Source organism: Limnohabitans curvus, assembly GCF_003063475.1.
GTDB lineage: Bacteria > Pseudomonadota > Gammaproteobacteria > Burkholderiales > Burkholderiaceae_C > Limnohabitans > Limnohabitans curvus.
Genome location: NZ_NESP01000001.1, coordinates 2532706 through 2588560, shown reverse-complemented (window position 1 = coordinate 2588560; position 55855 = coordinate 2532706). Strand labels below are relative to the sequence as shown.

General features: G+C 55.6%; 56 protein-coding genes (2 of these 56 running past the window's edge). 16 read left to right on the top strand and 40 right to left on the bottom strand.

Features of this window, described 5'->3' with window-relative positions; translation table 11 throughout:
* Window positions 1-150: the 3' portion of an LOG family protein gene (locus tag B9Z44_RS13015; protein ID WP_108360121.1), read on the top strand. It extends 714 nt beyond the left edge of the window; 150 of the gene's 864 nt are visible here — the last part of the coding sequence; its start codon lies off the left edge, out of view; the stop codon is at window positions 148-150.
* On the opposite strand, the gene B9Z44_RS13010 is transcribed toward B9Z44_RS13015, so the two are convergent.
* The 7 genes from B9Z44_RS13010 to B9Z44_RS12980 are packed head-to-tail and all read right to left on the bottom strand — an operon-like array spanning window position 125 to window position 7679.
* Window positions 125-1261, bottom strand: a complete 1137-nt coding sequence (locus B9Z44_RS13010) for an MFS transporter (RefSeq protein WP_108360182.1) — start codon at window positions 1259-1261, stop codon at window positions 125-127. The genes B9Z44_RS13015 and B9Z44_RS13010 overlap by 26 nt on opposite strands.
* 11 nt (window positions 1262-1272) lie before the next feature.
* Window positions 1273-2523, bottom strand: coding sequence for a DNA recombination protein RmuC (locus B9Z44_RS13005; RefSeq protein WP_108402636.1), 1251 nt, complete (start codon window positions 2521-2523; stop codon window positions 1273-1275).
* Window positions 2523-3497, bottom strand: coding sequence for a 2-hydroxyacid dehydrogenase (locus tag B9Z44_RS13000; protein ID WP_108360123.1), 975 nt, complete (start codon window positions 3495-3497; stop codon window positions 2523-2525). Before B9Z44_RS13000 ends, B9Z44_RS13005 begins: the two co-directional genes overlap by 1 nt.
* A 13-nt stretch (window positions 3498-3510) precedes the next feature.
* Window positions 3511-4797: a sodium:proton antiporter NhaD gene (nhaD, locus tag B9Z44_RS12995; protein ID WP_108402635.1), complete on the bottom strand. Its 1287-nt coding sequence runs from the start codon at window positions 4795-4797 to the stop codon at window positions 3511-3513.
* An 11-nt stretch (window positions 4798-4808) separates the two neighbouring features.
* Window positions 4809-5993, bottom strand: coding sequence for a nicotinate phosphoribosyltransferase (gene pncB, locus B9Z44_RS12990; protein ID WP_108360125.1), 1185 nt, complete (start codon window positions 5991-5993; stop codon window positions 4809-4811).
* A 19-nt stretch (window positions 5994-6012) separates the two neighbouring features.
* Complete coding sequence (locus B9Z44_RS12985) at window positions 6013-6717, bottom strand: nitroreductase (RefSeq protein ID WP_108360126.1); 705 nt, start codon at window positions 6715-6717, stop codon at window positions 6013-6015.
* The gene (locus B9Z44_RS12980) at window positions 6714-7679 is read right to left on the bottom strand and encodes a histone deacetylase family protein (protein ID WP_108402634.1); all 966 of its coding nucleotides are present in this window, start codon (window positions 7677-7679) and stop codon (window positions 6714-6716) included. Before B9Z44_RS12980 ends, B9Z44_RS12985 begins: the two co-directional genes overlap by 4 nt.
* A 194-nt stretch (window positions 7680-7873) precedes the next feature.
* Between B9Z44_RS12980 and B9Z44_RS12975 the strand changes: the two genes are divergently transcribed.
* Window positions 7874-8416, top strand: coding sequence for a phasin family protein (locus B9Z44_RS12975; protein ID WP_108402633.1), 543 nt, complete (start codon window positions 7874-7876; stop codon window positions 8414-8416).
* A gap of 109 nt (window positions 8417-8525) precedes the next feature.
* Here the strand turns inward: B9Z44_RS12975 and B9Z44_RS12970 are convergent, their stop codons facing one another.
* A complete protein-coding gene (locus B9Z44_RS12970) occupies window positions 8526-9443 on the bottom strand; it encodes a patatin-like phospholipase family protein (RefSeq protein WP_108402632.1) in 918 nt (305 codons plus the stop codon).
* Window positions 9444-9570: 127 nt separating this feature from the next.
* Here B9Z44_RS12970 and B9Z44_RS12965 point away from each other — a divergent pair, with 127 nt between their 5' ends.
* From B9Z44_RS12965 to rpoD, 3 genes are all read left to right on the top strand, one after another.
* A complete protein-coding gene (locus tag B9Z44_RS12965; protein ID WP_108402631.1) occupies window positions 9571-10329 on the top strand; it encodes a 3-hydroxyacyl-CoA dehydrogenase in 759 nt (252 codons plus the stop codon).
* A gap of 67 nt (window positions 10330-10396) precedes the next feature.
* Window positions 10397-12301: a DNA primase gene (gene dnaG, locus B9Z44_RS12960; RefSeq protein WP_108360131.1), complete on the top strand. Its 1905-nt coding sequence runs from the start codon at window positions 10397-10399 to the stop codon at window positions 12299-12301.
* A 250-nt stretch (window positions 12302-12551) separates the two neighbouring features.
* A complete protein-coding gene (rpoD, locus tag B9Z44_RS12955) occupies window positions 12552-14915 on the top strand; it encodes an RNA polymerase sigma factor RpoD (protein ID WP_108402630.1) in 2364 nt (787 codons plus the stop codon).
* 84 nt (window positions 14916-14999) lie between these two features.
* Here rpoD and B9Z44_RS12950 read toward each other — a convergent pair whose 3' ends face one another.
* Window positions 15000-15836 carry a class III extradiol dioxygenase family protein gene (locus tag B9Z44_RS12950; RefSeq protein WP_108402629.1) on the bottom strand — a complete coding sequence of 279 codons (837 nt, stop codon included), beginning with the start codon at window positions 15834-15836 and terminating at the stop codon, window positions 15000-15002.
* Window positions 15837-15854: 18 nt separating this feature from the next.
* A complete protein-coding gene (locus B9Z44_RS12945; RefSeq protein ID WP_108402628.1) occupies window positions 15855-16205 on the bottom strand; it encodes a protocatechuate 4,5-dioxygenase subunit alpha in 351 nt (116 codons plus the stop codon).
* 87 nt (window positions 16206-16292) lie between these two features.
* On the opposite strand from B9Z44_RS12945, the gene B9Z44_RS12940 reads away from it, so the two are divergent.
* Window positions 16293-17177: a LysR family transcriptional regulator gene (locus tag B9Z44_RS12940; protein WP_108402627.1), complete on the top strand. Its 885-nt coding sequence runs from the start codon at window positions 16293-16295 to the stop codon at window positions 17175-17177.
* A 5-nt stretch (window positions 17178-17182) separates the two neighbouring features.
* Here B9Z44_RS12940 and B9Z44_RS12935 read toward each other — a convergent pair whose 3' ends face one another.
* The 9 genes from B9Z44_RS12935 to B9Z44_RS12895 all read right to left on the bottom strand — a co-directional run bounded on the left by B9Z44_RS12935 (window position 17183) and on the right by B9Z44_RS12895 (window position 25045).
* Window positions 17183-18184, bottom strand: coding sequence for an aldo/keto reductase (locus tag B9Z44_RS12935; RefSeq protein ID WP_108402626.1), 1002 nt, complete (start codon window positions 18182-18184; stop codon window positions 17183-17185).
* Complete coding sequence (locus B9Z44_RS12930) at window positions 18181-19074, bottom strand: sugar phosphate isomerase/epimerase family protein (RefSeq protein WP_104797651.1); 894 nt, start codon at window positions 19072-19074, stop codon at window positions 18181-18183. Before B9Z44_RS12930 ends, B9Z44_RS12935 begins: the two co-directional genes overlap by 4 nt.
* A gap of 15 nt (window positions 19075-19089) precedes the next feature.
* Window positions 19090-19968, bottom strand: coding sequence for a VOC family protein (locus B9Z44_RS12925; RefSeq protein ID WP_108402625.1), 879 nt, complete (start codon window positions 19966-19968; stop codon window positions 19090-19092).
* Between the two features lie 18 nt (window positions 19969-19986).
* Entirely contained in the window at window positions 19987-20838 is an 852-nt protein-coding gene (locus B9Z44_RS12920) for a shikimate dehydrogenase family protein (RefSeq protein WP_108360138.1), read from the bottom strand.
* Between the two features lie 6 nt (window positions 20839-20844).
* The gene (gene aroQ / locus B9Z44_RS12915) at window positions 20845-21288 is read right to left on the bottom strand and encodes a type II 3-dehydroquinate dehydratase (protein WP_211308712.1); all 444 of its coding nucleotides are present in this window, start codon (window positions 21286-21288) and stop codon (window positions 20845-20847) included.
* A 70-nt stretch (window positions 21289-21358) separates the two neighbouring features.
* Window positions 21359-22354: a TRAP transporter substrate-binding protein gene (locus B9Z44_RS12910; protein WP_108360140.1), complete on the bottom strand. Its 996-nt coding sequence runs from the start codon at window positions 22352-22354 to the stop codon at window positions 21359-21361.
* 89 nt (window positions 22355-22443) lie between these two features.
* Window positions 22444-23721 carry a TRAP transporter large permease subunit gene (locus B9Z44_RS12905; protein WP_108360141.1) on the bottom strand — a complete coding sequence of 426 codons (1278 nt, stop codon included), beginning with the start codon at window positions 23719-23721 and terminating at the stop codon, window positions 22444-22446.
* Window positions 23722-23742: 21 nt separating this feature from the next.
* Window positions 23743-24273, bottom strand: a complete 531-nt coding sequence (locus B9Z44_RS12900; RefSeq protein ID WP_108360142.1) for a TRAP transporter small permease — start codon at window positions 24271-24273, stop codon at window positions 23743-23745.
* Between the two features lie 106 nt (window positions 24274-24379).
* A complete protein-coding gene (locus tag B9Z44_RS12895) occupies window positions 24380-25045 on the bottom strand; it encodes a TetR/AcrR family transcriptional regulator (protein ID WP_108360143.1) in 666 nt (221 codons plus the stop codon).
* Between the two features lie 109 nt (window positions 25046-25154).
* Between B9Z44_RS12895 and B9Z44_RS12890 the strand changes: the two genes are divergently transcribed.
* Both B9Z44_RS12890 and B9Z44_RS12885 read left to right on the top strand, forming a co-directional pair.
* Window positions 25155-25892 (top strand): sulfite exporter TauE/SafE family protein, encoded by a 738-nt coding sequence (locus B9Z44_RS12890; protein ID WP_108402623.1) that lies wholly within the window; start codon window positions 25155-25157, stop codon window positions 25890-25892.
* Window positions 25889-26950: a Gfo/Idh/MocA family protein gene (locus B9Z44_RS12885; RefSeq protein ID WP_108402622.1), complete on the top strand. Its 1062-nt coding sequence runs from the start codon at window positions 25889-25891 to the stop codon at window positions 26948-26950. The genes B9Z44_RS12890 and B9Z44_RS12885 overlap by 4 nt, the downstream gene beginning before the upstream one ends.
* 35 nt (window positions 26951-26985) lie before the next feature.
* Here B9Z44_RS12885 and B9Z44_RS12880 read toward each other — a convergent pair whose 3' ends face one another.
* The 6 genes from B9Z44_RS12880 to B9Z44_RS12855 are packed head-to-tail and all read right to left on the bottom strand — an operon-like array spanning window position 26986 to window position 32634.
* Window positions 26986-28038, bottom strand: coding sequence for a Gfo/Idh/MocA family protein (locus B9Z44_RS12880; protein WP_108402621.1), 1053 nt, complete (start codon window positions 28036-28038; stop codon window positions 26986-26988).
* A 2-nt stretch (window positions 28039-28040) separates the two neighbouring features.
* Window positions 28041-28802 (bottom strand): ABC transporter ATP-binding protein, encoded by a 762-nt coding sequence (locus tag B9Z44_RS12875; RefSeq protein WP_108360147.1) that lies wholly within the window; start codon window positions 28800-28802, stop codon window positions 28041-28043.
* A gap of 2 nt (window positions 28803-28804) precedes the next feature.
* Window positions 28805-29578 (bottom strand): ABC transporter ATP-binding protein, encoded by a 774-nt coding sequence (locus tag B9Z44_RS12870; protein ID WP_245912820.1) that lies wholly within the window; start codon window positions 29576-29578, stop codon window positions 28805-28807.
* Complete coding sequence (locus B9Z44_RS12865; RefSeq protein WP_108402620.1) at window positions 29575-30558, bottom strand: branched-chain amino acid ABC transporter permease; 984 nt, start codon at window positions 30556-30558, stop codon at window positions 29575-29577. Before B9Z44_RS12865 ends, B9Z44_RS12870 begins: the two co-directional genes overlap by 4 nt.
* Entirely contained in the window at window positions 30555-31430 is an 876-nt protein-coding gene (locus tag B9Z44_RS12860) for a branched-chain amino acid ABC transporter permease (protein WP_108402619.1), read from the bottom strand. Before B9Z44_RS12860 ends, B9Z44_RS12865 begins: the two co-directional genes overlap by 4 nt.
* Window positions 31431-31488: 58 nt before the next feature.
* Complete coding sequence (locus B9Z44_RS12855) at window positions 31489-32634, bottom strand: ABC transporter substrate-binding protein (protein ID WP_108360184.1); 1146 nt, start codon at window positions 32632-32634, stop codon at window positions 31489-31491.
* A 235-nt stretch (window positions 32635-32869) separates the two neighbouring features.
* On the opposite strand from B9Z44_RS12855, the gene B9Z44_RS12850 reads away from it, so the two are divergent.
* Entirely contained in the window at window positions 32870-33622 is a 753-nt protein-coding gene (locus B9Z44_RS12850; RefSeq protein WP_108402921.1) for an IclR family transcriptional regulator domain-containing protein, read from the top strand.
* Between the two features lie 19 nt (window positions 33623-33641).
* Here the strand turns inward: B9Z44_RS12850 and B9Z44_RS12845 are convergent, their stop codons facing one another.
* Genes B9Z44_RS12845 through B9Z44_RS12835 form a run of 3 tightly spaced genes read right to left on the bottom strand, consistent with a single transcriptional unit; the run spans window position 33642 to window position 37712 of the window.
* Window positions 33642-34451: a sugar phosphate isomerase/epimerase family protein gene (locus B9Z44_RS12845; RefSeq protein WP_108402618.1), complete on the bottom strand. Its 810-nt coding sequence runs from the start codon at window positions 34449-34451 to the stop codon at window positions 33642-33644.
* Between the two features lie 20 nt (window positions 34452-34471).
* Complete coding sequence (locus tag B9Z44_RS12840; RefSeq protein WP_108402617.1) at window positions 34472-36877, bottom strand: FAD-dependent oxidoreductase; 2406 nt, start codon at window positions 36875-36877, stop codon at window positions 34472-34474.
* A gap of 19 nt (window positions 36878-36896) precedes the next feature.
* Complete coding sequence (locus B9Z44_RS12835) at window positions 36897-37712, bottom strand: IclR family transcriptional regulator (RefSeq protein ID WP_108402616.1); 816 nt, start codon at window positions 37710-37712, stop codon at window positions 36897-36899.
* Between the two features lie 126 nt (window positions 37713-37838).
* On the opposite strand from B9Z44_RS12835, the gene B9Z44_RS12830 reads away from it, so the two are divergent.
* The 4 genes from B9Z44_RS12830 to B9Z44_RS12815 all read left to right on the top strand — a co-directional run bounded on the left by B9Z44_RS12830 (window position 37839) and on the right by B9Z44_RS12815 (window position 42359).
* Window positions 37839-38651, top strand: a complete 813-nt coding sequence (locus B9Z44_RS12830) for a shikimate dehydrogenase family protein (RefSeq protein WP_108402615.1) — start codon at window positions 37839-37841, stop codon at window positions 38649-38651.
* A gap of 3 nt (window positions 38652-38654) precedes the next feature.
* Entirely contained in the window at window positions 38655-40430 is a 1776-nt protein-coding gene (locus B9Z44_RS12825; protein WP_211308711.1) for an FAD-dependent oxidoreductase, read from the top strand.
* Between the two features lie 4 nt (window positions 40431-40434).
* Window positions 40435-41829 carry a class II fumarate hydratase gene (gene fumC / locus B9Z44_RS12820; RefSeq protein ID WP_108402614.1) on the top strand — a complete coding sequence of 465 codons (1395 nt, stop codon included), beginning with the start codon at window positions 40435-40437 and terminating at the stop codon, window positions 41827-41829.
* Between the two features lie 62 nt (window positions 41830-41891).
* The gene (locus B9Z44_RS12815; protein ID WP_233246958.1) at window positions 41892-42359 is read left to right on the top strand and encodes a CHRD domain-containing protein; all 468 of its coding nucleotides are present in this window, start codon (window positions 41892-41894) and stop codon (window positions 42357-42359) included.
* A 68-nt stretch (window positions 42360-42427) separates the two neighbouring features.
* On the opposite strand, the gene B9Z44_RS12810 is transcribed toward B9Z44_RS12815, so the two are convergent.
* Genes B9Z44_RS12810 through B9Z44_RS12770 form a run of 9 tightly spaced genes read right to left on the bottom strand, consistent with a single transcriptional unit; the run spans window position 42428 to window position 50185 of the window.
* The gene (locus B9Z44_RS12810) at window positions 42428-43384 is read right to left on the bottom strand and encodes a Gfo/Idh/MocA family oxidoreductase (RefSeq protein WP_108360156.1); all 957 of its coding nucleotides are present in this window, start codon (window positions 43382-43384) and stop codon (window positions 42428-42430) included.
* 51 nt (window positions 43385-43435) lie between these two features.
* Window positions 43436-44317 carry a class III extradiol dioxygenase subunit beta gene (locus B9Z44_RS12805; RefSeq protein ID WP_108402613.1) on the bottom strand — a complete coding sequence of 294 codons (882 nt, stop codon included), beginning with the start codon at window positions 44315-44317 and terminating at the stop codon, window positions 43436-43438.
* Window positions 44318-44319: 2 nt separating this feature from the next.
* The gene (ligA, locus tag B9Z44_RS12800) at window positions 44320-44778 is read right to left on the bottom strand and encodes a protocatechuate 4,5-dioxygenase subunit alpha (protein WP_108360158.1); all 459 of its coding nucleotides are present in this window, start codon (window positions 44776-44778) and stop codon (window positions 44320-44322) included.
* A complete protein-coding gene (locus B9Z44_RS12795) occupies window positions 44778-45695 on the bottom strand; it encodes an amidohydrolase family protein (protein WP_108402612.1) in 918 nt (305 codons plus the stop codon). Before B9Z44_RS12795 ends, ligA begins: the two co-directional genes overlap by 1 nt.
* 16 nt (window positions 45696-45711) lie before the next feature.
* Window positions 45712-46671 (bottom strand): Bug family tripartite tricarboxylate transporter substrate binding protein, encoded by a 960-nt coding sequence (locus B9Z44_RS12790; RefSeq protein WP_108402611.1) that lies wholly within the window; start codon window positions 46669-46671, stop codon window positions 45712-45714.
* Between the two features lie 14 nt (window positions 46672-46685).
* Window positions 46686-47672 (bottom strand): Bug family tripartite tricarboxylate transporter substrate binding protein, encoded by a 987-nt coding sequence (locus B9Z44_RS12785; RefSeq protein WP_108402610.1) that lies wholly within the window; start codon window positions 47670-47672, stop codon window positions 46686-46688.
* A 26-nt stretch (window positions 47673-47698) separates the two neighbouring features.
* Window positions 47699-48382, bottom strand: coding sequence for a 4-carboxy-4-hydroxy-2-oxoadipate aldolase/oxaloacetate decarboxylase (gene ligK / locus B9Z44_RS12780; protein ID WP_108360162.1), 684 nt, complete (start codon window positions 48380-48382; stop codon window positions 47699-47701).
* Between the two features lie 21 nt (window positions 48383-48403).
* On the bottom strand, window positions 48404-49438 hold the full coding sequence (locus tag B9Z44_RS12775) for an amidohydrolase family protein (protein WP_104797694.1): 1035 nt from the start codon (window positions 49436-49438) through the stop codon (window positions 48404-48406).
* Window positions 49439-49468: 30 nt separating this feature from the next.
* The gene (locus B9Z44_RS12770) at window positions 49469-50185 is read right to left on the bottom strand and encodes a substrate-binding domain-containing protein (protein ID WP_108402609.1); all 717 of its coding nucleotides are present in this window, start codon (window positions 50183-50185) and stop codon (window positions 49469-49471) included.
* Between the two features lie 106 nt (window positions 50186-50291).
* Between B9Z44_RS12770 and B9Z44_RS12765 the strand changes: the two genes are divergently transcribed.
* The gene (locus tag B9Z44_RS12765) at window positions 50292-51212 is read left to right on the top strand and encodes a LysR family transcriptional regulator (RefSeq protein ID WP_108360164.1); all 921 of its coding nucleotides are present in this window, start codon (window positions 50292-50294) and stop codon (window positions 51210-51212) included.
* Window positions 51213-51219: 7 nt separating this feature from the next.
* Here B9Z44_RS12765 and B9Z44_RS12760 read toward each other — a convergent pair whose 3' ends face one another.
* The 3 genes from B9Z44_RS12760 to B9Z44_RS12750 form a co-directional block, all read right to left on the bottom strand.
* Entirely contained in the window at window positions 51220-52113 is an 894-nt protein-coding gene (locus B9Z44_RS12760) for a tetratricopeptide repeat protein (protein WP_108360165.1), read from the bottom strand.
* A 170-nt stretch (window positions 52114-52283) separates the two neighbouring features.
* Window positions 52284-53267 (bottom strand): Bug family tripartite tricarboxylate transporter substrate binding protein, encoded by a 984-nt coding sequence (locus B9Z44_RS12755; RefSeq protein ID WP_108360166.1) that lies wholly within the window; start codon window positions 53265-53267, stop codon window positions 52284-52286.
* Window position 53268: 1 nt separating this feature from the next.
* Window positions 53269-53931: an RraA family protein gene (locus B9Z44_RS12750; RefSeq protein ID WP_108360167.1), complete on the bottom strand. Its 663-nt coding sequence runs from the start codon at window positions 53929-53931 to the stop codon at window positions 53269-53271.
* Window positions 53932-54024: 93 nt separating this feature from the next.
* Here B9Z44_RS12750 and B9Z44_RS12745 point away from each other — a divergent pair, with 93 nt between their 5' ends.
* Both B9Z44_RS12745 and B9Z44_RS12735 read left to right on the top strand, forming a co-directional pair.
* On the top strand, window positions 54025-54918 hold the full coding sequence (locus B9Z44_RS12745; protein WP_108402608.1) for a LysR family transcriptional regulator: 894 nt from the start codon (window positions 54025-54027) through the stop codon (window positions 54916-54918).
* Window positions 54919-55290: 372 nt separating this feature from the next.
* Window positions 55291-55855 (top strand): IS3 family transposase gene (locus B9Z44_RS12735; RefSeq protein ID WP_211308706.1). Its coding sequence is split into 2 segments (ribosomal slippage): window positions 55291-55534 and window positions 55534-55855, totalling 1137 coding nucleotides; it runs 571 nt beyond the window's last position; the frame shifts between segments, so codons are not numbered across the junction.

Genomic DNA, 55855 nt, shown 5'->3' with positions numbered 1-55855 from the left:
CTGTTTGGCAGTGCTTATTGGAAACGCTTGTTTAACCCAAACGTGCTGGTAGAGGAAGGTGTCATTTCTGCGGAAGACTTGGAATTGTTCACCTACGTCGACAGCGTCGACGATGCATGGAACTTCATTCGCTCTTTTTATGAACTCTGAGCAAATACGCGCTGCGTGAACCCAAGCCCACCAGCGCTGACACACACCAAAACACCCCGCTGATACCAATGACGGTGCCTGCTGCACCAAACACCATCGGCATCAGCACACTAGAAGCATTGATACCCATCAGGCGCAGCCCCAGAGCCTCGCCATGCCGGTGCTCTGGCGTTATTTGATGCAACGTACTCATGACCATGGGCTGCACGCCGCCCAGAGACAAGCCCAGCAACACCGAACAACCGCCCATCAACCATGCAGTGTCTGTGAAGGGATAGATGGCAAGCATGAGCGCAGTGACGAGCATCGCGCCCGTGATGAGTTGCCACTCATGTAAACGCGCCGCCACAAAGGGCATCATCATGCGGATGAAAGCAGCGGCAATGGCAAAGCCCCCCAAAATAGAGCCAATGGCAGAGGCACTCAAGCCACGCTCATGACCCAAGATGGGCACCACAAAGGTATGCACATCCCAGCAGGCTGACAAAAACCAATTGACCAGCAACAAGCGGCGAAACATCGGTTCGTTTAACAAATCCCAGGCGCTATTTTTTTCGTGCCCTTCGGGTTTAACCACCCTCGGTAACTCATGAGCCTGGCGAATCGCCAGCCAGGCGATGACGGGCAACAAGGCCATGGCGGCATAAGCCCATTGAAAGCCTGCGTGGTCAATCAACAAGCCAGCAGCGAATGGACCGATAAAGTTAGAAAACGCGGGGGCAATCGACAACCAACTGAAGGCCTGTTTCATCTGTGCCAGACCTTGCGCCGCACGCCCCACATGACGCTGCAACGCGATGATGGCCAAGCCTGTCGCACCGCCCGTCATCAAAGCACTGAAGCACAACACGGGGAAGATGGGCCAAATAGCCGCGGCACCTGCTCCCGCCGTGCCCATGAACACACTCCACATCACGGGGCGTTTCAAGCCATGCAGATCTGCATAACGGCCTGCAGGCAAAGCCAAAAAAACTTGGGTCAAGGCAAACATGGCCAACAGCAAACCCACCGCTGCCTCGCTTTGACCGTTGCGCAACGCCATCAAGGGCGCGGCCATGCGCATGCCAGCCATGCAGGCGTGCAGGCACACTTGACCTGCAATCAGCTTCATGAGTTCACGCTTCAAACTTTGGCGTCCGTGTCATCCAAAGCATCGTCAAACTTAGGCAGCAGCGCTTGAGCTTCGCCCTCGGGCAAGGCTTCAACGTTCTTCAAAGCACGACGCATTTGGCGGCTGCGTGTGTCAGCGCGGTCCAAGGTGTCAGCGGCTTTTTGCACTTGCTCGCGCACCTTCTCCACCCAATCGCCGTAGCGCTCGAATTCAGTTTTAACCGCGCCCAACACCTTCCACACCTCAGAGGCTTGCTGCTCCAGTGCCAATGTGCGAAAGCCCATGTGCAAACTGTTGAGCATGGCCAACAAAGTGGTGGGGCCCGCCAGCGAGACGCGGTAGTCGCGCTGCAAGCTGTCCATCAAACCGGGGCGGCGCAACACCTCGGCATACAAGCCTTCAGTGGGTAAAAACAAAATGGCAAAGTCGGTGGTGTGCGGCGGCGCGAGGTAGCTCTCGGCAATGCTCTTGGCCTCGGTGCGAATGCGCACCTCCAGTGCCTTGGCTGCCACTTCGGCAGCCACGCCATCGGCGCGGTCTTGCGCGTCGAGCAAGCGTTCGTAGTCTTCACGAGGAAACTTGGCATCAATCGGCAGCCACACGGGCTCGCCGTCGGCACCGCCTCGCCCTGGAAAGCGTATGGCAAAGTCCACGCGTTGGTTGCTGCGCGGTTTGGTTTCCACTTGCTTGGCGTATTGCTCAATCGTGAGCACTTGTTCCAGCAAGGCTTCAAGTTGCACCTCGCCAAACATGCCGCGTGTTTTGACGTTGGTCAGCACGCGCTGCAAGCTGCCCACACCATCGGCGAGCTTTTGCATTTGACCTAGGCCGTTGTGTACTTGCTCTAAGCGCTCCGCCACTTGTTTGAAACTCTCCGACAAACGTTTTTCCAGCGTGGTTTGCAGCTTCTCATCCACCGTGCGGCGCATTTCATCCAACTTGTCGGCATTGCTTTTTTGCAGTTGCTGCAACTGTTGGTTGAGTGTGTCGCCAATGCTTTTTTGCATGAGCGTGAGTTGCTGCACTTGGCTTTGCTGAAACAGCGCGAGGTTTTGCGTCAGCTCTTGGCGGCCGCCGCGTGAGGATTCGGTAATTTCTGTGCGCAGCTCGCGCTCGATGCGCTCTAGCTTTTCATGCATGCTTTGCAGGCTCTGCTGCAAAGCCAAAGCGGCGGCTTCGTTGTTGCCACTGGGGCGGCGCAACAGCAACACCAACAGCAAGGCGTTGAACGCGCCAACACCAACTGCAATCCAAATTTCCATCACGCAGCCACCGTGTTCAAAGGCGTCAACGATTTGCCTTGGGTGAAGTAGCTGATGAGGTTGTCTGCTGCCAAGTTCGCCATGGCCATGCGTGTGGGAATCGACGCACTGGCAATGTGCGGCGTGAGGACCACATTGGGCACGGTCAACAAATCAGGATGCACTTTGGGCTCGCCCTCAAACACATCCAAGCCAGCGGCTGCAATTTGCTTTTCGCGCAAGGCCACAGCCAAAGCAGCGTCGTCCACGATACCGCCACGAGCGATGTTGATGAGCGTGGCCGTGGGCTTCATTTGCGCCAACTCTGCCGCGCCAATGGTGTGGTGTGATGCGGCGCTGTAAGGCACCACCAACATCACATGGTCTGCGGTTTTCAGCAGCTCTTCTTTGCTCACATACGTGGCTTTGCATTCGGCTTCAGACTCAGCACTCAGGCGTGAACGGTTGTGATAAATCACCTTCATGCCAAAGCCGTGTGCGGCACGGCGCGCAATGCCTTGACCAATACGCCCCATGCCCAAAATACCAATGGTGCTGCCGTGCACTTCAGCGCCGGCAAACATGTCGTAGCGCCACTGCGTCCACTCGCCACGGCGCAGGTAGTGTTCGCTCTCGGTGATGCGGCGCGCCGTGGCCATCAACAACGCAAAGCCAAAATCGGCAGTGGTTTCGGTCAACACATCGGGGGTGTTGCTGGCTTGTACGCCGTGGGCTGTCATGGCGGGCACATCAAAGTTGTTGTAACCCACAGCCATATTGGCCACGGCTTTGAGGTTGGGGCAAGCTTTCAAAACTTCTGCATCCACAGGGTCAGAACCGGTGGTGAGTGCCCCCACGTGCTGCGACAGCGCTTGTGTCCAAGAAGCTTTGGTCCACGGCGTGTCGGCTTGGTTGTCGGTTACCTCAAAATGCTCGCGCAAGCGTGCCAAGGTTGCTTCAAAAATGGGACGGGCGATGATGATTTTGGATTTCATAAACAACTTTCAATTAATGCCTGAGCGCGTACTCAGCGATATAGAACAGAGCACCAGAAAAGTAGCCGATCAAGGCCAACCCGCTGATTTTTTTAACGTACCAAACGAAATCAATACGCTCCAATCCCATGGCGGCAACGCCTGCGGCAGAACCGATGATCAATATCGAACCGCCGGTGCCTGCGCAATAAGCCAAGAACTCCCACAAGAAACTATCGGTGGGGTATTGCGCCAAGCTGTACATCCCCATGGATGCGGCCACCAGCGGCACGTTGTCGACGATGGCACTGACGACGCCAATGATCATCACGATCACGTCTTGACGCCCAATGGCCTGATCAAGCCAAGCCGCCAAATTCGACAGGATGTGTGTGTGCTCCAGCGTGGCCACCGACAACAAAATACCGACAAAGAAAACAATCGATGGCATGTCAATGCGCGTGAGTGCGTGCGTGAGTGACAAATGCGCTTTGTCTTCATCGTCTTTCTGGCGATGCACCAAGTCACCCACAAGCCACAAAATACCTAAGCCAAACAGCACGCCCATGAAAGGCGGCAAGTGTGTCCACGTCTTGAAAGCTGGCACTGCGACCAAAATACCCAAGCCTAAAAAGAACATCAGGTTGCGCTCAAACGCGGTGGTGACATGCGAAAACTGGTCGGACACAGTGGCCACCGGCGGTACAACGACTTGCCCTTTGAGCAAAAAGCTGGTCACCAACAACGGCACCAACAAGTTCACCAGTGACGGCAAGAACAAGCCCTTGATGATTTCCAAAGCAGTAATTTGGCCACCAATCCAAAGCATGGTGGTGGTCACATCACCAATGGGTGACCAAGCACCACCTGCATTAGCCGCAATGATGATGATGCCGGCAAAGAACAAACGGTCTTCACGTTTGTCGAGCAGCTTCTTCATCAAAGACACCATCACAATCGTGGTCGTCAAGTTGTCCAAAATGGCACTCAAAAAGAAAGTGACAAAACCCACCAACCACATCAAGCTAGACAGTTGAGTAGTTTTAATGCGGGAGGTGATGACTTCAAACCCGTTGTGCGCGTCTACCACTTCAACGATGGCCATGGCCCCCATCAAAAAAAACACGATCTGTGCCGTGCTGATGAGTGACTCGCTCAAGTGCTCTCCAACCAAATGCGCGTCCCCCGTATTGACTGCATAGATCGTCCACAACAAGCCAGCACCCACCAAGGCAGAAGCTGATTTGTTGATTTTGATGGGATGCTCAAACGCGATTGCCGCGTAGGCCAAGACGAAAACAACAACCAGAGCAGTCAGCATAAAAACTCCAATCAAGCAGGCTGTGCAATGTCAAACACCTGGCGCAAATAGGCCAAGTATTTTTCGTCTTGGCACATATTTTTGGAAGGCGTGTCCGACAGTTTGGCCACCGGCTGGCCGTTGCACTGCGTCATCTTGATGACGATTTGCAAGGGTTCGTAGCCAAGGTCATTGGTCAAGTTGGTGCCAATGCCAAACGCGAGTTGGCAGCGGCCACGGAACTGTTGGTACAACGCGATGATTTTTTCGATGGTGAGGCCATCTGAAAAAATCAAGGTCTTGGTCATCGGGTCTACGCGGTTGTTGCGGTAATGCTCGATCATGCGCTCACCCCAAGTGAAGGGGTCGCCACTGTCGTGACGCGCGCCATCGAACAGTTTGCAAAAGTACATGTCGAAATCGCGCAAGAACGGCTCAATGCCGTACACATCGCTCAACGCGATGCCTAAGTCGCCACGGTATTCACGCGCCCACGTTTCGAAACCGAACACCTGGCTGTCACGCAAGCGTGGGCCCAAAGCTTGGCACGCTTGTAAATACTCATGCGCCATGGTGCCCAAGGGCGTGAGGCCAAGCTTCATGGCAAACAAGGCGTTGCTGGTGCCAGCAAATTGCCCTTCAGACCCCGTGCCCAAACGAGAAATCAACACGCGCAAAATTTCTTCATGCCACGCTTTCGAAAAGCGGCGGCGTGTGCCGTAGTCGGCAATTTTCAAATCGCTTAAACGCTCGGCGTGCAAGGCTTGAATTTTTTGATCTAGGCGCTTGCGCCCTTCCAAGAAATCGGGCACTTTTTGCGTGTTGCGAAAGTACACCTCGTTGACGATGGCCAACACAGGAATCTCAAACAAAATCGTGTGCAGCCAAGGGCCTTGGATGCTGATGTCGATCTCGCCATTCGAGAGCGCATTCACTTGAATGTATTTTTCGTTGAGGCGAAACAGCCCCAAGAAATCCACAAAGTCGCTCTTGATGAAACGCAGGCTACGCAACCAAGCCAACTCAGCGTCTTGGAACTGCAAGCTGCACAGCGAGCGAATTTCGTCACGAATTTCCTGCACGTACGGCGCCAGCTGCACACCCGGATTGCGGCACTTGAACTTGTACGACACCTGCGCACTGGGAAACTGATGCAGCACAGCCTGCATCATGGTGAATTTATAAAGGTCGGTGTCGAGCAGGCTGGTGATGATCATGTGAAAGCAACTTTAAAAATTAGGCCACCCAATGGGTGAACTCATCCACGGGCACACGCGGTGTGACTAAGGTGTTGACCTTATCTGTTTCGTCGGCATAGCCCAACGACATACCACACACAAGCATCTCGCCCTCGCCCGCGTTGATATGCGGCAAGATGATGCTGTGAAACGCGTTCCAAGCCGCTTGGGGGCAGGTGTGCAAACCACGCGCACGCGCAGCCACCATGATGTTTTGAATGAACATGCCGTAGTCCAACATCGAACCGCGGCCCATGATGGGGTCGATGGTGAACATCAAACCCACAGGTGCATCAAAGAACTTGAAGTTGCGTTGCTGTTGTTCATGCATGCGGTCTTTGTCGGCTTTGCCGATGCCCAACAAGCCATACAGGCTCCAACCGTTTTCACGGCGACGGTCGATGTAGGGGCTGACCCATTGCGCGGGGTAATAGTCGTATTGCTCTTGGTATTGCTTGGCCACATCGGGGTTGGCGCGAATGGCCTCGTGAGCGGCGCACACTTTGTCAACCAAAGCATCACGTGTGGCACCTTGCAACACATAGACCTTCCAAGGCTGGGTGTTGGTGCCCGATGGCGCGCGACTGGCCACTTGCAAAATGTCTGTGATGAGTTCGCGCGACACGGCTTGTTGCGTGAAGGCACGCGCTGACATGCGTGAGGTGATGGCTTGGTCTACGGCGGCCACGTTTGAATTTGTCATGGGTGAGTCTCCTTTTCTTGATTTAGATCTTTGGTCAGATTTTGCCAGCGTCGCCAGTACGCATAGGCGACACGGTAGGTGTTGATTTGCACCTGCACGGTGTCTGTCATGTCACGGCCATACCCACCTGCCATTGAAAACGCCAAGGGAATGCGTTTGGACCACGCCCAGTCGAAGACTCGGCGGTCACGGGCCTCTAAGCCATCAAAGCTCAGGCTCAAGCGCCCCAGGCGGTCGCCCTCGTGCGGGTCTGCCCCGGCGAGGTAAATCACCAAGCCTGGGTCAAAGCGGGCCTCTAGCTCAGTCAAGGCGTGTTCCAGCGCCTCTAAATAAGCCGCATCGTCACAGCCATCGGGCAGTTCAATGTCCAAATCGCTGGCTTCTTTGTCAAACGGAAAGTTACGCGCCCCGTGCATGGACAGGGTGAACACCTGCGCATCGCGCTCAAAGATGCGCGCTGTACCGTTGCCTTGGTGCACATCCAAATCAATGATGGCGACTTTCAAAGGCTGCTTGTGCACACGCCCCCACTCAGCCTGCATCAGGCGTGTGGCCACCGCCGCATCATTGAACACACAAAAACCGCTGCCTTTGTCGGCATACGCGTGGTGCGTGCCGCCAGCGAGGTTGGCCGACACGCCCTGCCCGCCAAACAAGGCGGTGCGAGCGGCCATCACCGTGGCGCCTGCCGAGCGGCGTGAGCGCTCGACCATCGCCGGTGTCCATGGAAAGCCTATTTCTTTTTGCTGAGCATCACTCAACGTGCCCTGCACGACAGATTGGATGTAGCTGGGCGTATGAACCAACGCCAGCTCGCCATCACTGGCGGGTTCGGCTGCTGCCAGCTCAACGTCAGGCACATCGGCTCCCAAACGCTCGCGCAGCAGGCGGTACTTGGCCATGGGAAAGCGGTGGCCGGGCGGCAAGGGCAGTACGAATTGGTCCGAATAAAAAGCGCGCATATCCCTTGGAAACCGCATGAAACAAGGCTGCATTGTCACCAATCTGCAAAAACCTTAGGTTTTAGAACCTCACCTCTAAACAGAGCGCCAAAGCCCCAAACCCTCTTGCAAAGCTGCGGGATAACCCTAAACTTCATCCCAATGCTGCACCGCAACATTTTTTGCAAGCTCACTTAACTTTCTGGAGTATTCACATGATCAACGTCGAACAAATCGCCGCCACCAACAAAGCCAACTTGGACAACCTGTTCGGTTTGTCAAACAAGGCCTTCACTGGCGTTGAAAAAATGGTTGAACTCAACCTCACCGCTGGCCGCGCCGCTTTGGCCGAGTCTGCTGCACACGCACAAGCCGTGATGGGCGTGAAAGACGCACAAGAATTGATCGCTTTGCAAACCAGCTTCTTGCAGCCTTTGGCTGAGAAGTCTGCTGCTTACAGCCGCCACATTTATGACATCGCTCAAGGCACTGGCGCTGACCTGACCAAAGGCTTCGAAGGCAAAGCCGCTGAAGGCCAACAAGCGGTCCAGGCTTACATTGAATCTGCTTTGAAAAACGCACCTGCTGGCTCTGAGCAAGCTGTGGCTTTCTTCAAGCAAGCCGTGACTGCCAGCAACACCGCTGTGGAATCTGTACAAAAAGCCGTCAAGCAAGCTGCTGACTTGGCCGAATCACACATCCAAACAGCCACTGAAACAGCTGTGAAAGCTTCAAAAAGCGCTGCTAAGAAGCGTTAATTTGTAACGATTGTCTCCTCGGATTCTTCGTCACCTCAGGGTGCAGGAATCCCTTCAAGGGCTCGCCGCAAGGCGGGCCCCTTTTTTTTGCGCCTCTGCATCTGTACGCTTATTGCCCAGCCAAAGCGATTTTGAGCTTGGGCAAAGCTTGCAACATGGCAGCACGGCCTGCTTCAATGGACCGGCGACGGGATTTGAAGTCGGCGCTGCCCACATCGTTCAAAGCAGGGCGCACCACCAGGTCAGCCTCGCGCAGTTCGAAGCTGTTGATGCTTTTGCCCATGATGGTGAAAGTCTGCATCAAGATGTCAAACATGTCGCCCGTTTTGCCAGACTCGGGGGGGCTAGAAATGTCGATGGCCAACACGTACTCGGCCCCCATCTGACGCGCGTAACGCACAGGCACAGGCGACACCAAGCCACCATCTACAAACTCTCGGCTGCCAATGCGCACTGGCTCAAACACCGAAGGCACCGAACTAGACGCGCGCACCGCCGTGCCCACATCGCCGCGCTGGAACAAAATGCCATCGCCGGTTTTTAAATCGGTGGCCACGATTCCTAAAGGCATCTTCAGTTCTTCAATGCGACGACCACCCGTTTGCTTGTTGACGTAACGGGCTAACCCATCGCCGCGCATCATGCCGCGCCCGAGCAAAGGCACAGTCCAGTCAGTGATGGTGGCTTCTTCCATGGTTTCTGCTGCTTTTTGCAACTGCGCGCCGTCTTTGCCACTGGCATAAAACGCGGCCACCACGCTACCGGCCGAGGTGCCCACCACCAAGTCGGGCTTGATGCCCGCTTCTTCCAACACCTGAATCACACCCACGTGCGCAAAGCCACGCGCCGCACCGCCGCCCAAGGCCAAGCCAAACTTGGGCACACGTTTGGCCACAGGCGTTTCTGGTTGGCCGCTTTCTGTGGGCGCCAAAGGCCCGCGCGAAGAACAGCCGGCCAACACAGCCAAACTCAATGCCAACACCCAAGCACGCGCGCTGGACGCTGCAAACAACAAACGCAAATTCATGCAAAAGCCTTAACAAATTAATCTCTAACTAGGGATTGTCCTAGATGGCCGTCACAAGCGCTCAGCATCCCGCATAATTGACGTTTACGTAAACGTAAACTAACTTTCAAAATACGGGAGACCCCTCATGGACATCAACGGCAAAGTTTTCATCGTCACCGGCGCGGCATCGGGCTTGGGCGAAGGCACGGCACGTGCATTGGCAGCCAAGGGCGGCCTTGTGGTCATCGCCGACATGCAAGCCGACAAAGGCGAAGCCGTGGCCAAAGAAATTGGCGGCGCCTTTGTGAAATGTGATGTGAGCAACGAAGCCGATGGCCAAGCCGTAGTCGCCAAAGCCGTCTCTTTAGGCAAGCTCATGGGCTTGGTCAACTGCGCAGGCGTGGCTCCTGCCGAAAAAACCGTCGGCAAAAACGGTGCGCATGCATTGAGCAGCTTCACCCGCACCATCACCATCAACTTGGTGGGCAGCTTCAACATGATTCGCTTGGCCTCTGAAGCCATGTGCCACAACGAACCCGAAGCCACTGGCGAGCGTGGTGTCTTGATCTCTACCGCGTCTGTCGCAGCCTACGATGGCCAAATTGGCCAAGCCGCTTACAGCGCCTCCAAAGGCGGCATCGTGGGCATGACCCTGCCCATCGCCCGCGACCTGGCACGCAACGGCATTCGCAACATGACCATCGCCCCCGGCATCATGGGCACACCCATGCTCTTTGGCATGCCCCAAGAAGTGCAAGACGCACTGGCGGCAGGCGTGCCCTTCCCTTCACGCTTAGGCACCCCACAGGACTACGCCAAGCTGGCCTTGCACATTTTTGAGAACGATTTGCTCAATGGCGAAGTGATTCGTTTGGATGGTGCGATTCGTTTGGCACCGAAATAAAGAACTGGCTAAGTGGGAAAGGCGGGAGTGCCTGCCTAGAATCTGTGCTCTCTCGCTTTTCTCTCACATGGCCATCCCCCAGCACTTCATCCAAGAACTCCTCGCCCGCGTCGACGTGGTCGAGGTGGTGGGCCGCTATGTGCAGCTCAAAAAGGGCGGGGCCAACTTCATGGGGCTGTGCCCGTTCCACGGCGAGAAGTCGCCCTCGTTTTCGGTGAGTCCCGCCAAACAGTTTTTTCATTGCTTTGGGTGCGGCAAAAACGGCAATGCGATTGGCTTCTTGATGGAGCACGCGGGCATGACCTTCGTCGAAGCGGTGAAAGACTTGGCGCAAAACGTCGGCATGCAAGTGCCCGAAGACGACGCCTCGCCGCAAGACCGCGAGCGTGCGGCGCAGCAACGCCAAAAACAAGCCACGCTCACCGACGTGTTAGAAAAAGCAGGCGAATCATTTCGCAAGCATTTGCGCAACTCACCCAAAGCGATTGAGTATTTCAAAGGCCGTGGCCTGAGTGGCGAGATCGCCAAACAATTTGGCCTGGGCTACGCGCCTGAAGGTTGGCGCAGCTTGGCCAGTGTGTTCCCCGACTACCAAGACCCGCTGCTCGCAGAGAGTGGCTTGGTCATCGTGAACCAAGAAGACGGCGAAGAAGAAAAACGCTACGACCGTTTCCGCGACCGCGTGATGTTCCCCATCCGCAACGTCAAGGGCGAGTGCATTGGCTTTGGTGGCCGCGTGTTGTTTGAAGGCACACCCAAGTACCTCAACTCGCCAGAAACGCCGGTGTTCAGCAAAGGCCGCGAGTTGTATGGCTTGTTTGAAGCCCGCAACGCGCTGCGCGACGCGGGCTATGTGCTGGTGACCGAAGGCTACATGGACGTGGTGGCCTTGGCGCAGCTGGGCTTTCCCAACGCGGTGGCCACTCTGGGCACGGCCTGCACGACCGACCACGTGCAAAAACTGTTTCGCTTCACCGACAACGTGGTGTTCAGTTTTGACGGCGACAGCGCAGGTCGCCGCGCCGCACGCAAAGCGCTGGATGGCGCGCTGCCTTACGCCACCGATGTGCGCAGCGTGAAGTTTTTGTTCTTGCCCGCTGAGCACGACCCCGACAGCTACATCCGCGAATTTGGCAAAGAAGCCTTTGCCCACTGCGTGACCGAAGCCATGCCACTGAGCCGCTTTCTCATTGAAGTGGCCCGCGAAGGTTGCGACTTGCACACGGCGGAAGGCCGCGCGCATATGGCCAGCAATGCCAAGCCCATGTGGATGGCCCTGCCAGATGGTGCGCTTAAGCGTCAGTTGCTCAGCGAAATCGCCGAGCTGGCCGATCTAGGCAACCACGAGCTGCAAGACCTGTGGATGCCCGCGGCCCCTGCTGCTGCGCCTACACGCACGGGCGAATTTAAAAAATCATCCAAATTCAAACCCCGCGAGTCCTACGCGCCCAAAACCTACAAGCGCGGCACACGCCTGATTCCCCAAGGCCGCGCCGACCACGCGGCGCGTGTGCTGCTCTCGCACATGGACTTGTGGGAAGACCTGTCCACCGAAGACCACAACCTCTTGTGCGAGCTGGCCCCACCTCACGGCCCACTGTTTGTGTGGCTGGACCACCAACACCACGAACACGGCAACCAAGCCTGGGGCGCGCTGCGTGAAGGCCTGCGCGAGCATGAATCAGAAGACCTGGCCCTGCGCGTGATGGCCTCAGCCTTCACGCCCTTGCTGGACGACGAAGGCAAGCCCATGCCCGAAAGCCTAACGCCAGAGCAACAACACAAAGAAGCAGGCCTAGAGCTGCGCGGCATCTTGAACAAAATTTTGTTTGAAAGCTTAGACGCGCAAATGAAAGAGGCCATCGCTGAAGCTGCCGCTGACCCCACGGCCATGCAGCGCTACAAAGCCCTGTTTGAGCGGCGCAAACAGCTGGGCCTAATCCCGCAGAAATTGGTCGAAAGCCAAGACTGACGCGCCTGCGGCTAATTTAAGGCCACAGTTTTGGGTATAATCCACACTTAGCAAGTGCGACAGCAGCACCTCCGGGCCCGGCTAACCGTGACACAAGCGCACGACTCGCCACCTTACCGCAAGGACTGCATTCCAAATGTTCGCCCAATCCGCTTGCTTCTAGAGGTTCACACTTCACCCCCCTTTTTCTTTTCCCGCGCCGGGTTTTTGTGGCGCTGTGTATTTGTTTCTTTGATGTCTAGGAGTTTTCATGCCCGTTGACCGCAAGTCCAAGAAGCCTGCCAAACCTGTGGCCAAGACGGTTGCTAAACCTGTGAGCAAAAAGCCAGCACCTGCTGCGCCCAAAGCAGCAGCCAAGCCCCCCGTCAAAGCCGCGGTCAAAGCAGTTACTAAGCCAACCGCAAAACCCGTTGCAAAAACAGCTGCCAAACCGGCAGCCAAGCCAGCAACGAAAGCCAAGTCAGTGCCCGCATCGAAATCAAAAACAACTGCTAAGACAACCAAAGCAGAAGACACCAAGAAAAAAACTTCGGCCGTAGAAGCCCATGCGCCAAAAGCAGCGGCCAAAAAAGCCCCAGCTAAAAAAGCCACCAAAGCCAAAGGCAAAAAAGCCGGGGCTGATGACGAAGACCTCGGCGACATCGAAGCCGACCTCGAAGGCGAACCTGTCGTCGAAGCCGGTGCAGAAAAAGTCAAACCCCTGCGCATGAAAATCAGCAAGGCCAAAGAACGTGCCTTGATGAAAGAATTCGGTTTGGACGAAACCGTGCTGTCTGAAGAAGACATGCAAAAGCGTCGCTCACGTCTGAAGACCCTGATCAAACTCGGGAAGACACGTGGCTACCTGACGCACGGCGAAATTTCTGACCACTTACCCGACAAGCTGGTCGATGCTGAAACACTCGAAGTGGTGATCAGCATGTTGAACGACATGGGCGTGGCTGTTTACGAACACACCCCTGATGCAGAAACCCTGCTGCTCAACAACAACACCCCAACGGCTGCGACCGAAGAAGAAGCAGAAGAAGAAGCCGAAGCCGCTTTGTCCACTGTGGACAGCGAATTCGGCCGCACCACCGACCCCGTGCGCATGTACATGCGCGAAATGGGCACGGTCGAGTTGCTGACCCGCGAAGGTGAAATTGAAATTGCCAAGCGCATCGAAGGCGGCTTGATGGACATGATGGCTGCGATCAGCGGCTCACCAGCGACCATCGCTGCTGTGCTGGTCATGGCCGAAGACATTCGTGAAAACAAAGTCGTCATCTCCACCATCGTGGACGGTTTCAACAACCTGAACGAAGCCGACGACTATGTGGCCGAAGAAGACTTTGACGAATTTGACGAAGAAGATGACGATGACGGCAAAGGTGGCTCGAAGGCTCTGACCAAGAAACTGGAAGAGCTGAAGAACGCCGCCTTGGAGCGTTTCGACCGCATGATTGTGTTGTTTGAAAAACTCCGCAAAACCTACGACAAAGAAGGCTACGGCACCCCTGCTTATGTGAAAGCACAAACGGCTTTGACCACCGAGTTGATGGGCATTCGCTTCACCGCTAAAACCATTGAAAAGTTGTGCGAATCTGTGCGCAGCCAAGTGGATGATGTGCGTAAAAACGAACGCGAACTGCGCCGCATCATCGTGGACAAGTGCGGCATGCCACAAGCCACCTTCATCAAAGACTTCCCACCCAACTTGCTCAACCTCAAGTGGGTTGAGAAGCAAGCTGCTGCTGGCAAGCCATGGTCAACCACCATGGGCCGCTACATCCCACCCGTCCAAGACTTGCAGCAAAAGCTGATGGACTTGCAGTCCCGCGTGGTTGTGCCTTTGGAGCAACTCAAAGACATCAACAAGCGCATGAACGCCGGCGAACGCAGCTCACGCGGTGCGAAGAAAGAAATGATCGAAGCCAACTTGCGTTTGGTCATTTCGATTGCCAAGAAATACACCAACCGCGGTTTGCAGTTCCTCGACTTGATCCAAGAAGGCAACATCGGTTTGATGAAAGCCGTGGACAAGTTTGAATACCGTCGCGGCTACAAGTTCTCGACTTACGCCACTTGGTGGATTCGCCAAGCCATCACGCGTTCCATCGCGGATCAAGCGCGCACCATCCGCATTCCTGTGCACATGATCGAGACCATCAACAAGATGAACCGCATCAGCCGCCAACACTTGCAAGAGTTTGGTTTCGAGCCCGATGCCAGCGTCTTGGCCGAGAAGATGGAAATTCCAGAAGACAAGATCCGCAAGATCATGAAGATCGCCAAAGAGCCAATCTCGATGGAAACACCGATCGGTGACGACGACGACAGCCACTTGGGCGACTTCATCGAAGACAGCGTCAACACCGCGCCTATCGAAGCCGCCATGCAAGCGGGCTTGCGCGATGTGGTGAAAGACATCTTGGATGGTCTGACCCCACGCGAAGCCAAAGTGCTGCGCATGCGCTTTGGTATCGAAATGGCCAGCGACCACACCTTAGAAGAAGTGGGCAAACAGTTTGACGTCACGCGCGAGCGCATCCGTCAAATCGAAGCCAAGGCTTTGCGCAAGTTGAAGCACCCCAGCCGCAGCGACAAACTGCGCAGCTTCATCGACACGATGTAATTGCACCGCCCTGCCCCGCTTTTGCGGGGTAACAAAAAACCCCGCCAGTTTGCACCGGCGGGGTTTTTCTTTTGGCGCTTTGCTTTATTCAGTCGCCAATGCCATCACGCCGGTGGCGGTGTTGGAAATTGGAATGTGATAGTTTTGATGCACAGGCTTGACGTGCTCACCCAAGGCCCCGCGCATGGCCAACCACATCACCAACTCCACACCTTGCGTGCCGGTCTTTTCGACCAACTCGTGGATGCTGAACTGCGTGGCCCACTCGGGGTTCTTTTGCAGGCTGTCCATGAATTCCAAATCAAACGCCTTGTTGATGTGGCCTGCACGCTCGCCGTCGAGCTGATGGCTCAAACCACCGGTGCCCAAAATGACCACGTTCAAATCGCTGTCCCAGCTGCGAATGGCATCACCCACCGCTTTGCCCAAGTTGTAACAACGCTTGGCCGATGGCAATGGGAACTGCACAGTGTTGATACAAATCGGCACGGTCAGAACGGGGCACGCATCGCCAGGCCAGAACAGTTTGAACGGCAAGGTGAACGCATGGTCCACCAGCATCTCTTGGCAGGTCACCACGTCAAATTCTTTTTCCACCAACTCGTTGATGATGTGCCACGACAAATCAGGCGTACCTTTGAACGGTGGCAAAGTGGGAATGCCCCAGCCTTCATCGGCGTTGTTGTATTGCGCTGCGGCACCCACAGCAAAGGTGGGCATTTTGTCGAGGAAGAAGTTCAAACCGTGGTCGTTGTAGAACACCACGGCCACATCGGGCTTGACCTTGCCCAACCAATCATGAATGGGTGGGAAGCCATCAAAGAAGGGCTTCCAGTACGGGTCTTGCTGAATGCCTTTGGCAATCGCGCCGCCGATGGATGGGATGTGTGATGAGGCGAGGCCGCCAACGATGTGTGCCATGGTGTGTCTCCTTGATGTTTATTGGTGGGCTGCAGCGCGCAGCTTGGCTTTGAATTCTTCTTTGGTCATGCCGGTTTGGGCAGCGCCCAGGTCTTGCACGTCCAAACCCAAAATACCTGCGAACTTGGCGAGGTAATACACATTGCCACCGGCGGCAATCAACCCCAACACATTGCGTGTGCGAATGGCGTCGGCTTGCTGGGCATTCAGGCCGTACTGCAGCATGTAAGCCTCTTCATCGGCTTTGAAGGTGTTGCGGTTGTCTGCGCTGTTGAACGAATAGCACATCTTGTTGAGGGCGTAGCCTTTTTGGGCTTGGTCACCGTCAAACAGAGTGGTTCCAAAAATCGGTTCGGGTTTATGGCTCATGCGTGTCTCCGTGATTGAAGTTGTTCAGTGGAACGGAGTGTGAGCGCTTCAACTCATAAAATAAACTACGCAATACTCATTTATTCCATGAAAAAATTTGATCATTTGGATTTGGATGGCCACCTGCTGCATTTGCTCAGCACGGTCATTGAGCAAGGCTCGGTCACGGCAGCGGCCAATGCACTGGGCATCACGCAGTCCGCCGTGAGCCACCAACTCGACCGCTTGCGCGCCATCGTGGGCGATGCCTTGTTTGTCAAATCAGGGCGCGGCATTGTGCCCACAGCGCGAGCTGAAGCTTTGGCCTTGCAAGCGCAAGGGCTGCTGACTCAGCTGCAAGGATTTGTACACAGCGGCGCGTTTGAGCCTGCGCGCCTGACCCAATGTTTCACCATCGCCGCCAACGATTTGCAGCGCGACTTGCTGCTGCCGGGCTTGTTGAACCGCTTGCAAGCCCAAGCGCCAGGTGTCACGCTGCGCGTGGTGCCATCCGATGTGCCCAGCGCCGACATGCTGCGCGCACAAGACTGCCAGCTGGTCATCAGCCCGCGCCCGCCAGATGCCACCGACATCAAACACAAGCGCCTGTTTGCCGACAACTACCGTGTGTTTTATGACCCGCAGATGCGCAAAGCCCCGCGCTCGCTGAAAGCGTATGAAGCGGCTGAGCACATCACCGTGGTGCACCAACCGCGTCGCAGCTTAGACATTGACGAATTACTGCTTAAAAAAGGCGTGCAACGCCGTTTTGCGGCCACCCTGAGCAGCTTTGCAGGCGTGGCGGCGTTCGTGGCTGGCACGGAGCGCTTGGCCACCCTGCCCGGCTTGCTGCGTCAAGGTTTGCTGCGCGGTTTGGCAGATGCGCCCGTGCCCTTTGACACGCCAGACATGCCCATGTACGCCATCTGGCATGTGCGGCACCAGCAAGACCCTGTGCATATTTGGCTGCGCGAACACTTGTTTGCTAGTTGATACGCTTAAGCAAACTCTTCGGTATCCACCTCAGAAGCATTCACCGCGTTGTAACGCGGCCCCTTCACCGTCTGCGGGTTGATGAGTGCTTCTAAACGCTGCATCTGTTCCGCCGACAGCACCACATCGGCGGCGGCGATGTTGTCTTCGAGGTGGCGAATGTTTTGTGTGCCAGGAATCGGAATGAGCTTGTTGTCTTTGTGCAGCAACCAAGCCAAGCCCAGTTGCGCAGGTGTGCAACCTGCTTCGCGTGCAATGGCTTGGTAAGCATCGAGCAAAGGCAAGTTGGCGGCATAGGTGTCCGCAGCAAAGCGTGGCATGGCGCGGCGAATGTCGTTCACCGCCAAGGTGCTCACATCACGCAAATCACCACACAAAAAGCCACGCGCCACGGGGCTGAAGGCCACAAAGGTGGTGCCCAGTTCTTCGCAGGCTTTGAGCACGGCGATTTCGGGGTTGCGTGTCCACAGCGAGTATTCGGTTTGCACGGCTGCAATGGGGTGCACGGCATGCGCTTTGCGCAAGGTGGTGGCAGAGACTTCGCTCAAACCAATCTCGCGAATTTTGCCTGCGCGCACGAGGTCGCTCAGGGCGCCTACGCTGTCTTCGATGGGCACTTGCTTGTCCCAGCGGTGCAGGTAGTACAGGTCAATCACATCGGTGCCCAAGCGGGCCAAGCTGTCTTCGCAGTTTTGGCGAATGGCTTCAGGACGGCCATTGATGACGCGCTTCACACCATCAGGGAACGACACACCCGCCATGCCACCTTTGCTGCACAAGGTGATTTCGCTGCGGTGCGCTTTGAGCGCCTTGCCCACCAACAACTCGTTGGTGCCAAAGCCATACAAAGCCGCCGTGTCAAACATCGTCACGCCGAGGTCTAAGGCGCGGTGAATCAAGGCCTCGCCCACTTCAGGCGCGGGTGGCGCGCCGTAAGCGTGGCTGAGGTTCATGCAGCCTAGGCCAATGGCTGAAACGGTGTAAGGGCCGAGTTGACGTTGTTTCATGCGTGTGTGTTGGTGTGCGTGCGGGTCCAAGCAGGCAATGGGGCTGAGCGGTGCAGCACATTGTCGTGCAGCCATGTGGCGCTCTTGCGCGCACGCTCGGCCACAGTGGCCAAGGGCAGTTGTTGGTAGTCGTCGTTGAAGACTTCAAAGCTGTAGTCACCGCGATAACCAATGCGGTCCAAGCGCAACACCAAATCAGCCAAGGCTTCGCTGTGCACGCCCTCACCTGGGAACACGCGGAAGGTGCGCGCGGTGGTCATGCGGTCTTCAAAGGTGGGGGTTTCGTGCCACATGAAGTCAGACAGTTGCACCAAGAAAATTTTCTCGGGGTCGAGGTCTTCAATCGCATCCAACGGTGTGTTGGCGGCAAAGATGTGAAACGAGTCAATGCCAATGCCCAGGTTGGGGCAATCGGCACGGCACACCACATCCCAAGACGTGGTGAACTCGTTGACGGTGCGGCCCCATGACAAACCTTCGTAAGCCACTTTGATCCCCAAGGGCAAAGCCATCATGGCGAGCTTTTTCAAATCGCGGGCAATGTGGTCGAGGTCATCGGTGGCGTGGCGTGACGTAGACGAACACGCCAACAACACTTTGCTGCCCGTGGCCGCGCACATCTCGAGCATCGATTTGGCGATGTCGACCTTGTAGCCGTGCAAGTGACCCGACAAACCTTCAAAGTCGCGCAGCACCTGAAAACCTGTGGGGCGCAAGCCACTGGCCTGCACTGCGGCCACCGCTGCGGGTACGCCGCCGGGGTGTGTGACCAAGTCACGCGCCATGAGCATGACTTGCGAGAAGCCTGCGTCTTTCATCGCCGACAGCTTGGCTTCTAAAGAGCCCGCCATCGTGATGGTGTCCATGCCGAAGCCGTCGAGTAAGTTCATGGCGTGGCCTTTTTATTAGTCTTTGTGAACCAGCTCAAACGACACCGAGCCCAAGGCGCTGCGTGTGAGCGCGCCACGGTCTTCGGGGTGCAATTGGGTGGACTCGACAAACTCCACGCCACGCGCTTTGAGTGCGCTCACGGCAGCGCCCACATCGACCGCACCCAAGCCAATGCGTTGCAAGCACTCGGGTGACTCATCGGTGTCCATCCAAGGATCGGGTTCGATCAGTTGCCACAAGAAGTTGCCACACGGGCTTTTCATCAACTTGCCTTTGGGCAAGATGCCAAAACGTTGCTCGTCCGGCACGAAGCTGAAATCAAACATGTGTTCAAAGTAGGCCAACCAATCGGCACTGCGACCGGCACCGATGTACTGCACCACGCCAAAGTAGCTCATGCCAGCGGTGGCTTCTGGGTGTTGGTCCACCGTAGGAATGGGTTTGAAATCGATGTCGTAAATCGAGAACTCTTGCCAACGGTCCACAAAGTAAAAGCGGCTGCCGCCTGGGCCGTGGATGGCGGGGATGTGCAGCTCCATCGCTTGCGCTTGGCTGGTCACGTTCCATGCGCCCAATTCCATGCAGCGGGTGTGCGATTGCAGGGCATCACGCACGCGAAAGGCAACAGCAGAAATGACGGGTTGGCCATCGGTGGTGGCGCTCACGCGCGCATCATCGGGGCTGGCGTTGACCACCAAGTTCATGCCGCCTTGGCGGTACAAGGTCACCTCACGCGAGCGGTGGCGTGCCACAGGGCGAAAGCCCATGTTCTCCAGCACTTGACCCAGCGCCTGTGGGCGGCTGGTGGCGTATTCGATGAACTCGATCCCGTCTAAGCCCAAACGGTTAGGCATGTCGGGCACGGACTCGCGGTGTTGAGATGGCAAGGTCATCAAATACTCCAAGAAAAATTAGTAACACAGCTGTGCGACATCGCGCAGCACATCAGCCGTGGTGGTGGGCAAGCCGAAGTATTCCAAGTAGGCAGGGATTTGTTCAAACAACATGTCAGAGCCCACCTGCACGCGGCAGCCACGGTTTTTGGCGGCTTGCAAGAACGCAGTCATTTCGGTTTTCATCACCACCTCACCCACAAAGGCGTCAGGCGAAATGCGCGACACGTCCATCGGCAAGGCATCGCCTTCGTTCATGCCCATGGGCGTGGCGTTGACCACCAAATCGTGGTCCGCAGGATCGTTCGAACCCGTGCGTACATCGATCTGAGGGTAGTTTTGTTTCAATCGTTGGCCCAAGGCCTCGGCGGATGCGGTGTTCACATCAAACAAGCTGATGGCTGCAATGCCTGCACCCGCGAGAGACGCCGCAATGGCGCAACCCACACCGCCTGAGCCGACCACCAACACGCGCTTGCCCGTGAGGTCAAAGCCCTTGCGTTGCACGCCGCGCACAAAGCCTGCGCCGTCAAACATGTCGCCGACCAAACGGCCATCCGCGAGTTTTTTCACGGCATTGCAAGCACCGGCCACGCGCACGGTGGCGGTTACTTCGTCGAGCAAGCCCACGGTCACCACCTTGTGCGGCATGGTGATGAGCGCACCACAAATGTTGGTGAGGCTGAAGACTGATTTCAAAAACACCGGATAGTCAGGCGTTTGGCAGCCCATGGGCACCACCACCGCATTGATGCCCGCACTAGAAAAGTACGGGTTGTAAATCATGGGGGACTTGAAAGAGTGCGTGGGATAACCGATGTGGGCAATCAACTGCGTGTTGCCATTGATAGAAATGCCGTGCTTGCTCATGATGTTTTATTTAGAAGATTGAACGGCAGACACCGCGGCACGCAAAGCCAACACATAGCTGTCCGCGCCAAAGCCACAGATTTGGCCTTTCACAATTTCGGCAAACACCGACTTGTGGCGGAATTCTTCACGCGCGTGAATGTTGGACATGTGCAATTCAACAATCGGACATGTGAGGATGGCCAAGGCATCTCGGATGCCGTAGCTGTAATGTGTCCACGCTCCGGCGTTGATCAGCACAGCGTCTACGCCATCTAAAAAACCTTTGTGAATGCGCTCGCACATATCACCTTCGTGATTGGTTTGAAAACACTCCACTTGCGCACCCAACTCGCTACCCAACTTTTGCAAGCTGGCATTGATTTCGTCGAGCGTGATGGTGCCGTATTGCACGGGGTCGCGCTTGCCAAACATATCGTGGTTGATGCCATGCAGCATGAGAATTTTCAAAATAATCTCCTGATATCAGTTCGTCTAAAAACGCGAAACCCTGTCTTTGCAGGGTTTCGCGTGGGTTGCGTTACTTGCGCAGCTTGGTCAATTCAGCTTGCAATTCGCTCACTGTCGCAGCGATAGGCTCGCCGTGCTTGGCAATCACAGGCTTCATCTTCTCACGAAGGATGGCCATTTCAGAAGCTGGCAACGTGGTGACTTGCATGCCATTCTTCTTCAAGTTGTCCAGCAAGCTGGCTTCCAGAGTACGTGCAGTGCTGCGTTGGAACTTGGCAGACTCAGCGGCAGCGTCAGCAACGATTTTTTTCTCAGCAGCGTTCAAGGTGTCCCAGAACTTTTTGCTGATCACCACAGACTGTGGGTTGTATTGGTGACCCGTCAAAGCCAAGTGCTTTTGCACTTCGAACAGCTTGGCGCTGTTGATGGTGGGGATGGGGTTTTCTTGACCGTCCACAGCACCTTGCTCCAAAGCGGCATACACCTCTGGCCATGGCAGCGGTGTGGGGTTGGCACCCAAGGCTTTGACCCAATCCACGTTGATGGGGTTAGGAATCACGCGCAACTTCAGGCCTTCGATGTCAGACACTTTGTTGATGGCACGCTTGCCGTTTGAAAGATGACGGAAGCCCAGCTCGTAATAAGCCAAACCGATCAAACCTTTTTCTTCCAACTTGGCGTGCATCTTCTTGCCGAAGGCACCGTCGACGACCGTGTCAGCTTCTTTGCCGCTGGCAAACATGAAGGGGAAGTCGAACACGCCGAAGTCTTTGACTTGGCTGGCGAAGATGCCCGAGTTCATGGAAGCCATCTCCAATGTGCCGCCTTGAATAGCTGACACGTTGGCTTGGTCGCTACCCAAAGTGCCGCCTGGGAACAGGTTGACCTTGATCTTGCCGCCAGAGTTTTTCTCGACGATTTCTTTGAATTTCTCCATACCTTGCACGATGGGGTGACCCGCAGTGTTCTGGTTAGCGAACTTGATGGTTTTCTCTTGTGCCGAAGCGATGCCCATGGCAGCCAAGGCCATCGTAGCGATCACGGTTTTGATAAATACACGTTTCATGTCAGTGTCTCCTGATGAACTTTGCGGTCGTACGCCAAACAAAAAAGTTCCACGGTCTGGCGTACCCGAACAGACTGTGGAAAAGAAAATCAATAGAACCAGCGAGCGGGAACCATGACGAGTTGTGGGAATGCCACCATCGCAAACATGATGATGAACTGAGCCACCATGAACGGCATCACACCACGTGTGACTTCATCCATGCTGACCTTGCCGACACCCGCCACAGCATTGAGCACGGTCCCTACGGGGGGTGTGATCAAGCCAATCGCATTGTTGATGATGAACAAGACACCAAAGTACACGGGGTCGATGCCAGCAGCTTTCACGACAGGCATCAGCACAGGTGTGAGCAACAAAATGGTGGGCGTCATGTCCAAGGCCGTGCCCACCAACATGGTGATCACCATGATGGCCAGCATCAACAAACGAGGGCTATCCAACAAAGGTTGCAACAAGACGATCAGTTCAGCCGGTAAATTAGCCACCGTGATCAACCAAGCTGACACCATGGCTGCGGCCACCAAGAACATCACAATCGCACTGGTTTTGGCGGACGCCACAAACAAGGGATACAAGCTTTTGAAGTTGAGTTCTTTGTAAATAAACGTCGAAATGAGCAAGGCATACACAGCAGCGACCACAGCGGCTTCCGTGGGTGTGAACACACCAAACTTCAAACCAAACACCACGATCACGGGCAACACCAAAGCCCAAGTGGCTTCGCGCAGTGCTTCGCGGATTTCGCCAAGCGATTTACGTGGGGGCACGCTGACCACCTCTTGGCGAGCCAACCACCACCAAGTGATCCATAAGGAACCACCCAACAAGATGCCAGGCACGATACCGGCCATGAACAACTTAGAAATCGACACGTTGCCGGCCACGCCAAAAATCACAAAACCAATGCTCGGTGGAATCACCGGTGCGATGATGCCAGCAGATGCGATCAAACCAGCGGAACGCGCACGGTCATGTCCTGCAGCCACCATCATGGGCAACAGCAGTGACGCCAGTGCCGCGGCGTCCGCCACAGCAGAGCCCGACAAGGCGGCCATGATCACAGCCGCCATGATGGTCACATAACCCAAGCCACCTTTGATGTGGCCCACGCAAGCCATTGCAAAGTTCACGATGCGGCGAGACAAACCACCCGCGTTCATGATTTCGCCAGCCAACATGAAGAATGGCACGGCCAGCAGCGGGAAGCTGTTGGAGCCTTCGATCAAGTTTTGCGCCAAAATTTGCGCGTCAAACATGTTCATGTGCCACATCAGCGCAGCACCGCAGAGCAACAAAGAGAAGGCGATTGGGATACCCAATGCCATGGAGCCCATCAGGGAAAAGAGAAATACAGTGATCGTCATGGTCTTATTCCTTGAGTGGGTTTAGTGGCTGTCGCCGTGAGGGACTTCTTCAGATTCTTGGATCATCACCAAGTCTTCGTCGCGAATTTGACCGGTGAGCAAGCGCAGCAGCTCAACAGCAAGAATCAACCCACCCAACACAGCAAACAAAATACCGGGCAAATACACCCAGCTCATTGAAGCTTCCATCACCGCGCTGGTACTGTCAAAGTTGATGACTGCTTGCTCATACGCACCGCGGAACAACAACCAGCATGCGAACAACATCAAGACGTAGGAAGCGCCTAAGCAAATCTTTTTGCCGAACGGACCTAAGCGGCTCACCAGCATGTCGGTCCCCAGATGACCGTGTTCCTTCAGGGCCACGATGGCGCCTAAAAAGGTCATCCACACAAAGGCCCAACGAGACAACTCTTCAGACAAGGTGATGCCAGAGTTCATGGCGTAACGCAAAAACACGTTACCGAACACCAGCACCACCATCAGGGCCAGGCAAAAGGCAATCGCGGCTTCAAGCACTCGGCAGCAGCGATCCAAAATTAGGTTAAACATGAGGAAGATCCTTAAAGAATATGGGCTGGAACAAAATGTACAAAACAGTTACTTTGTGGTGCGTTAGTGAAAACCCGCATTTAAATCACGCATAGCAAACTATCTGTTATGCCAAATTGGAATAACTTACAAAACGCAGAACCATGTCCACCACGCTTTGGCGTCGTGCCGCCAAAGCTTTGGCGGTTTGGCCGTTGCGTTTGAAAATCAAATCGAAGGTGTAGCGGTTGGACACGTTGAAAAAAGTCAACGCCGAAATAGACGCGTGGATGTCGATGGGGTCCAGCCCCTTGCGAAACACGCCTGCTTTCACACCGCGTTTGTAGAGTGCCTCAATGGACTGAATGGCGGACACGTTCAACTCTTGGATGAGCTTGCTTTGTGCCAAATAGGTGCCACGTTGAATGTTTTCGTTCATCACCAAACGGATGAAATCTTGGTTGCTGTGATGGTGGTCGAAGGTAAAGCCAACCAAGGCTTTGAGCGCGTCCTCGGGCGATAAATCGGCCAGATGCAGCTCTGCCTCGGTGGCTCGGATGCGGCGGTATGCGTCTTCCAACACAGCCAGATACAAGCCCTCTTTGTTGCCGTAGTAGTAATAGATCATCCGCTTGCTGGTGTGCGTGGCGTCCGCGATCGCGTCGATGCGTGCGCCCGCCAAGCCCTTGGCCGCAAACTCTGCCGTGGCCACGGCCATGATGCCCGCCATCGTCCGCTCGGGATCATTGGTACGCTTGGGCGCTTTGCGTGCGGAATGTACCGTTTCGTTCATTATCAAAGTATAGAGTGCAAGAAGTAGGCAACTGTCTCCTGAAGAACCCTAATACCCAGCTAGCTGCACTCGCGTACGTAAACTCAAGTACGCACACGAAACACCACACATGTCATTTGATTCTTACTTCGTCCTAGCCGGACTAGCCGCGCTATTAGTGGGACTGTCCAAAGGCGGCTTACCCACGGTGGGCATGCTGGCCGTTCCCCTACTCTCGCTGTTCATGTCACCCGTGAAAGCGGCGGTGCTGTTGCTGCCGATTTATGTCATCTCAGACGTGGTGAGCGTTTGGTTGTATCGCAAAGATTTCAGCTTGCCCAATTTGAAAATCCTCATTCCAGCAGGTGTGCTGGGCGTACTCATTGGTTGGCTCACGGCTTCGTTCACCTCTGACAGTGCAGTGAAGCTGATGATTGGCTGCATGGGCGTGGGCTTTTGCCTCAACACTTGGCTACGCAAAACACCACAAGACAAGCAAGCCGTCGATGTGAAGAAAGGCTGGTTCTGGGGTACGGTGGCGGGCTTCACCAGCTTCATCTCGCATGCGGGTGGGCCACCATTTCAAATTTATGTGTTGCCGCAACGGCTGCCCAAGATTCAATTTGCAGGCACGGCCACGCTGCTGTTTGCAGTCATCAACGCCGCTAAAATTTGGCCCTACCAACTGTTGCAGCCTTACTCGTATGACGACTTGATGCGTGCAGCCGACCTCATACCCTTTGCCTTGGTGGGCACAGTGCTAGGCGCTTACATCACGAAGAAAATTGCAGACGTTTGGTTTTACCGTCTGGTACAAGGCGGGCTATTTGTTGTTTCTCTCAAACTCATTGCGGATGTTGTTCTATGACCACCCCACACCACACACCGTTGCACAATCCCCCTTTACGCCTAGGCATCTTGGGCTGCGCCAACATTGCCAAACAATTTGCACGCGATGTATCTGACAGCCCGCTGGTTGCCATCCAAGCTGTGGCCAGCCGCGACTTGACCAAAGCGCAAGCCTTCGCGCAGAGCTTTGACATCGCACGCGCCCACGGCAGCTACGAGGCGCTGCTAACTGATGCCGCGCTAGACGCCATTTACATCCCCTTGCCCAACAGCATGCATGCCGAGTGGGCGATTCGCGCCATGCAAGCGGGCAAACATGTGTTGTGCGAAAAACCCTTGGCGCTCAACCTCACGGAAGTGACACGCATGTTTGAAGTCGCGCGCCAACAAGGCGTGATGCTGCTAGAAGCCTACCCTTATTGGTTTCAGCCACAAACCCGCGACCTGCTGGGATGTTTGAGCCACGACAAAATTGGTGAAGTGCGCAGCGTGCAAGCCAGTTTTGGTTTCACGGTGGGCAACACCGACACCAACATCCGCATGAAGCCCGACCTCGGTGGCGGCGCCTTGCTGGATGCGGGCAGCTATCCACTGAGCTTGATTCGATTGGTGATGGGCTGCGCACCTGAGCGTGTGATGGCGCATGCCAACTGGGCCGCCACGGGCGTGGACATCAGCCTGATGGCCACCTTGTTTTACGCCGATGGCCGACGCGCACAAATGTCATGCGCCATGGACACCGCCAACCACCGCCGCGCCATCATCGTGGGCTCACGCGGCACAGTCGAGACCGAATACCTCAACCACACCAGCGACTCTCACACGCACCCTTGGGGCTACTTGCCCAGCCAACTGCGCGTGCGTCAAGGCATAGCCAACAGCATTCCATTTGAAGACGTGCATTCAGCGTCAGGCAGTGGTTTTCGGTTTGCTGCCGAGGCGTTTGCCCAGGTGGTGCGCGAGGGCGACATGGCCGCCATCGAACGCGCCGCAACGGCTAGCCACGACATTGCCGCCACCTTGGATGCCATTCAAACCAGCGCCAAGACGGGCGAAGTTGTGCACTTGAGCCGCTGAGCCTCAATCGGCGCAGCACACCCAGCGCGCCAAACTCAAGCTTCGCTTAGCCGAACAGTTTGCTGACTGGCCGCAGCTTGCGCTATGGCTTCGACGACCCGCAAGTTTTGCAAGCCGTCATGCGCACTGACCAGCGGTGCATCCAAGCCTTGGATGACGCGAATGAAGTGATCCATTTGCAAGCGCAAGGGGTCTTCACGCTGCAAGGCTACCGTGCTGATGTCATACGGTTTGAACCATGAACGGTCTTCTGCTTTGGCGTAGGTTTTCAAGCGCATGGTGGGCACAGACAAACTGCCCATCGTTCCAGCAATGACGTAGCAGTCTTCATCGTCATAGCTGGCATAGGCCTTGTTCTCTTGACTGGTTTGCTCCCAACTCCGCGCCGATGCCGCTGTGTCAGAGAGCATGAATGACGCCAACACACCCGATGCAAAACGAAACGTGATGGACGCGGTGTCTTCCACCGCAAAGCCACGCACCGCATTCGAGGTCATGGCCTGCACTTGCGCGATCTCACCGCACAGCATGCGCAAGTTGTGAATCTCGTGGATGAGGTTGATCAGGATGGGGCCACCGCCCGCCTCACGTCGCCAAGGCGCCTGCGTGAAGTAGTCATCGGGTTTGTAAAACATGGCACTGCCAACCACGCTGACCAACTGGCCCAAGCGCCCGTCATCAATCACCGCTTTGGCCTCACGCATGATGGGGCTGTGGGCTCGGTGGTGACCGATCAACACCTTGGCTTGATGCGCTTGCGTGGCTTGCACCAGCTTTTGGGCATCGGCCACGGTGTGTGCGATCGGCTTCTCCACCAACACCGGCACACCCGCCGCGATGCATTGCAAGGCTTGCGGCACATGCAAGGCATTGGGGGTGGCCAAAATCACGCCATCTGGCGAGGCCGTAGTCAGCAGTTGGTCCAAGGTGGCAAACCAAGGTACGCCATGCGTTTGAGCCAAGGCCTGCGCAGCCTCAGACGGATCGGCAATCGCGCTCAATCGGCACTGCGAAGATTGCGCAATGACGGCGATGTGGGCACGACCAATCACGCCCGCACCAGCGACCGCGATGTTCACTGGGGGCATGCTTAAACGGTCGCTGCTGCAGCCGTGGTGGTGTGTGCGCCGCCCAAGAACAAACGTTCCATTTGGGGGTCAGCCAAAATTTCGGCGGCTGATTTGTACAGCACCAAACGGCCAGACTCCAAAGCAATGGCGTTGTCCGAGTACTTGAGCGCACTCTTCACGTTTTGCTCCACCATCAGCACCGTGGTGCCTTGGTCAGCCAGCTTGCGCAAGAGCTTGAACACGTCCTGCACCACCATGGGTGACAAACCAATCGAGGGCTCGTCAATCAACAAGACCTTGGGACGCAGCAGCAAAGCGCGGCCAATTTCGAGTTGCTTTTGTTCACCGCCTGACAACGAAGATGCCAAGGAGTTCATGCGCTCTTTCACGCGTGGGAAAAATTCCAGCACTTCAGGAATGCGCTCGTGCGTGGTTTTCATGCCCAGCGTGATGCCACCCAGCTCTAGGTTTTCATACACTGAGAGTTGGCCAAACAAATTGCGACCTTGCGGCACAAAGGCAATGCCGCGCGCGAGCAAGTCTTTTTGTGTGGCGCCGGTGATGTCGTCGCCATTCAAACGAATCTTGCCTTGGCGCGGTGTGAGCAAGCCAAACAAGGTTTTGAGCACAGTGGACTTACCTGCGCCGTTGGGGCCAATCAGCAAGGTGATGGAGCCCTTGGGCACAGTGAACGACAGGTTGTTCAAGATCATGAAATCTTTGTAACCCGCCACGACATCGTCAAACTCGATGCACGGTGTTGTGTTGTTGTGTGTGGTCATGATCAGCTTCCCAAGTAAGCGTCGAGCACTTGTTTGTTGGCGCGAATCTCAGCGGGTGTGCCAATGGCCATCACCTTGCCTTCGACCATCACCATGATGCGGTGGCACAGGTCCATCACAAAGTCCATGTTGTGTTCAATCACCACAAAACTGCTGGCCTTGCCGTCTGCTCTTTGGGTTTTGTTCAAGTCTTTCAGCAAGGTGCTGATGCCGCCCACCAGCGATGGGTTCACACCCGCGCAGGGTTCGTCAAGCAACACCAGGGCAGGTTCGCTCATGAAGGCCATGGCAATGTCCACCAGTTTTTGTTGGCCGTAGCTCAACTCGCCCGCTTTTTTGTCGGCCACATGTCGGATGTGGAATTGGTCAATCAAGGCATCCGCCTTGTCACCCAAGTTGGAATCGCTGGGGGCAAACATGCGGCTGAACATGGTGCCTTGGTGCTCTTGCGCGGCCACGATCAAGTTGTCGCGCACGGTCATCTTGCCAAACACCTGAAGGGTTTGGAAAGTGCGGCCTACGCCCAAGCGATTGAGTTCCAAAGGACCTAACTGCGTCACGTTTTGACCATTGAGTTCAATCTTGCCGGTGTCCGGTGTGATCTGGCCCAACATGCTGTTGAACAGGGTTGTTTTGCCAGAACCGTTGGGGCCAATGACGCCAAAGATTTCACCGGGGCGCACTTCAAAAGACACGCCACCCACCGCTTGAATCGCGCCGTAGGCCTTCTTCAAGTCGGTGACTTTGAGAACGGGTTGGTTGGTAGACATGGTCATGCTTTCACTCCTGATTGACCAGCCGCCGCACGCGCAGCAGAGGCTTCACGCGACTGACGTTTTGCACGGATGCGGTCTGGAATGCTCAGCAAACCATCGGGCAGCCAAATCATCAACATCACCACGGCAGTGCCGAACACAAACAAATACCAAGCCTGCGCAAAACGCAACCACTCGGGCAAGATCACGCCCACCGCAGCGCCCAGCAAGGGACCCAAGAAATAACCAGGGCCACCCACCACCACCATGAGGTACATCATGATGGACGCTTCCACCGTGAACGGTGCAGGGTCGATGAACTGCACCATCGAACCAAACAAACCACCGGCGATACCGGCATAGGCCGCGCCAATCGCAAAGCTCAACAAGGTGTAGCCACGGATGTCCACGCCCAAGCTCTCGGCACGAATCGGGTTGTCACGCAAAGCGGTAAACGCTTTGCCCCAAGGTGAATTGAGCAAACCCCACAAGAGCAAGCCCAACACCACGGCAAATGCCAACACCAAGTAGTAATAAGCCAAATTGCCATCAAAGCTGATGCCGAAGGCTTCAGGGCGTGCAATGTTGTTGATGCCGAAGGTGCCGCCGGTGAGCCACTCTTCGTTGCGCATCACCAACCACACCGCGGTGTTGAAACCGAGCGTGGCGAATGCCAAGTAAATGGTTTGCACGCGCAACGCAGGAAAGCCCAAGGCCAAGCCCACCACAAAGCAGCCCAACGCTGCAAGCGGCATGCCGAGCCAAAAGCTATAACCCGCCTGCATCAAAACAGCCACGGTGTAGGCACCAATGCCAAAGAACGCGGCATGGCCGAGTGACTTTTGACCGGCGTAACCGATGGTGAGGTTCAAGCCCATGGTGGCAATGACGTAAATCAGCCAATAGGTGAACAAATAAATGCCGTGGTTTTTGAGCAGCGTGGGCACAAAAATACAGACCAACAGCCCCAAGAGGCCGGCAAGAATTGCGAGCTTCTTCATACTTTGCGCTCCACTTTTTTTCCGAGCAAGCCTTGTGGCTTGAACAAAATCACGACCATGAAAATAACCAAGGCCACCGCATCTTTGTAGGCAGGCGAAATGTAGGCCGCAGCCAAGTTTTCACACACGCCCACAATCACGCCGCCCAACAACGCACCGCGTGAGTTGTTGAAGCCACCGATGATGGCGGCGAAGAAGGCCTTGTTGCCCAGCGACGCGCCCATGTCGAACTTCGCCAAGTAGGTGGGTGTCACCAAAATCGCAGCGGCAGCAGCCAGCAACGCGTTGATGGCGAAGGTGTAAAAAATCATGCGGGGCACATTGATGCCCAACACCGAAGCGCTCTCGGTGTTTTGCGCCACGGCTTGCATGGCACGACCGGTGACGGTCTTGGCCAAGAAAGCTTGTGTCACCAACACCAGCGCAATCGCAAAGACAAAGGTGCCAATGTCGGTGGCCGAAATGGTCACACCGGCAATGTTGTACACCTCGTCTGGAAACAGATTCGGGAATGGATGCGGCTCTGCGCTGTAACCCGCACGCACGGCATTGCGCATGGCGATGGACAGACCAATGGTCGCCACCACGATGGGCATCATGCCGAACTTGAAGAGGGGGTCCACCACGCCACGCTTGAACAACCAGCCCAGCACAAAGACCGACACCACACAACTCGCAGCAAAACTCAGCACCAAAGGAAAGCCTGCGGCCAAGAAGCCCAGCATCATGAAAGCAGGCAGCATCACAAACTCGCCTTGCGCGAAGTTGATGGTGCCCGAAGCTTGCCAAAGCAAGGTAAAGCCCAAGGCCGCCAGCGCATAAATGCTGCCGGTGGCGAGGCCACTGAAAAAGAGTTGTAAGAAGTCGGTCATGTCGTTTCGCTTGAAAAAAGAAAGGCACGCCCGAAATAGGCGTGCCTTGTTTTCTTGGTTACTTCTTCGCGTTCAAAGCGGGCAAAGTAGCGGTCACCACTTGACGTCCGTTTTTCACTTCGATCAAGAAGCTTTCGCGGTCGAGGTCACCGTTGGCGTCAAAGCTCACGTCCATGATGACGCCTGGGTTTTTCTTAGCGCTGATGTTGATGCCATGCAAAGCTTGAGCGACGGCCTTGCGGTCGAGCTTGCCCACTTTTTCGATGGCGGCTTTCAAGACGTACACACCGGTGTAGCCCTTGATGCCGTTGTGGTCAGAAATACTGCCGTAGGCTTGGTAGTACTTGGCCTTGAACTTCAACATTTCTGGGTTGGGGGCATCCACGGTCAAACCCACGTGGGCCATTGCACCGTTGGCCGCATCACCCGCCAGTTCGATCACTTTTTGACCTGTCAAAGTGGTCTCGCCGATCACAGGCTTGGTCCAACCTTGTTTCTTCAACTCACGCAACAAACGTGCAGATTCTTCTTCGTTGGTGTACGCAAAAATCGCGTCGGCGTTGCTTTGTTTGGCTTTCAACACCGCAGCGGAGAAGTCGACTTGACCTGCGTCTGTCGAAATGTCGGCCACCACTTTCGTAGGGCTGCCATCGAGCAATTTGGCCAAGGTGTCACGGCCGCCTTTGCCGAAGTCGTTGTTCACATAAATCACTGCCAAAGTTTTGGCTTTGGTGTTGATGAACTTAGCGAGCTTGGGGAACGATGTACTTTGACCAAACGCGGTACGGAACACATAAGGGTTGCCTTGTGCAGTGATAGATGCAGCTTCGCCGCCAGTGAAGTTAGGCACTTCGCCGCGCTTGGATTCAGCCATGGACACCATGATGGAGCCCGAGTACACGGGGCCAAAAATGGCGAACACGCCGTCGTCCACAGCCTTCTGGGTCAAACCCTTGGCTACGCCAGGGTTGGTTTGTGTGTCAACGGTGTAGTTCTCGATTTTCTTGCCCAAGATACCGCCGTTGTCGTTGATCTCTTTGACCGCCAACTCCACGCCGTTCTTGAACACCGTACCGGCTGTGGTGCCAGGACCTGAGAGCTCAACGATGTTGGCAATCTTGATGGTTTGCTGGGCGTGCGCCACGCCTGCCAACGCAAAAATCGCGGCGGCAGCTACAGCTTTTAAGGTGGAACGTTTATTCATGGATGTCTCCTCTTTGGGGTTGAAATTGAGCCTTTGTTTGGTGGCTCGGGGTGATGAAATCAGCGACACACCGTTCAAAGGCATTGAACGTGTGAAATTTAATTGGAAAAGTGTGAAGTGAGGGATAAATTAATCCCAAATGCGCGATTAACGAACGCTCGTGTGCGATCATCGATCCCATCTCGGGTTTCCCCCTGCACACGCTATGAACACACTTTTGACGCAATCGACGGGCATGGACAAGAAAGACTGGATCGCCGGTCTGGACAAAGGTTTGGCGATGCTGCAAACCTTTGACGAACACAACCCGCGCTTGACCGCCACGCAAGCCGGACAACGTTGTGGTTTGACGCGCACGGCAGCGAGGCGTTACTTGCTCACCCTCGCCCATTTGGGTTTTGTGACCACTGACGGCAAGTTGTTTTGGCTCACGCCCAAGGTCATGCGTTTGGGCCAGTCGTACTTGGAGTCGGCGCGCTTGCCGCGCATCGTGCAACCCTCGTTGCAACGCTTGGCGATGGGCACACAAGAAATTTCGTTTGTCGCCGTGCTCGATGGCTACGACTTGGTCTATATCGCGCGCAACGGACAAAACCGCAGCATGAACACCAGCTTCGCACTGGGGGCGCGTGTGCCCTGTCACCTCACCAGTGCGGGCGTGTTGTTGCTCGCGCTGTTGGGCGAAGAAGAAGTGGACGCGTGGTTGGCCAACCATGAACTCAAGGCGTTCACCTCGCACACCATCACTGACCCCAAACGCATGCGCGCCGAGTTGGCCCGCATCCGCGCACAAGACTGGGCGCTGTCCGAGCAGCAACTCGACTTGGCGTACCGCGGTGTGGCGGTGCCCTTGCGTGACCACAAAGGGAATGTGCAAGGCGCGCTGACCGTGAGCATGCCCATTCAGCACGAGGCTTCGAAGGAAGCCGTGAACCGCGTGTTGCCGGTGTTGCGCGAAGTCGCGCAGAGTTTGCGACCCTTGATTTAACTCAGCGTGGCAAACACGATCAGGCATCGCCCAAAACTTTCTGGGTGGCGTTGAGACACAGCTCAGCCCAAGCCTTGTCGCCGATCGGCTTCGAACGCTCAAGGTTCACGATTTCTACGCTCACTGGCAAGTCTTGCGGCAAGGTGGCAAACAACCCTTTGACGTCAATATTGCCTTCACCTGGCAACAAACGCTCTTGGCGTGCGGTGTGAATCAGCTGCTCTGTGGTGAAGTTCAACCCTGCTTGTGCATCGCACATTTGTGCGTAATGCAGCAACTCGCGCGGGATGGCGGCAATGTCTGCCAAGCTGGTGGTGGAGCGACCAAAGTGCAAGGCATCCACCAAGATGCCAGCGTTCATCGGCGTGCCAGCTTGTTTGACCACACGCATCGCGGCTTGTGCATCTTTCACGCCCGTCCACGGCATGAACTCTAAATCTGCGGTGAGGCCGTAGGGCTGCATGAACTCACACAGTTGCGCGTAATGGTGGGCCAAACGCTGTTCGTTGCTGTCGTCGGCTGCAATCAACACCGCACGGGCTTTGAGTGCGGCCCCCGCCTCTAACAAGGGGCGGTGCACCACGGGGTCAAACTGTTCGCCGATGCGAATGATTTCAAGGTCAAACACCTGCACACCCGTGTCGGCCATGCGCGCCAAGGTTTCGCGCTGCACGGTGGCATCGTCGATGAAACTTTGAAACGGAGCGCCAGGCCCATTGGGTTGCAAACGCAAGCCCACAAAACCATAGCCCAGCTCTGCCGCAATGCCAATGGCTTGCGACACCGTGGATGCGTTGGCCGTTAAGTACGCGAGTGAATAAGTGCGCATGGTGAGCTACCTTGAATGACTTATTTCAATGGAGAAACTGCGGTAGGCATGGCAATGGTGGACACCATGTTGGTGGTCAAGTTGGCGGGGCCGCCTTTGGGTGGCCAGATGCCTTGGGCCACCGCATCCGCGCGCGCTTTGCTTCGTGCGTCGAGTGTGGGGTAAGCCCAAATGTTGGTGAAGCGCAGCGGGCCATCCAAAGCGACCATCGCCACCACGCAAGGCGAAATTTTTTCGCGCACGGGAATGGCTTGCTCCCACAAATCAATCGTGGGTTGCACGCCACCGGGTTTGATGCCGTAGGTGCGAATTTCGTACACGGGGCCATTGATGCCGCTCTCGGCACTGGGGCGCACAGGCTTCATCCAAGGGAAGCCTTGGTAGCTGTGTTGCTCCAAGCTTTGGAAGATGTCGCCACAGCCAAAGGGGCTGGCGTTGTGTTGCGTGCGGTTGCGTTCGGCTTGCAAGGTGGCCAAGTCGTCAAAGCCGCGCAACACCATCATTTGATTGAGCACACCGATGTCGGTGAACCAACAGCCCAGCAATTCGCCTTGGCCTTGGGCGCAAAAAGTTTGCACGTTGGCAGCGGCTTGGGCAGCGGTGCCAAAGGGCAGCGTCATGGTGGCGAGTTCGTAATACATGGGAGAGGTCCTTTTCAAAAATGGATGTTCGGAAGATGCGAAGTCAGGTGACAAGCGGGCCGCATGATGCGCAGCCAAATAACCAAAGGTCATGGCGGGGCCTAGGGTGATGCCGCCACTCGGGTAGTTGCCACCCATCACGCTGGAGAGGTCGTTGCCACCGGCGTACAAACCGTCGATGGGTCGGCCTTGCGCGTTGAGCACTTGCGCGTGTTCGTTGCAGCGCAAACCGGCAAACGTGCCCAAGCTGCCAGCCACGACGCGCACGGCGAAAAACGGGCCGTCTTGAATGGGCGCCATGTTGGGGTTGCGGCCTTCGTGTGTGGCGTCGCCTTGCACGCGGTTGTAGGCGGTTTGGCCTTTGGCAAATTCACCGTCGTAGCCAATGTCGGCTTGGGTGTTGTAACGGGCCACGGTGTTTTGCAAAGCCACGGCGTCGATGCCACATGCTTGCGCCAACTCTGCCAAGGTACTGCCACGCTTCAAGTAACCATTGGCCAACATGCCGTGCATGGGCACAGGTGCAGGTTTGACCGCACCCAAGCCCCAGCGACGGATGAAGCGGTGGTCCACCACCAGCCACGCTTGCACGGGCTCGCCTTCTGGCAATGCGTTGATCAAACCTTGCATGAAGTCGTGGTACGAGTCGGCTTCGTTCACAAAGCGTTTGCCAAAGCGGGTGACGGCAATGAGGCCAGGCTTGCCGCGCTCAATCAAGTGCGGGAAATGCGCGATTGAGCCATCGGCACGTGGCACCAAAGACACGGGCGCCATCGCAGCCGCGTGCTTCAAATCGTTGGCCACCACAGCACCGACGGATTCGCCCAAGCGCAAACCATCGCCGGTGTTGCCGCGCGAGGCGGCTGAGAAATGTTGTTGGCCTGTGGGGTCGTGTGGCAGCAGTTGGCTCTTGCGCTCGGGGTCATGCGGAAAGCCACCTGTGGCCAACATCACACCGCGCTTGGCGCGGATGGTTTGCTCAACGCCGTTGTGCATCACCACAGCGCCACGCACTTTTTGCACACCGTCAGCACCGGCTTCTGTGACCAAACGCACCACAGGGCTGTTCACGCGAATGTCCACACCCGCATCAAAGGCAGATTTGGCCAAACCAGCGACCAAGGCATTGCCGTTGACCAACTGCATGCCACGGCCATGCATCGCCAAATCCAACAGATGACGTGTGACACGCTTGGCCACATGCAAGAACGAGCCCCATGAACGCAAGGCATTGAAGAAATGACGAATGTCAGCCCCCGACGCAATGCCCATGCCCAGAAAAGTCATCTCATACAGAGGTGTTTTGAGCTGCTTCACATGCTTGCCCAGCAAGCGACCGTTGAACGGCGCTGCACATACCGAGCGGCCGCCCAGCGCCGCGTCTTCGGTGCGACCATGGAAGTCGGGAACGGCGTTGCCATCCATGAACTGCAAAGCCGTGTGCTCTTCAAAGAAGCGCACCATGCGTGGGCCGTGGGTGAGGAACGTGCGCGCACGCATTTCATCAAACTGTTCGCCCAACTCGTGACGCAAGTATGAGAGCGGTTTTTCAATCGGCTCGGTGATGCCCGCTTGGATGGCAAATGGGTTGCGTGGAATCCACATCCAGCCACCCGACCAAGCGGTGGTGCCGCCGTAGTGCGGGTCTTTCTCCACCACGATGACTTGGAGGCCAAGGTGTGCAGCCGTCACCGCGGTGGACAGCGCACCTGCGCCCGAGCCCACGACGAGCAAATCGCAATCCCAAACTTTGGCTGCAACGGTGTCGATTGAAGGGGCGGTCATCGTGGCGTGTCCCAATCCATCAAGCCGCGTAAATAGGTTGCAAACGCACGTGGCTGGTACCGCGTGTCAGCATAGGCGAAGCACCACTGGCCGCGGCCAGCTGCGCTGCATACGACAGCATGTCAGGCACAAGTGCCAACATGCGCTCGCGCGTCAAACGTGCAGAAGGCCCCGCTACGCTGATGGTGCCCATGGGCAACTGCCCAGCCAAGCCCACCGGCACGGCAATGGCGTTCAAACCAGCGGTGTAGGTTTCTTCGGTCAGGCTGTAGCCTTGTTTGCGCGTGTCTTGCAACACCTTCAGGAAGGCTTTCAAACTCTTAGGGGCATTGGGACCAAACTCTTGCGGCGTGCCCAAGCCTTGTTGCGACACCAACGCCAAAGCATCGTCATCCTTCATCGTGGACAACCAAGCCAAGCCAGATGACGAACAGCTCAACCTCGCAATACTGCCCATGTCCGGGTCATAGCGCAGGCCTTGGCGTGCGCCTTGTGCACGTGCCACCCAAATCAAGCGGTCACCGTCCACCACCGACAAACGCACCAGCTCTCCCGTTTGCTCGGCCAGACGGTCGAGCAAGGGTTGTGCAACGTCGATGACGCCTGTTTTACTCAGGTAGGTCAAGCCCAGCGACACGAGTTTGGTGGTCAACACGTATTCACCCATGTCACGCGTTTGGCGCACGTAGCCAAAGCGAATCAGGTCGGCTAACAAGCGGTGCGCCGCGCTCTTGGGCATGTTGAGTTTGTCGGCCAACACAGCCAGCTCAACGCCCTGCTCTTGGCTAGACAAGAGCTCCAAGATGCCCAAAGTTCTCTCAAGTACGCCGCTCATAGTGGTGTGTGGTTGGTGAATGTTGGATCGGACTTTATCACGAAAAATGAATTTTGTTCAAAAGTTGAACGCAATTCCATTTTTGGATAAACTGCGACACATTCATCCACTCAAAGCTTCATCACCATGCTTGAAAACTACAGCGGCGCCACACGTGTTCACCTCATTGTTGGCGACCCCATTGCCCAAGTGAAATCACCTTTTGGCGTGACCCAAGCCTTTGAATCGCATGGCCGCGACGCCATCTGCGTCCCCGCCCACGTCACCCCTGCGGACTTGACTGATTGGTGGGCAGGCACCAAGCGTGCGCGCAACATCGACGGCCTCATCGTCACCGTGCCGCACAAATTTGCCTGTACCGCGTTTTGCGACACCTTGTCAGAGCGCGCCGCTTTTCTGGGCACCGTGAACACCGTGCGACGCGACGCGCAAGGCCATTGGCATGGCGACATGTTCGATGGTTTGGGCTATGTGCGCGCCATGGAGAAGAACGGTTGCACGTTGAACAACAAACGCGCCTTGTTGGTCGGCGCAGGTGGCGCAGGCTCTGCCATTGCGCACAGTTTGGTGCTGGCGGGGGTGAGCGAGTTGGCCATTCACGACCCCGATGACCAACGCCGTCAATCCTTGATCGACCGCCTCAATAGCTTGAAGTTGGGCAAGGTCACCCATCTTGAAAAGTTCACACTTGGCAGCCCCGACCCCACAGGCTTTGATGTGGTCGTCAACGCCACGCCCATCGGCATGAAAGAAAGTGACCCCACACCCATCGATGCGAGCAAGATTCACGGCGACATGTTTGTCGGCTGTGTCATCACCGCACCGGCCATCACCCCGTTGATTGCGGCGGCGCGCGCCAAAGGCTGCAAAACCGTGACGGGCGCCGACATGTTTGCGCAAGTGCGCGAACTGATGGTTAATTTCTTATTGGAGGCCTGATTCATGAACGACACCTTGCATCCCCTGCATCAGCGCATCAGCACTGACCTGTCGCAATTCAAAGACCACGACACCGTGGACTTGGTGGTGATTGGTTCTGGCGGCGCAGGTTTTTCAGCCGCACTGAATGCCGCGATTGACGGCGCACGCGTGCTGCTGGTCGAGCGCATGGCACATGTGGGTGGCACCACCGCTTTGTCGGCAGCCACCACGTGGGTGCCCGGCACCAAGCGCGGCCTGGAAGTCAACCCAGACGACACGCCCGAGCGCGTGGCCACGTTTTTGAACCTCGCCGTGGGTGAACGCTCGGACGCGAAGCTGCGCCAAGCATTCATCGACAACGGCCCACACGCCGTCGCCAAACTCGAAGCCAACAGCGCCTTGCAATTTCAAGTGCGCATGTTGCACCCTGACTATTTGTCTGAACTCGAAGGCTCGGTGCTGCGTGGCCGTGCGATTGAGCCACAGCCCTTTGATGGCAAATTGCTCGGCCCCAACCTACCGCTCGTGCGCAACCCCATCCCCGAGTTCACCGTGCTCGGCGGCATGATGGTGGACCGTGACGACATCTTCCATTTGCTGCGTTTGACGGAAACTTGGAAGTCGTTCAGCTACAGCGTGCGCATCATCGTGCGCCATTTCCTGGACAAACTGCTGCACCCACGCAGCACGCGTTTGGTCATGGGCAACGCCATGATTGCGCGCATGCTCTACAGCTACATCCAACGCCAAGGCATACTGGTGACCAACACCGAAGCCACACAACTGCTGCAAAACGGCAACGCCATTCAAGGTGTGGCACTGCAACAAACCCTGCCTGATGGCAGCGTGGTGAAACGCACGGTGCGCAGCAAAGGCGGCGTGGTCATGGCCAGCGGTGGTTTCAACCGCCACCCCACACGCCGTGCAGACATGCTGCCCGGCGCCAAAGAAGCATGGTGCCCTGCAGGCCCCGGCCACACAGGCAAGGCGCAAGACTTGGCGCTCCTTGCTGGTGGCCAACTCGGCACCGGCGGTTTGAGCAATGCGTTTTGGGCCCCCGTCTCCACACGTCAACGTGCCGACGGCAGCACCGCTGTGTTTCCACACTTTGTGATGGACCGCGGCAAGCCCGGCATGCTCACCGTGGACAGCCAAGGTCAACGCTACCTGAACGAATCCACCTCGTACCACTTGTTTGGCATTGCCATGCAAGCCCACCACGCCACCACGCCCAGCGTGCCGTCGTGGTTGGTGTGCGATGCAGGCGCGTTGAAGCGCTATGGCATCGGCATGGTTCGCCCCGGTGGAAAAGGTTTGGCACCGTTCTTGGCCGATGGGTACTTGAAACAAGGCAACACCTTGACAGAGCTCGCCCAACAACTGAATGTGCCCGCAGACAAACTCAAAGCCACCGTCGAACGCTTCAATGCATTTGCTGACAAAGGTGTCGACGAAGATTTCCAACGCGGCACCACCGACTACCAACGCGCCAACGGCGATGCCACATGGCATGGCCCCAATCCGTGTTTGGGCGCGTTGCGCGAAGGCCCCTTCTATGCCGTGGCGCTCTACCCCGGTGACATTGGTGCGGCCACAGGCTTGGTCACCGATGGCGATGCCCGTGTACTGAACGCACAAGGCCAAGCCATTGAAGGACTGTATGCCTGCGGCAACGACATGCACTCCATCATGGGGGGCATTTATCCAGCGCCTGGCATCACCATCGGGCCCGGTGTGACATTTGGCTACTTGGCAGCCAAACACGCAGTGGCGCGAGCCCATCACATCGGTTCATGAGCCCATGGCAACACGCATAGAACATGACTCGTTGGGTGCCATCGAGGTGCCGGAAGAAAGACTTTGGGGCGCTCAAACCCAACGCTCTCTTGCGCACTTTCACATCTCTTGCGAGAAGATGCCCACTGAAGTCATGCATGCGCTTGCACAAGTCAAGGCAGTTTGCGCCAATGTCAATTTCGAATTGGGATTGCTTGCAAAAAGTAAAGCCCACGCGATTGCAGCAGCCGCAAAGGAAGTGTTGTCGGGCATGCATTCCGACGAGTTTCCTTTGTCGGTTTGGCAAACGGGCTCTGGCACCCAAAGCCATATGAACATGAACGAGGTACTGGCCAACCGAGCGTCTGAATTACTAGGCGGGAAGCGAGGACTTGGTCGACTCATTCACCCCAATGACGACGTGAACCTTGGGCAATCGTCCAATGATATTTTCCCAACGGCCATGCATGTAGCGGCCGTCACTGAAATAGCCAATCGTTTGCTACCCAGCTTGGCACGGTTGACGCAAAGCTTGCGCGCCAAGGCTGACGAGTTCCATGAGATTTACAAAATCGGTCGGACCCACTTGCAAGATGCAACACCACTGACATTGGGGCAAGAAATGTCGGGCTATGTGGCACAGCTAGAGCACGCGGCCTCATGCATCCAACAAGCACTGACATCGATTTACCCATTGGCCGTTGGTGGCACGGCCGTTGGCACGGGCCTCAACACGCATCCCGAATTTGGTGAGCGCGTGGCGACTGCGTTGGCGCAATCTACAGACCTGCCGTTTGTGAGTGCGACCAATAAATTTGCAGCACTTGCCGCTCATGATGGTTTGGTGGTTGCGCACGGTGCGCTCAAGGTGCTTGCCATCGCCTTGATGAAAATTGCCAATGACATCCGCTGGCTGGCATCCGGACCACGCTGTGGACTTGGCGAAATCGCCTTGCCGGAAAACGAACCCGGCAGTTCGATCATGCCGGGCAAAGTCAATCCAACCCAATCAGAAGCCATGGCCATGCTGGCCTGCCAAGTGCTGGGAAACGATGTCGCCATCAGTTTAGGGGGCGCTTCTGGAAATTTTGAGCTCAATGTGTACAAGCCATTGATTGCCCACAACTTCATGCAAAGCGTGCGTTTACTCACCGATGGCATGCAGAGCTTTGAAACACATTGTGTGCGTGGCATCGAAGCCCAACGTGAACGAATTGCTGAATTGGTCCATCGTTCACTGATGCTGGTGACGGCATTGGTACCTCACATTGGCTATGACCGTGCTGCTCAAATTGCCAAGCAAGCTCAGCGCGAAGGCAGCACATTAAAAGCCGCAGCATTGGCATTGGGATTTGTGTCCGCAGCAGATTTCGACCGTTGGGTAAAACCAGAAAATATGATTGGCAATCAAAAACAATAGATGTACGATGAAATCGCTTGATCTATCGATCAAGCATCACTACCTTGAAAAAGGAGAACCGTATGTCATCTTTCAAAGCCTTCATGGGTCGCGTATTTTTGTCGTCGTGCGTCGCGCTACTTGCAAGCTGTGCATCTGTTTACGGTGACCCAAACACCGTGAAGTTAGGCGGTCAACTCACCGGCATGAATGAAGTTCCGTCAAACCCGAGTATGGGCAAAGGAACAGTTGAAGCAGTTTTCAACAAACAAACGAGTGAACTCACATGGACCGTCACCTACGCTGGCTTGAGTGGTCCAGTAGTTGCCGGACATTTTCATGGCCCCGCACCGGCCGGCGCGAATGCCGGCGTCGCACTGGGTTTTAAAGGCCCTCTTGAAAGCCCCATCAAAGGCAGCGCCACACTTTCAACTGCGCAATCGAAAGACCTGCTGGATGGCAAGTGGTATGTGAACCTTCACACCAAAGTCAGTCCTGGCGGCGAAGTTCGGGCACAAGTTCTACCGACACATCAGCGTCTTGGCTACTAGCCTTAACAGCTGATTCATAAAAAAAGCGGCTTCGGAAAACCGAGCCGCTTTTTTCATGAAGGAACGCATCACGCGTTGAGTTGCAACTCCAAGTCGTGCAGCACCTTGTAGCAAGGCAGCACTTGAGCCACGCTGGAATTCGGCTCACGGCCTTCTTTGATGGCGGCGAAGAACTCACGGTCTTGCAACTCGATGCCGTTCATGGACACCGCCACTTTGGACACGTCGATTTGCTCTTCTTTGCCGGTGTACAGATCGTCGTAACGGGCCAAGTAAGTGCCCGTGTCGCCGATGTAGCGGAAGTACGTGCCCAAAGGACCATCGTTATTGAACGACAAGCTCAAGGTACAAATCGCGCCATTGGCCGCTTGCAACTGAATGCTCATGTCCATCGCGATGCCCAATGCTGGGTGGATGGGGCCTTGCACGGCATTGGCTTTGACGATGGGGCTGCCCGCTTGGTAAGCAAACAAATCCACGGTGTGCGCAGCGTGGTGCCACAGCAAGTGGTCGGTCCAGCTACGGGCTTGGCCCAAGGCGTTCATGTTGGTGCGGCGGAAGAAATAGGTTTGCACATCCATTTGTTGGATGTTGAATTCGCCTGCTTTGATTTTGTTGTGCACCCACTGATGGCTGGGGTTGAAGCGACGGGTGTGACCGCACATGGCGACCAAGCCTTTTTCTTTGGCCACGCGCGCGACCTCTTCCGCATCTTTCCAGCTGTCGGCCAAGGGAATTTCCACTTGCACGTGTTTGCCAGCCTTCAAGCAAGCCAAGCTTTGTGCAGCGTGCATTTGTGTAGGGGTACACAAAATCACGGCGTCCACTTCGGGCAAAGCCAAGCTGTCGGCCAAGTCGGTGGTGACGTGTTGGATGCCGTATTTGTCAGCGACTTCTTTGGTTTTTTCTAAATCACGGCTGATCAATGACACGACTTCCACGCCGTCGATGTTTTTGATGCCGTCCAAGTGTTTGATGCCGAAAGCACCTGCGCCAGCCAAGGCGACTTTGATGGTTTTGCTCATGTTTTTTTACTCCAGTTGAGGACAGAGCTGAAGGTCTGTCCCGCAAAGTTATTAAATTGCATTCTCAAGAATAGCGTGACCCACAGCAGTGTTCGATGCAGGCACATGGTAGAAACGGTGCGTCAATTTGGGCGCAGGGCCTGTGGCTTTGCCGTCTTGAATGTCAGACATCGCACCACGCGCGATGAGCCACATCACCAACTCAATGCCTTCGCTACCGGCTTCGCGCACGTAGTCGATGTGCGGCACGGCGGCGCAAGCGACAGGGTCGTTGATCATCAGGTCGAGCCAGTTGTTGTCCCACTCGCGGTTGATCAGGCCCGCACGCGCGCCTTGCAACTGGTGGCTCATGCCGCCTGTGCCCCAGATGTGCACGTTGATGTCTTCGTCGTAGCTCTCAATGGCTTTGCGAATCGCTTGACCGAGGTTGAAACAACGCTGACCACTCGGCACGGGGTACTGCACCACGTTCACAGCGAACGGGATGACGGGACAAGGCCAAGCGCCTTTGACAGGGTCTTGCTCGCCGCACATCAATGACAGTGGCACGGTCAAACCGTGGTCCACATCCATCTTGTTGACGATGGTCAAGTCAAAGTCTTGTTGAATGACCGACTGCGCGATGTGCGACGCCAGCTCGGGATGGCCTTTGACCACCGGCACGGGACGCGCGCCATAGCCTTCGTCAGCTGGCGTGTATTCAGCCGCGGTGCCGATGGCAAAGGTAGGGATCATGTCCAAGCTGAACGCCGTAGCGTGGTCGTTGTAGACCAAGAAGATCACGTCTGGCTTGTTGTCCTTCATCCATTGTTTGGAGAAGTCATAGCCAGCGAAGACTGGCTTCCAGTAGTCTTCTTGGGTCTTGCCGAGGTCCAAGGCCGCGCCGATGGCGGGCACGTGGGAGGTGTAAACGGATGCGGTAATTTTTGCCATGGTTATGCTTTCTTTCCTGCTGCGCGGGACTGTTGACCGGCTGCGCCTTGAGGTTGGTTCTGCGCTTGTGCATCGCCGTTTTCGCCAATCACGCGGTTGCCTTCAGCAGAGCGCCCGCCGTGAATCATCATGTTGCGGTATTCCTCTTCGGTCATGCCGGTCATCGAGCCTGCCATTTGCTGAAAGCTCAAACCATCGGTTGCGCCGATTTTGGCGAGGAAGTAAATGTTGCCACCGGTGCGCATGCACCAGTTCAAATCGCGGGCCAACACGGCCTGCTTTTGCTCTTCGGTCATGGCCCATTCGTCGAGGTAGGCGCGTTCGTTGGCTTTGAAACGCGTGCGGTTCTCAGCCTTCATGAGCGACATGCAGAACTGGTTGAGCCAGTAGCCTTTGCGCGATTGCTCGGCATCAAAAATGATGGTGCCGGGAACGTCTGTGTAGGGTTTGTCGAGTGCCATTAAAAAGTCTCCTCAGGCCAGTACAAGCGCATCGGGTTGTCCACCAACAACTTGCGTTGCTGTTCTTCGGTGGTCGCGATGTGCGGGATAAAGTCAACCAACAAGCCGTCATCGGGCATGTGGTCTTTCAGGTTGGGATGCGGCCAATCGGTGCCCCAGATCACGCGATCGGGGAACTCGTCCACGATGCGCTTGGCAAAGGGAATCACGTCTTGGTACGCATTTTGTTCGCCGTTCAAAGCCTTAGGGCCAGAGACTGACAAACGCTCGGGGCAAGTGACTTTGCTCCACACGTTTTTGTGCTCGCGCATGAATTTCACAAACAACTCAAACTCAGGACCATCCACAGGTTTGGTCACATCGGGGCGGCCCATGTGGTCGACCACGATGTTGGTGGGCAAGGCGGTGAAGAAGTCCCACAACTCGGGCAAATCGACCGCTTCAAAATAAATCACCACATGCCAGCCGTACATCTGCACGCGCTTGGCAATTTCAAGCAATTCGTCTTTGGGTGTGAAGTCGACCAAGCGCTTCACAAAGTTAAAACGCACGCCGCGCACGCCTGCGTCGTGCATGGCTTGCAACTCTTCGTCGGTCACGCTGCGTTTGACGGTGGCCACGCCACGCGCTTTGCCACCGGAGCTGACCAAGGCATCGACCATGGCGCGGTTGTCTGCGCCGTGGCAGGTGGCTTGCACCACTACGTTACGGGCAAAACCAAGGTGGTCGCGCAAGGCATAGAGCTGCGCCTTGGAGGCGTCGCACGGGGTGTACTTGCGCTCAGGTGCGTAGGGGAACTCGTGGCCAGGGCCAAACACGTGGCAGTGGGCATCGACGGCGCCTGCGGGCAATTTGAATTTGGGTTTGCTGGGGCCGGTGTACCAGTCCATCCAGCCGGGGGTCTTTTGAAATTCCATGGTGTTCCTCTTAGTCTCAATCGGGTTGAATGTTGGCTTCGCGCACCAGCTTGGCGTAACGCTGGCGTTCGGAGCGAATCAGGTTGGTGAACATCTCGGAGCTGCCGGGCACGACTTCGCCGCCCACGGCGTTCATGCGCTCGCGCACTTCTTTGGTTTGCAAAGCTTTTTGCACTTCGTCATGCAGCTTGTTCACGATGGGTTTGGGCGTGGCCGCAGGGGCCACCAAGCCGTACCACACAGAGGCCTCAAAGCCAGGAAAGCCCGATTCGGCAATGGTGGGCACATCCGGAAAAATAGCGCTGCGGTTGGGGCTGAGCACGGCCAATACTTTGAGCTTGCCACTCTTGACGTGCGGCAACACTTCCAAGGCGTTGACGGCCACCAGTGGCAACTGGCCACCGATCACATCGGTGATGGCTGGCGAACCGCCACGGTAGGGGATGTGCTGCAAATCAATACCAGCAGCACGGGCAAACAACTCAATCGCCATGTGCGGCGTAGAGCCATTGCCGGGTGTGCCAAACGCAATGCTGTTGGGCTTGCCTTTGGCCGCATCAATCAGCTGCTTGATGTTGGTGTAGGGCGCATTGGGGTTGGCCGCAATCACCACAGGCACACGACCGATGAGTGACACAGCCACCAAGTCACGCTCGGCATCAAACGGAGCGGGTTGGTACAGCGACATGTTGGCCGCCAAAGCGTTGGCCGCCATCATCATCGTGTAGCCATCGGGCTCGGCCGTGACCACCGACTTCACGGCAATGTTGGTGCCTGCGCCGGGTTTGTTTTCCACAATCACGGGCTGGCCTAGGCTGGTGGAGAGGCTTTGGCCGATGGTGCGCGCCACCACATCCACCGCGCCGCCAGCGGCATAACCCACCACCACTTTGATGGGTTTGGTGGGGTAGTTTTGCGCGAGCGACAAAGTCGCCACACAAGACATCAACAAAATCAAACTGAAACGTTTCAACATGGCAGTCCTCACATTCAATCCAAAGACACTTGGGCTTTTTTGATGATGCCGCCAAAGCGGTTGGATTCGGCCTGAATGTAGGCGTTCAACTGCTCGCGGTTTAACGTGAAAGGCTCGTAGGCAAACGAGGCGAACTTTTCGCGCACATCGGGTTCGGCCAACGCTTTTTCGATGTCGCGTTGAATTTTGTCGGTCACCGCTTTGGGTAATCCGCGCGGTGCAGCGATGGTGGTCCAGCCGCTCACTTCAAAACCTGCGGGGCCACCTGACTCACCGATGGTGGGCACATTGGGAAATGCACTCACACGTTTGGGTGCAGCCACCGCCAAATATTGCAACTTGCCTGCGCGGTACATGGCACCGGCTGTGGCGTTGGAGCCCAAAGCAAACGACAGATCGCGATTGGCCACGCCGGTGTAGAGCATGCTGGTTTCTTTGTAAATCACGTGCTGCATGTCGGTGCCTGTGACCGACTCAAACAAAGCCGAACCCAAATGCACAGGGTTGCCCACAGACCAAGAGCCGTAGTTCAACTGACCCGGGTACGCTTTGGCATCGGCCACCAAGTCAGACACTTTTTTGTATTTGCTATCGGTCGCAACCGTCACAAAAAAGTAGGTTTTGAACAACGGAACCAAAGGCTCGAAATCGGCCTTGATGTCATAAGGCAGCTTTTTAAACAGATGCGGGTAGGCCGACAAGTGCACGCTGTCGAGCTGAATCAAATCATGGCCATCAGTGGCACCACGTTTGAAAGTGTCAATGGCGATGAAGCCGTTGCCACCGGGCTTGTTCTCCACCACCACAGGCTTGCCCCAGGTGCGTGACAACTTGTCCGCCACCAAACGCAACACGCCCTCAGGGCCGCTGCCCACAGGAAACGGCGTGAGGATGCGCACAGGTTTGGTGGGAAAGTCTTGGGCGTGTGCGGTCAGGCCGCACAGCGTTAAAGCACCCAACGCCAAAGCTACAAACAGTTGACGTTTAGACGCGTGTGTCATGAGGCAAGTTTTCAAAGTTGTCGAAATTAATCGATGTACTTTAAGCCAGCAGCAGCCAAGGGCTCACGCATTTTGTACATGTCGAGGCCCAAGACGCCTGAGGCCAGCTTCTCGCGCTTCTCGCCTTCAAAGCTTTCGCGTTTTTGTGCAGCGGCCAAAGTCTCGGCCGCACGTGCGGCAGGCACGCACACCACGCCGTCGTCATCGGCCACGATGACGTCACCGGGCGTGACCAACATGCCCGCACACACCACGGGGATGTTGACGGAGCCGATGGTGGCCTTGATGGTGCCTTTGCTGCTGATGGCTTTGCTCCACACGGGGAAGTTCATTTTTTGCAGCTCTTTCACATCGCGCACACCGGCGTCAATGATGAGGGCGCGCGCGCCGCGTGCTTGGAAAGACGTGGCCAACAAATCGCCAAAGTAACCGTCGGTGCACTCTGCGGTGATGGCAGCCACCACGATGTCGCCGGGCTGAATTTGTTCAGCAGCCACATGCATCATCCAGTTGTCGCCGGGGTGCAAAAGCACGGTCACTGCGGTGCCTGACACTTGCGCACCTGGGAAGATGGGGCGCATATAAGGCTTCAGCAAGCCCACACGGCCCATGGCTTCGTGCACAGTGGCCGAGCCCAAAGCGGCCAAGCCGTCTGCTGCTGCGCGGTCTGCGCGTTTGATGTTGCGGTAAACAACGCCGAGTTCGTACATAAGAAATCTCCTGAGAATGAATTAACGGCCTTGCGACTTCAGCTTGGTGTCCAAGCGCGAGAACACGCGGCGTGCGTTGCCCTCGTACACCTGATGGCGCTCATCCGCATTGAGGTTGAGTGTGGACTCGATGTAGCGCTTGGTGTCGTCGTAGTAGTGACCTGTTTCTGGGTCGATGCCACGCACGGCGCCAATCATTTCGGACGCGAACATGATGTTCTTGACCGGAATCACTTTGGTCAACAAGTCGATGCCCGGCTGGTGGTACACGCAGGTGTCAAAGTAAATGTTGTTCATCAAGTGCTCTGACAGCAAAGGCTTTTTCAGCTCTTGTGCCAAGCCACGGAAACGGCCCCAGTGGTAAGGCACAGCGCCGCCGCCATGCGGAATCAAGAACTTCAAGGTGGGGAAGTCTTTGAACAAGTCAGAAGTCAAGCACTGCATGAAGGCCGTGGTGTCTGCGTTCAAGTAATGCGCGCCGGTGGTGTGGAAGCAGCCGTTGCAGCTGGTCGACACGTGAATCATGGCGGGGATGTCGTACTCGACCATTTTTTCGTAGATGGGGTACCAAGACTTGTCGGCCAGCGAGGGCGAGGTCCAGTGGCCACCGGACGGGTCTGGGTTCAAGTTGATGCCGACGTTGCCGTATTGCTCCACGCACTTGACCAATTCAGGAATGCAAGTGGCGGGGTCCACACCGGGCGACTGGGGCAACATGGCCGCAGGCACGAAGTTGTTGGGGAACAGCTCAGACACGCGGAAGCACAGCTCGTTGCAGATGGCAGCCCAAGTGGATGACACCTGGAAATCGCCAATGTGGTGGGCCATGAAGCTGGCACGTGGGCTGAAGATGGTGATGTCGGAGCCGCGCTCTTTCATCTTGGCGAGTTGGTTGGTCTCGATGGTTTCGCGCAACTCGTCGTCACTGATTTTCAGCTCGGAGACTTTGGGCATAGACGCAGGGTCTTTGATGCCGGCGATTTGGCGGTTGCGCCATTCTTCCAAGGCCTTAGGCGCTGTGGTGTAGTGACCGTGTACGTCGATGATGAGAGACATGAATACCCCTTACAGAATGAAATTTAAAAATTAAAGCCAGTCCATGCCTTGCTTACGCTTGACGTCTTCCACGCCAGCCGAAGCCAAGAACTGTAAAAATGATTGCACCGCCGCCACGCGCGCTGCGTCGCCCGCAATGACCGCTGGAATGCCCGACGAGAACGTGGTGATGAACGCCACATCCGTAGGCAAGGTGCCCAGCACGTCAATGCCGGGCAACGCAATGAGTTCGCTCAACTGTTGAAAACCCAAAGCAGCTTGGCCGCTGGCCACAAGCGCGCCCACAGGCGTGCCGGGTGGTGGCACCACGATGCGGGCTTTCACCTCGTCGGCGATACCCCAACGCTCAAACAGTTTTTCAAGGTACACGCCGCTTGGGCCTGTGGAGTAGCTCAGTGTGGGGCTGGCCAACACAGCGGCTTTCACCGCGGCTTCGTTGCTCAGGTCGGGGCGTGCAGCACCCGCTTGCACCGCCACCGCCACGGGTGAACGCACCCAGTCGCTGCGTGAGCCAGTTTGCACGTGGCCCGACGCGATCAAACGTTCAATCGCGTCTGAAGCCAAGAGCACCATGTCAAAGGCCTCACCCGCTTGCACGCGTTTGGCGGCATCCACACCACCCACCGACTCGATTTGCACTGACACGCCGGTTTGCGCCTGATACGCCTGCGTCAAATCAGCCAACAAAGCCTTGGTGGCCATGGATGAAATACCGCGCAGAACAAGAGATGAAGATGGGGTTTGCATGGGCGTGATTCTAGAGATTTACCCCAGAAATGAACCTCAAATGAGGAACTAGCTGCTATAACGTTTTTAAATAACGGACAATTGGTTATTCAAAATAGAGAATGCCATGGAACTCAAACAAATCGAATCATTCGTACGCGTCGCAGAGCTGGGCAGTTTCACCAAAGCGGCACTGGCTTTAAGCATTCCCCAACCTCTGCTGAGCCGCCACGTGCGCCAGCTTGAAGTGGAATTGCACCAGAACTTACTGATGCGCAATGGCCGCGGCGTGACGGTGACCGAAGCTGGCCTGGTGATGTTGGAACACGGGCGCGGCATCTTGCACCAAGTGGCCGTGGCGCAAGAAGAGCTGGGCTCGGTGCGCGGCGCACTGGCGGGGCGGGTGTCGATCGGTTTACCCCCTAGCTTATCTAAGCTGGTGACGGTGCCGCTGACCATGTCGTTTCGCCAAGCCTTGCCCCACGCACAACTGTCGTTGACCGAAGGTTTCTCGGTGTTGATGGTGGAGAGCTTGCGCGCTGGGCGCCTAGACATGGCGGTGCTCTACAACCCACCGCCCTCCCCCGATTTGGAAATGACGGTGCTACACGAAGACACCTTGATTTTGATTGCGGGCAAAAAAAGCCAGCCGCTCACACCCGACACCCAACTCAAAGACGTGGTGCAACTGGCCGACTTGGCCAAACTGCCCCTGATCGTGCCCAGTCGTCCCAATGCGTTTCGCTTGTTGATTGACACCGAAATGCTGCGCATCAACTGCAAGCCCAACATCGTGCTGGAAATTGATGGCTTGAATGCGATTTTGGAATTGGTCAAAGAAGGCTTGGGCTACGCCGTGCTGCCCGCCTACACCCTGAGGAACTTTGCAAAGCCGAAAGACTTCACCACGCATCGCGTAGAGAAGCCTAAGTTGATGAGTCAGCTGATGCTGGTGTGGTCAGCGCGCCGCCCGATGACGGCGACGCACAAAGCAGCCATGCAGCTCACCAACGAGGTGGTGTCTCAAGCGCTGCAAGCCAACGGCTAAACAGCGCTTACCAGCTGTCGTCGCTGCCGCCACCGGAGTCGGCACTGTCCCAATCGCTGCCGGAGCCTGCATCGAAAGCGCCCAAGTCGGGCTGGGCAGGTGTGTCAAACGGCACATAACCGCCGTTACCAGCGGAAGACGATGCGCCCGCAGAAGATGGGGCGGAGGTGTGGTGGTCGCCTTCTAAGGCTTTGGACAAAGCGTAACCCGCGGCCACGCCAGCCAAACCGCCCACCACGGCGCCTGTCATGGTCGAGCCACCACCCGTGGGTTGTGCGTAACCTTGAGGGGCATAGCCGCCTTGCGGCGCATTGGGTGTGAACTGAGCACCAAAGCCACGCGGTGCGGGTGGCGTGCCCATGGGGGTGGCCACAGGCGCATAGCTGGCCGTGTTGGCGTTGGCAGCCGCAGAACGACGCAGCCACAAGCCCACCACAACCAAGCCCGCAATGGCCAGCCACACATAAGTCAGCGATGAACCGCCGCTAGTGGGTGCAGGTGCAGCTTGAGTGGCAGCGTGCGTGCCGGGTGCAACGGAAGGAGCCATCACCACAGAAGACGATGGCGCAGCGGCCAACTCACTCACTTTGGCGAACACGGTGTTGAATTTTTCGGGACTGATCGCGAACTTCAAAGACGGATCGATGTCCTTGGCTTTTTGCAACTCGGTTTGCGCATCTTTGTAGCGCTGTTCGTGGGCCAACACTTGGCCTAATTCGTAATGCGCTTTGGCGCTTTGCGGTTTGTCTTGCAGCACCTCACGCAGCATGTTTTCGGCTTGCGTGTAGTGGCCAGCAGCCACCGCAGCCTCAATGTCTTTGGGTGTGGGCAGCGCCAAGGCAAGCGTGGCACTGAGCACCAATGCACCCGCAACAACAGATTTCAACCATCGAGAAAACATGGGTTTGACTACCTTTCAATCCAATCTGAACACTTCAGCGGCGTTGCATTGTGCAGCACCGATGTGACGGCTTCGCAAAGCACGCCCACATGACACCTAAATGGGCGTGTTCAGCAAAAATACAAGGGGGGAAAGAAAGTGGCGTAGAAAAGTCAAAGGGACTTGATGAATCACTCTTTGGGAGCGCCAGAGTTTTTGACGATCGCTTCGTAACGCTTCAACTCAGAGCTGGTAAATTTGACGAATTCAGCGGATGTACCACCCATCACTTCAGCCCCCATATCAACCAGCTTGTTGCTGACTTCTTTAGATTTCAGAATCTTATTGATTTCAGCATTGAGTCGATTCACCACTTCGGCTGAGGCTCCTGCTGGAAGAACAATCCCATACCAAGCAGAGGCAACCATTGGCACGCCAGCCTCATTGAATGTTGGAACATTCGGCAGAACTGTAAGTCGCTTGGATGAAGCAACTGCAATAGGTCGCAACAATCCACCTTTGATGCTACCGAGCGATCCCGTATCAATCATCATGTCGATGTGACCAGCGACCAAGTCCTGAGCAGCAGGCCCACTCCCTTTGTAGGGCACATGGCGTATATCAATGTTCGCTGTTGTTTTAAATTGAGCACCCGCCAAGTGTTGCGACCCTCCGATACCAGCGGAACCATAGGTGTAGTTACCGGGTGATTTTGTAGACGCATCCACGATGTCCTTGAGTGAATTCCAAGGCGACTTAGTTGGCACCACCATCACGTTCGGGATGGAACACAGCGAAACCACAGGGGTGAAATCAGTCACCGGATCAAAACCAAGTTTTGAATAAAGATACGGAGCAGCGGCATTTGTGGAGCTGGTTGCAAGCAACAACGTATAGCCGTCCGCTTTTTCTTTTACAAACAACTGAGTGCCAATCACACCACCAGCACCCGCCTTGTTTTCCACAACCACGGGGACGCCCAGCGCTTGCGAAAGGGGTTGAGCGATCAAACGTCCAACCTGATCAGTCGCCCCACCCGTTGCCCACGGAACAATAATTTTGATCGGCTTGTCGGGATAAGCAGCCCAAGCGCTCACGGCTACGCAAGAGAGTCCTACACAAAGAATAGAGCACGCTTGCTTCTTAACGATTTGGGAAATAAATTTCAATGTCATCTCAGTCTCCTTTTTGTTTAATCAGTGCATCTACCCATGCCGAGCTGTAGGTCCCGGACTTAATGTCTGCAATCATTTTTTGCTCATCCAATACTTTGTCGTGAGCCATTTTTCCAAGTAACAGCGCGTCAGTCGGAGGCACGGCAACAACACCATCAGCATCGCCAACAATGATGTCCCCAGGATTGACCCGCATTCCGCCAACAGTGACGGGCGAATTAATTGAGCCTGGGCCGTCTTTGTATGGGCCTCGCAAATTCACGCCTCGTGCCCAACAAGGAAATGGGTGTTCCTCAAACGCTTCAGAGTCACGAACGGCTCCATCGATGACAAACCCAATAGCGCCCTGAACGATGGCGGAGGTCATCATGATTTCGCCCACTAATGCACGAGAAACATCGCCTTCTCCATCGACGACCAAGACATCACCTGGGCGCAACATATCCAAAGCCTTGTGAATGAGCAGGTTGTCCCCTGCTCTTACTTTGACAGTCACAGCAACTCCGCAAACAGTTAAGTTGGTTCGATTGACCAGGTTCAGCCCCGTTGTACCGACCAACCGTCCCATCACATCGCTGATAACGGAGGACGGCAGTCCAGACAAAGCCGCTACAGCGGCATCGTTTCTTGGCGCGCAAGGGTGTATTGATATTCCACTGCCCATGAATACTTCTCCTCTTTTTTAAAATTTGGCCAATTCTTAGATACATATAATTTGAAATCAATGTCTATATTTTGAATATATGTTCAATTTTTTATGAACTTAAAACACCTAAGAGTTTTTTGTCAGATCGTTGATTCCGGAAGCGCAAACTTGGCGGCGGAAAAGTTGCACATTGCAGCAACGGCGGTCAGCATGCAGCTATCGAACCTTGAGGAGTCCTTAGGGGGCAAACTTTTTGATAGATCCACACGACCTATGAGTCTGACAACGCTGGGGCAGTACATCTACCCGAAGGCGAAGGCGTTGTTATCCAATGCCAGACAAATGGAGAACGAGGCCAAGGGAATAGCCTCTGGTGACTATGGCTGGCTAAGCATTGGATTTGTGCGATCTACCCTGCACTCGCTGATTCCCGAATCTGTTCGAGTGATGCGAGAGGAGTTTCCCAAGATTCGTATTGATCTTGATGAGATGTTGAGTGAGCACCAGGCTGAAAATATCCGCAAGGGAACTATTCATATCGGCATTTCACGGCAAATAGGTCAGTATGAAAAAGAAAAGGACATGATCTACATCCCTCTCATTCGAGACCCATTAGTGGCTGCCATTCCGATCAATCACCCTCTAGCCAAGAAAAAAACTGTGACACCTAGCGAGCTAGATTGCTTGCCGTTCATCTCATTCCCCAAAGACCCATTCAGTAAATTTGCAAGTCAATCGCTGAACTATCTTCAAGAACATGGCGCAACACCAAACGTAGGCCACGAAGCAAAAGAAATTCAAACAGCATTGGGCCTGGTTGCCGCTGGACTTGGAATCACGCTGGTTGGCAAGACAGTAGCCAAAAACAATAGAACAGATGTGGCTTTCGTTCCAATCAAAGGAAAGCAATTGGAGTCTGAAATCTTTGCAATCACTAGCTCCGACAAACCCAGTCTAGTTGTTCAAGAATTTATTCGGATCCTATGCGCGCGCGCGATGCATTAAACAACAGGTGCCGCTTTTGATGGGCAAAAAAAATGCTTCCGAGGGAAGCATCTGTGTAACTCTTCTAAAGTAAATTCTGAAAACAACCTAAGTGATTGATAGCTTTCAGATTTGGCAAAAATGGTGGGCGATGCAAGTTTCGAACTTGCGACCCCCACAGTGTGAAGACTATGGCAGTTTGCCAATTTCCTCATTTAAATCAACGACTTATCCACTTACAAAAGCCTCAAAGTAGTATAGTTGTAGTATAGTCATGTACTTATATAGTAGTTATGGCATTCCCCCAAATCAGTAGACAAATATGATGTCAAAATGGACTTCCCACGGTGCAGTAGACAGCTCGGGCCTATGATTTCTTCATAGGAGCAGACCATGTCGCCACCACGTTTTACCCCTGAATTTAAAGACGAAGCAGTTCGTCAAATCATCGAGCGAGGCTATTCAGTCGCTGAAGTCTCAGCAAGGCTTGGCGTTTCAGCGCACAGCCTCTACAAGTGGGTTAATGCTGTTAAGCCAGACAAAACCGACCAACAAGCTTCCGAGCTGCTTGCTGCAAAAAGTGAAATTCTCAGACTAAGAGCTCAACTTCATCGTTCAGAGGAGGAGCGCGATATTCTAAAAAAGGCCGCTCGGTACTTTGCAAGGGAGCTCGAGTGAAGTACCGTTTCATTAATGATCATCGGCATGAATACAAAGTAGCAACGATGTGTCGGGTGTTGAAGGTCGCGCGTGCAGGTTTTTATGCTTGGCTACACCAGCCAAACTCAAATCGTGCGATTCAAGATGAACGCCTACTTGGCCTGATCCGTGACTCATATGCGGCCAGTGGCGGCGTCTACGGCTCGCCGCGCGTGTTTGCCGATTTACGAGAAGCTGGCGAGACATGCGGCAAGCATCGCGTAGAGCGGATCATGCGCAGCCACAAGATACAAGCTGT

Excerpts from the sequence above, each read along its gene's own strand:
- ligK (WP_108360162.1), bottom strand. The coding sequence starts at position 48,382 with ATGTACGAACTCGGCGTTGTTTACCGCAACATCAAACGCGCAGACCGC.
- B9Z44_RS12755 (WP_108360166.1), bottom strand. The coding sequence starts at position 53,267 with ATGACATTGAAATTTATTTCCCAAATCGTTAAGAAGCAAGCGTGCTCT.
- B9Z44_RS12950 (WP_108402629.1), bottom strand. The coding sequence starts at position 15,836 with ATGGCACACATCGTTGGCGGCCTCGCCTCATCACACATCCCATCCATC.
- B9Z44_RS12815 (WP_233246958.1), top strand. The coding sequence starts at position 41,892 with ATGTCATCTTTCAAAGCCTTCATGGGTCGCGTATTTTTGTCGTCGTGC.
- B9Z44_RS12910 (WP_108360140.1), bottom strand. The coding sequence starts at position 22,354 with ATGAAACGTGTATTTATCAAAACCGTGATCGCTACGATGGCCTTGGCT.
- B9Z44_RS12880 (WP_108402621.1), bottom strand. The coding sequence starts at position 28,038 with ATGCCCCCAGTGAACATCGCGGTCGCTGGTGCGGGCGTGATTGGTCGT.
- nhaD (WP_108402635.1), bottom strand. The coding sequence starts at position 4,797 with ATGCTGACTGCTCTGGTTGTTGTTTTCGTCTTGGCCTACGCGGCAATC.
- B9Z44_RS12825 (WP_211308711.1), top strand. The coding sequence starts at position 38,655 with ATGAACGACACCTTGCATCCCCTGCATCAGCGCATCAGCACTGACCTG.
- rpoD (WP_108402630.1), top strand. The coding sequence starts at position 12,552 with ATGCCCGTTGACCGCAAGTCCAAGAAGCCTGCCAAACCTGTGGCCAAG.
- B9Z44_RS12845 (WP_108402618.1), bottom strand. The coding sequence starts at position 34,451 with ATGCGCACTTATTCACTCGCGTACTTAACGGCCAACGCATCCACGGTG.
- B9Z44_RS12890 (WP_108402623.1), top strand. The coding sequence starts at position 25,155 with ATGTCATTTGATTCTTACTTCGTCCTAGCCGGACTAGCCGCGCTATTA.
- B9Z44_RS12850 (WP_108402921.1), top strand. The coding sequence starts at position 32,870 with ATGGACAAGAAAGACTGGATCGCCGGTCTGGACAAAGGTTTGGCGATG.
- B9Z44_RS12975 (WP_108402633.1), top strand. The coding sequence starts at position 7,874 with ATGATCAACGTCGAACAAATCGCCGCCACCAACAAAGCCAACTTGGAC.
- B9Z44_RS12925 (WP_108402625.1), bottom strand. The coding sequence starts at position 19,968 with ATGACCTTGCCATCTCAACACCGCGAGTCCGTGCCCGACATGCCTAAC.
- B9Z44_RS13010 (WP_108360182.1), bottom strand. The coding sequence starts at position 1,261 with ATGAAGCTGATTGCAGGTCAAGTGTGCCTGCACGCCTGCATGGCTGGC.
- B9Z44_RS12770 (WP_108402609.1), bottom strand. The coding sequence starts at position 50,185 with ATGCAAACCCCATCTTCATCTCTTGTTCTGCGCGGTATTTCATCCATG.
- B9Z44_RS12795 (WP_108402612.1), bottom strand. The coding sequence starts at position 45,695 with ATGGAATTTCAAAAGACCCCCGGCTGGATGGACTGGTACACCGGCCCC.
- B9Z44_RS12860 (WP_108402619.1), bottom strand. The coding sequence starts at position 31,430 with ATGACCGACTTCTTACAACTCTTTTTCAGTGGCCTCGCCACCGGCAGC.
- B9Z44_RS12790 (WP_108402611.1), bottom strand. The coding sequence starts at position 46,671 with ATGTTGAAACGTTTCAGTTTGATTTTGTTGATGTCTTGTGTGGCGACT.
- B9Z44_RS12870 (WP_245912820.1), bottom strand. The coding sequence starts at position 29,578 with ATGACCATGTCTACCAACCAACCCGTTCTCAAAGTCACCGACTTGAAG.
- dnaG (WP_108360131.1), top strand. The coding sequence starts at position 10,397 with ATGGCCATCCCCCAGCACTTCATCCAAGAACTCCTCGCCCGCGTCGAC.
- pncB (WP_108360125.1), bottom strand. The coding sequence starts at position 5,993 with ATGATCATCACCAGCCTGCTCGACACCGACCTTTATAAATTCACCATG.
- B9Z44_RS12985 (WP_108360126.1), bottom strand. The coding sequence starts at position 6,717 with ATGACAAATTCAAACGTGGCCGCCGTAGACCAAGCCATCACCTCACGC.
- B9Z44_RS12980 (WP_108402634.1), bottom strand. The coding sequence starts at position 7,679 with ATGCGCGCTTTTTATTCGGACCAATTCGTACTGCCCTTGCCGCCCGGC.
- B9Z44_RS12805 (WP_108402613.1), bottom strand. The coding sequence starts at position 44,317 with ATGGCAAAAATTACCGCATCCGTTTACACCTCCCACGTGCCCGCCATC.
- B9Z44_RS12835 (WP_108402616.1), bottom strand. The coding sequence starts at position 37,712 with ATGAGCGGCGTACTTGAGAGAACTTTGGGCATCTTGGAGCTCTTGTCT.
- B9Z44_RS12970 (WP_108402632.1), bottom strand. The coding sequence starts at position 9,443 with ATGAATTTGCGTTTGTTGTTTGCAGCGTCCAGCGCGCGTGCTTGGGTG.
- ligA (WP_108360158.1), bottom strand. The coding sequence starts at position 44,778 with ATGGCACTCGACAAACCCTACACAGACGTTCCCGGCACCATCATTTTT.
- B9Z44_RS12885 (WP_108402622.1), top strand. The coding sequence starts at position 25,889 with ATGACCACCCCACACCACACACCGTTGCACAATCCCCCTTTACGCCTA.
- B9Z44_RS12830 (WP_108402615.1), top strand. The coding sequence starts at position 37,839 with ATGCTTGAAAACTACAGCGGCGCCACACGTGTTCACCTCATTGTTGGC.
- B9Z44_RS12865 (WP_108402620.1), bottom strand. The coding sequence starts at position 30,558 with ATGAAGAAGCTCGCAATTCTTGCCGGCCTCTTGGGGCTGTTGGTCTGT.
- B9Z44_RS12940 (WP_108402627.1), top strand. The coding sequence starts at position 16,293 with ATGAAAAAATTTGATCATTTGGATTTGGATGGCCACCTGCTGCATTTG.
- B9Z44_RS12855 (WP_108360184.1), bottom strand. The coding sequence starts at position 32,634 with ATGAATAAACGTTCCACCTTAAAAGCTGTAGCTGCCGCCGCGATTTTT.
- B9Z44_RS12895 (WP_108360143.1), bottom strand. The coding sequence starts at position 25,045 with ATGAACGAAACGGTACATTCCGCACGCAAAGCGCCCAAGCGTACCAAT.
- B9Z44_RS12765 (WP_108360164.1), top strand. The coding sequence starts at position 50,292 with ATGGAACTCAAACAAATCGAATCATTCGTACGCGTCGCAGAGCTGGGC.
- B9Z44_RS12945 (WP_108402628.1), bottom strand. The coding sequence starts at position 16,205 with ATGAGCCATAAACCCGAACCGATTTTTGGAACCACTCTGTTTGACGGT.
- B9Z44_RS12760 (WP_108360165.1), bottom strand. The coding sequence starts at position 52,113 with ATGTTTTCTCGATGGTTGAAATCTGTTGTTGCGGGTGCATTGGTGCTC.
- B9Z44_RS12810 (WP_108360156.1), bottom strand. The coding sequence starts at position 43,384 with ATGAGCAAAACCATCAAAGTCGCCTTGGCTGGCGCAGGTGCTTTCGGC.
- B9Z44_RS12905 (WP_108360141.1), bottom strand. The coding sequence starts at position 23,721 with ATGACGATCACTGTATTTCTCTTTTCCCTGATGGGCTCCATGGCATTG.
- B9Z44_RS12965 (WP_108402631.1), top strand. The coding sequence starts at position 9,571 with ATGGACATCAACGGCAAAGTTTTCATCGTCACCGGCGCGGCATCGGGC.
- B9Z44_RS12935 (WP_108402626.1), bottom strand. The coding sequence starts at position 18,184 with ATGAAACAACGTCAACTCGGCCCTTACACCGTTTCAGCCATTGGCCTA.
- B9Z44_RS12930 (WP_104797651.1), bottom strand. The coding sequence starts at position 19,074 with ATGAACTTACTCGACGGCTTCGGCATGGACACCATCACGATGGCGGGC.
- B9Z44_RS12775 (WP_104797694.1), bottom strand. The coding sequence starts at position 49,438 with ATGTCTCTCATCATCGACGTACACGGTCACTACACCACAGCGCCTAAG.
- fumC (WP_108402614.1), top strand. The coding sequence starts at position 40,435 with ATGGCAACACGCATAGAACATGACTCGTTGGGTGCCATCGAGGTGCCG.
- B9Z44_RS12875 (WP_108360147.1), bottom strand. The coding sequence starts at position 28,802 with ATGACCACACACAACAACACAACACCGTGCATCGAGTTTGACGATGTC.
- B9Z44_RS12920 (WP_108360138.1), bottom strand. The coding sequence starts at position 20,838 with ATGAGCAAGCACGGCATTTCTATCAATGGCAACACGCAGTTGATTGCC.
- B9Z44_RS12745 (WP_108402608.1), top strand. The coding sequence starts at position 54,025 with ATGAACTTAAAACACCTAAGAGTTTTTTGTCAGATCGTTGATTCCGGA.
- B9Z44_RS12900 (WP_108360142.1), bottom strand. The coding sequence starts at position 24,273 with ATGTTTAACCTAATTTTGGATCGCTGCTGCCGAGTGCTTGAAGCCGCG.
- B9Z44_RS13005 (WP_108402636.1), bottom strand. The coding sequence starts at position 2,523 with ATGGAAATTTGGATTGCAGTTGGTGTTGGCGCGTTCAACGCCTTGCTG.
- B9Z44_RS12750 (WP_108360167.1), bottom strand. The coding sequence starts at position 53,931 with ATGGGCAGTGGAATATCAATACACCCTTGCGCGCCAAGAAACGATGCC.
- B9Z44_RS13000 (WP_108360123.1), bottom strand. The coding sequence starts at position 3,497 with ATGAAATCCAAAATCATCATCGCCCGTCCCATTTTTGAAGCAACCTTG.
- B9Z44_RS12840 (WP_108402617.1), bottom strand. The coding sequence starts at position 36,877 with ATGACCGCCCCTTCAATCGACACCGTTGCAGCCAAAGTTTGGGATTGC.
- B9Z44_RS12785 (WP_108402610.1), bottom strand. The coding sequence starts at position 47,672 with ATGACACACGCGTCTAAACGTCAACTGTTTGTAGCTTTGGCGTTGGGT.